Genomic DNA, 57671 nt, shown 5'->3' with positions numbered 1-57671 from the left:
TCGGCCGCCCTGCGCACGGGCGACGCGGCGGCGCTCGCGGACGCGCTCGTCAACGACCTCCAGCCCGCGGCGCTCTCCCTGCGCCCATCGCTCGCGGCGACGCTGTCGACAGGCATGTCGGCGGGCGCGCTGGCGTCGCTGGTGTCGGGCTCGGGCCCGACGACGGCGTTCCTGACGAAGGACGAGGACGCGGCGGAGGCGGTGGCATCGGCGCTGATGTCGTCGGGCACGTGCCGCGCGGCCCGGGTGGCGACGGGTCCTGCGGCGGGGGCGACGGTGGTCGCGGCCTGAGGGTCGGCCGCGCGACCGTGGTTGCGGCCTGAGGGTCGGCCGCTGCAGGGGGCCGTTTCCCTGCCCCGCTCTTTCCCGTGACGGGGGCTCCTTCCCCTGCGCCCTGCGGGCATGGCGGAACCCGCCGAACCCGTGCGCCTCACACTCCCCTACGGCCGGCGGCCGGGGGATTGGTCCCCCGGCCGGAGGCCAGGGGAGTGCGAGGACACCGCCCGGAGGGTGATACGGGTGTGGGGCGAAGCCCCGGTGGCGCCCCCTGGCTTCGCCGGGGCCCCTCGGCCGCCAGGCCGTACGGCGGCGGGGACGCTGATCGGGGCCGGCCTCGGCAGTGGGCCCGTTCGCGCGCATCCACGTTGTGCAGGCCTGCCGCCCGAACGCGGGCGGGCACTGCGCCCGGCCGGGCGGTGGTCGGGCCTCTGATCAGCGTCTGGCGAGAGCACCCCCTCGGGCCCGGTGACACCACCGCAGGCCATCCCTTCGGCGAGGGCAACAGTCATGCCGGGCCCGGATGACGGGGCAAGCCCGCCGCAGGCGGCCCCCGTACTCACGCCCGACTGAGTACGAGCGCCCTACCGTGCGGCGCGGCCCCGGCGGCACCGTGACCTGCATGGCCACAGACCTCCGCGTGCTCGCAGAGCGCACCCCCGTCACCCGTGACCGCTACGTCGACCTCCTGCGCGTCGCCTCGCTCGGCGTCGTCGTCGGGGGGCACTGGCTCATGGCCGCCGTCACCGACGACGGCGTCGGGAATCTGCTCGCCGTCGTGCCCCGGCTGCAGGTGCTGACCTGGCTCCTCCAGGTCATGCCCGTGTTCTTCTTCGTCGGCGGGTTCTCGCACGCGCTGTCGTACCGGTCGCTGCGGCGGCGGCACCCGGACCGGTCCGTGTACTCCGTCTTCCTGCGCGGGCGCCTGCGGCGGCTGCTGCGGCCCACCATGGCCTTCGTCCTCGTCTGGGGCGCCGCCGCGCTCGTCGTGCAGCTGTTCGGCGGAGGCGGTGGCATGACGGGCGTCGCGCTGCGGCTCGTCGCACAGCCGCTGTGGTTCATCGGGATCTACCTCGCCATGGTCGCGTTCACCCCACCGCTGCTCAGGTTGCACGAGCGATGGGGATGGGGCGCCTTCGGGGCGCTCGCCGGGGCCGCGGCCGCCGTGGATGTGCTGCGGTTCGCCGCGGACGTGCCCTTCGTCGAGTTCCTGAACTTCGCCTTCGTCTGGCTCGCCGTCCATCAGCTCGGCTTCCTGCGGGCCGACGGCCGCCTCCGCGCGCCCGCCGCGCTCGCGGCCGCCGGTCTCGCCGGGGCCGCGGCGCTCGTCGCTCTGGGGCCGTATCCGCTCTCCATGGTCGGCATGCCCGGCGAGAAGGTCTCGAACATGGCTCCGCCCACCCTCGCCCTGCTGTGCCACGGGCTCTGGCTGGTCGGTGCCGTCGAGCTGCTGAAGGGGCCGGGTGCCCGCCTGCTGCGGCGTCCTCGCGTCTGGCGGGGTGTGGTCGCCGCGAACGGGATCGCCATGACCGCGTTCCTGTGGCATCTGACCGCCATGCTCGGCGTGTACGCGGCGACGACGGCCGCGGGCCTGGAGCCGACGGAGCCCGCGACCGCCGCCTGGTGGGCGGAGGTCCCGTTCCGGATCGCCGCGGCCGTCGTCGTGACCGCCCTGCTCGTGGCCCTCTTCCGCGGCTTCGAGAGGCCGGGGCCGGCCGCCGCTGCACCGGTTCCGGGCACCGGTCCGATCGCCGCCACGGGGATCGCGCTGTGCCTGTTCGGCATCCTCGGCCTGTCCATGGTCGGCTTCGGCGGACTGCTGGAGGGACGGACCGCGGTGCTGGTCGCCGTGCCGGTCAGCGCGCCCGCGGCCGTCGCCATGGCGCTCGGCGGCTGGCTGCTGGTGGAAAGGGCCGGGCGGGGCAGCCGCCTGTGACAAGTAGGCTGGGGGGTCGATCGTTCCCCCTGGCAGGAGAGAAATGGCCGTCAACCTCGTCAATGTCGAGGCAGTCAGCAAGGTGTACGGCACTCGTGCCCTGCTCGACTCCGTCTCCCTCGGCGTGTCCGAGGGGGACCGCATCGGCGTCGTCGGCCGCAACGGCGACGGCAAGACCACCCTCATCCGCCTGCTCGCCAAGCTGGAGGAGCCCGACACCGGACGGGTCACCCAGAGCGGCGGGCTGCGCATCGGCGTGCTCACCCAGCACGACTCGCTCGACCCCGAGGCCACCATCCGGCACGAGGTCATCGGCGACCTGGCCGACCACGAGTGGGCCGGGAACGCCAAGATCCGCGACGTGCTGACGGGGCTGTTCGACGGGCTCGACCTGTCCGGGTTCCCGCAGGGCCTCGACACCGTGATCGGGCCACTGTCCGGCGGCGAGCGCCGCCGTATCGCCCTCGCCAAGCTGCTCATCGCCGATCAGGACCTGATCGTGCTCGACGAGCCCACCAACCACCTCGATGTGGAGGGCATTGCCTGGCTGGCGAAGCATCTGCAGGCGCGCCGCTCGGCGCTCGTCTGCGTGACGCACGACCGCTGGTTCCTCGACCAGGTCTGCACCCGCATGTGGGATGTGCAGCGCGGCGCGGTGTACGAGTACGAGGGCGGCTACAGCGACTACGTCTTCGCCCGGGCCGAGCGCGAGCGCATCGCCGCGACCGAGGAGGTCAAGCGGCAGAACCTGATGCGCAAGGAGCTGGCCTGGCTGCGGCGCGGCGCCCCCGCCCGTACGTCCAAGCCGCGTTACCGCATCGAGGCCGCCAACGAGCTGATCGCCGACGTGCCGCCGCCGCGCGACACCTCCGAGCTGATGAAGTTCGCCGGCGCCCGGCTCGGCAAGACGGTCTTCGACCTGGACGACGTGACCGTCCAGGCCGGGCCCAAGGTGCTGGTGAAGCATCTGACCTGGCAGCTCGGCCCCGGCGACCGCATCGGCCTGGTCGGTGTCAACGGCGCGGGCAAGACCTCGCTGCTGCGCACGCTCTCCGAAGCCGCCCGTACGCAGGGCGAGAAGCAGCCCGCGGCCGGCCGCGTCGTTGTCGGCAAGACCGTGCGGCTCGCCTACCTGTCGCAGGACGTCACCGAACTTCCCCCGGCGCTGCGGGTGCTGGAGTCGGTGCAGCAGATCCGCGACCGGGTCGACCTCGGCAAGGGCCGGGAGATGACCGCCGGCCAGCTGTGCGAGCAGTTCGGCTTCGGCAAGGAGAAGCAGTGGACGCCGGTCGGTGATCTGTCCGGTGGCGAGCGGCGCCGCCTTCAGCTGCTGCGTCTGCTGATGGACGAGCCGAACGTCCTCTTCCTCGACGAGCCCACGAACGACCTCGACATCGAGACGCTGACCCAGCTGGAGGACGTGCTCGACGGCTGGCCGGGTTCGATGGTGGTCATCTCCCACGACCGGTTCTTCCTGGAGCGGACGACGGACCGCACGTACGCACTGCTCGGCGACGGCGCGCTGCGGATGCTCCCGCGTGGGATCGACGAGTACCTGGAGCGCCGGGCGCGCATGGTCGAGGCGTCCGCGCCCGTGCCGCCGCCCGCCCCGGCGACGGCCGCGGGCAAGGAGAAGTCGGCCGCGGACGCGCGTGTGGCGAAGAAGGAGCTGCAGCGGATCGAGCGGCAGCTCGACAAGATCTCCGACAAGGAGACCAAGCTGCACGCCCAAATCGCCGACAATGCGACAGACTTCGAGAAAGTGGCGAAGCTGGACGCCGAGTTGCGTGAACTGGCGGGTGAGCGGGACGAGTTGGAGATGCGCTGGCTCGAGCTGGCGGAAGACGCCTAGGGGTCACCACCCGTAGAGAAGCCGTGGAAACCGCGTAACAACAGCATCACGGGCCGGTCCTCCCTTGGGAACAGGGGTGGACCGAGCCCGTTCCGCGTTCGGCGTGGGTGATACAAAGAAGCGCGCTCGACTGAGTTCGACCGAATGCAATACGACGGAAAACGTCCGATCAACTCCTCTCCGGGTCGGGGTGCTTGACCGCGCCCGCCCGGACCACGGGGGTGGGGGTACGACCGCGCCGAAAGACGTGGGGGGAGCCCGGCAGCGGACCGCAGGAGACAGGGGGGAGGCGCTGATGACTCAGCCGTCCGATCGGCATTGGCCGCAGGGGGCGTTCGGCGCTGCGCAGGATCAGGGGCAGCAGGGTGCGTATCCCCCTCCGCCCGCCCAGGCGCCGCAGACCCCTCCAGCACCTGTTGCGCCCGGGTACGGGAACGGGTACGGCGGGCCGGGACCGTACGGCACACCGTCCCCCTACGGGGCGTACCCGACGCAGCCCCAGCCCCAGCCTCAGCCCCCGACGGGTCGGCCGCGCCGGGTGGGCCGCGTCGCCATCGCCGTCGCCGCGGTGGCCGCACTGCTCGTCGCGGGCGGCGTCACCTACGCGGTGTCGAGCGGTGACGGCAAGAAGTCCTCGCCCACCGCAGGCGCGTCGGGAGACGACCCGAAGCCGTCCGGCTCACCCACGGCGTCCGGCGGGCAGGACGCGGCCGAGGACCTGAACGCCCAGCGCAGGGCCGGTGAGGCCCGGGTCCTGTTCGTGACGAAGAACGACGCCGACGTGCCCGGCGACGGCGCCTGGGCACAGGGGCCGTGGGTGGTCGGCGACACCGTCGTCAAGGCCATGTACCGCGAGGTGACCGGCTATTCGGTGACGGACGGTGCCAAGAAGTGGACCGTCAAGCTCGACTCCGACATCTGCATGGCCGCCCCCCAGCACTCGCCCGACGGCAAGATCGTCATCGGTGTGCTCGACGGCCACTCGTCGAAGTCCGACTGCAGCGTCCTGCGGATGATCGACGCCAAGACGGGCACGGCGGGCTGGCGCACGGCCGTGCCCAAGCCCAAGGGCATGACCGCGCTCTCCGACCTGGTGCTCGCGCTCAGCGGGAACACGGTCACCGCGGTCGGCACCGACACCTCCTTCGGCTACTCCGTCACCGACGGCAGGCAGCTCTTCGGCAAGTCGTCCTCCGGCTGCGTGCCGTTCGCGTTCGCCGGCGGTTCCCGGCTGATCGCCGCGGCCGACTGTCCGACGGCCGCCGACGAGGTCGTCAGGCAGGAGATCCAGGGGATCGACCCGGTCACCGGCCGGCCGGCGTGGCGGTACGCTTTGGACGCCGACTGGAAGGTCGACAAGGTCTTCTCGGTCGCCCCGCTCGCCTTCTTCGCCCACAAAGAGGACATGGCGGGCGAGGTCGTCGACCGCAAGGTGCTGGTCCTCACCGACGCCGGCCGGCTGCGCTCGCAGATCGTGTTCGGCAAAGACGAGTTCGAGCCCCGCTGCGGAAGCGGAACGATTCTGCTGCGCGGCGAGATCCAGGGCTGGTGCGCGGGCGCCGCCGCCGACGGGGCGGCGGTGTACCTCGCGACCAAGGGCAGCGCCAACGAGGTCGTGACGTTCGACCTCGACACCGGCCGGGCCACGGGGCGTTCGTCGCCGGGCGACGAACGCAGCATCACGCCCCTGACCGCCGAGGACGGCACGGTGGTGCACCACATCGGTCCCTCGATCTACGCGGGCGGCGCGGTCTCGACCGTCGCCCCGGCCGGCGGTGAGCGCAAGGTCCTGCTCAAGCTCCCGAAAACGGACGCCGAAGGCTTCTCCGAGGCACGCGCGGTCTTCGCGGACGGCAGACTCTTCCTCCTCGTCCCCCTGATCAGGGCGCTGGACGACACGGCGGAGCAGAAGACGAACACCATGATGGCTTTCGGCAAGTGAACGCGGTCTGGGTCATCCGGACGTCCCCCACCCCTACTCGCACTGAACACTCCAGAGGTAGTACGCCATGACGCAGCCGCCGAACCAGCCACCGCAGCCGGGCTTCGGAGCTCCCCAGGATCCCCAGGGTGCGCCGCAGCAGCCCGCCCAGCCGCCCCAGATGCCACCGGCCCCGCCGGCGCCGCCCGCGGGCGCGCCCCAGGCTCCCGGCTACGGCTCTCCGCTGGGGGCGCCTTCCGGGCCGCAGGGCCCAGGGGGACAGCCCCCCGCGCCGCAGCCCGGCTACGGCTACCCGCAGGCGGGTCAGCCCGGCCCGTACGCGTCGCAGCAGCCGGGGCCGTACCAGCAGCCCGGGCCGTACGCCCAGCAGCCGGGCCCGTACAACCAGCCCGGCCCGTACGGCGGTTACCCGACGCAGCCGCAGTACCCCGGCGCGCCGACTCCGCCGTCCGGCGGCCCGGGGAACTTCTTCAAGGGGAAGACCGGCATCATCGTGGCCGCGTCGGCCGCCGCGCTGCTCGTCGTCGGTGGTGGCACGTACTTCGCCGTCGCCGGCGACGACAAGGAGGACAAGCCGAGCGTCAGCAAGTCCAGCGACGACCCGAAGCCGACGGGCTCGGCGAGCGTCGACCAGGGCGACGGCAATGGTGACGGCGGTGCCGAAGACGGCGAGGAAGACCTCAACGCCGGGCGCCAGGACGGCGAGGCCAAGGTCCTCTTCCTGACCAAGAACGAGGTCGACCTGCCGCGCAACGGCGCCGATGTGTTCGGTCCGTGGGTCGTCGGCGACACCGTCGTCAAGGCGATGTACCGCGAGATCGCCGGCTACTCGGTGACCGACGGCAAGAAGAAGTGGAGCGTGCCGGTGAGCACCAAGGTGTGCTCCGCGCCCGCGAACGCCTCCGCCGACGGGAAGATCGTCTTCGGCGTCGAGGACGGTCTGACCGACAAGGCCAAGTGCAAGGACCTGCAGATGGTCGACCTCACGACGGGCAAGGCCGGCTGGAAGAAGTCGATCCCCAAGGCGTCCGGCGCCTTCAGCTCGCTGTCCGACTTCACGCTCGCCATCAGTGGCAACACGCTCGCGGTCGGCGGCACCGGCAACTCCTACGGCTTCTCCCTCGCGGACGGCAAGCAGCTTTTCGGCAAGCCGACGGGCGACTGCAAGCCGTTCGCCTTCGCGGGCGGGCCGCGGCTGCTGGCCGGCGCCAGCTGCCCCACCTCGGACTACGACAAGCCCAAGCAGCAGCTCCAGGAGATCGACCCGGCCACCGGCAAGGTCAAGTGGACCTACAACACGCCTGAGGGGTGGGAGGTCGACAAGGTCTACTCGGCGAGCCCGCTGGTCGTCTCCATCACCCAGCGTGAGCCGAAGAAGTGGTCGATCATCGCGCTGACGGACAACGGCAAGCTCCGCTCGCAGATCGATGGCGGCAAGGACAAGTTCCAGCCGCGCTGCGGCGGCTCGTTCGTCGTCTTCGGCCAGAACCTCGAGGGCTGCACCGGCGTGGCCGCCGACGCGAACACCTTCTACATGGCCACCGAGACCGGCTACGGCACCGCCAACGAGGTCGTCGCCTTCAACCTCGGCACCGGAAAGGCCAAGTGGCGCTCCAAGGCCCCCGCCGAGCGCCAGATGACGCCGCTGCGGATGGAGGGCGGCAACGTCCTCGTCTACATGGGCGCCTCCTACGACAAGGGCGGCACGGTCGCCACGATCGCCGCCACCGGTGGTGCGCCGAAGACGCTGCTCCAGCACCCGGCATCGACCGCGCAGATCGAGAACACCTTCTACTCGCCGAGGACGGCCTACGCCGACGGCCGCTTCTTCATCGCCAGCGGGCGGGTGAGCGCGAGCAACGACAAGGAGGAGAAGGAGACGAAGACCATGATGGCCTTCGGCCAGTGACTGCGACCGTCCCCCGATCCCCTCTCCGCCCTTCAGCCGTACCGCTCCCAGAGGTAAGCACCCCATGACGCAGCCGCCGCCCCCGCCGAACCAGCCGCCCGGCCCGCCGCCGGGTCAGCCGCCGAACCAGCCCCCGCAGGGGGGGTTCGGTGCGCCGACTCCGCAGCCGCAGGGCGGCTCGTACGGTTACCCGCAGAGCCCGCCGCAGCCGCAGGGCGGCTCGTACGGTTACCCGCAGAGCCCGCCGCCCGCCCAGCCGCCGTACGGGCAGCCGCCCCAGACCCCGCCACCGGGGCCGGGCCAGGCGCCGTACGGCTATCCGCAGCAGGGAGCCCCGGGCCAGCCGCAGCAGGGCTACGGCTACCCGACGCAGCCCATGCAGCCGCACTACCCGCAGCCGCACGGCGGCGGCAGCGGCGGTGGCCGGAAACTCAGCGCGCAGATGCAGATCATCATCGCCGCCTGCGTCGCCATCGTCCTGATCGTCGTCGGTGGCATCGTCTACGCGACCACCGGTGACGACGGCAAGAAGGACGAGGCCACGAACAGCTCGGGCGGTGCCTCCGGCGGGGACGGCGGCGGCGACGCCAAGCCCGCCCCGGACGGGGCGGGCAAGGAGAAGGCTGGGGCCAACACCAAGGCCAAGGTCGCCTTCCAGCTTCCCGAGCCCGCCCGTGAGGATCTGACGGCCGTCCCCGGCTCCTGGGTCACCGACAAGGCGTATGTGAAGCCGGGCGTCAACTCGGTCGTGGGATACGACGTCGCCAAGGGCAGCGTCCTGTGGACCACCCCGCTCGCGGGGCAGGTCTGCGGCGCCTCGCGGCACGTGACCAAGGACAACAAGACGGCGATCCTCTTCGAGGCGAAGAAGCGGACCGCACCCAAGTTCTTCGAGCAGTGCACCGAGGTGGGTGTCCTCGACCTCAACACCGGTCAGCTGGTGTGGAGCAAGTCGGTCGCCGGAGACGGTGACGACAAGAGCCGGTTCGACCAGGTCACCCTGAGCGGCAACACCGTGGCGGCGGGCGGCCTCCACGGCGGTGCCGCGTTCGACCTCACCACCGGAGCGGTCCGCTGGAAGCCCAAGGTCGACACCCAGCAGTGCCGTGACATCGGCTACGGCGGCGGCAAGGCACTCGTCGCGGTCCGCGTGTGCGGCGACTACGGCAACCAGACGACCACCGTCCAGACGCTCAACCCCGACAACGGCACCCCGCTGTCGTCGTTCAAGTTGCCGGCCGGTGTCGAGGACGCCCGCATCGTGTCCAGCGATCCGCTGGTCGTCGCCGCCGATGTCGGTGACACGGGCACCTTCGGCATCTCGGACTTCTTCTCCGTCGACGGCAAGACCGGCAAGCTGCGCGCCAAGATCGCGGCTCCCGGCGACAAGTACGTGGCCCGCTGCTCCGCGAGCGACGGTGTCGAGGGCTGCCAGTTCGTGCTCGTCGGCAACGAAAGGCTCTACCTGCCCACCGCCGAGCACGAGGGCGGCGGTCAGGCGGGCCGCACCAACGAGATCGTCGCCTTCGACCTCGCGACCGGCAAGGGAACGCCCGAGCGCGCGGACGCCGGCGACGGCTACCACTCGCTGCCGCTGCGCATGGACGGCGGCAACCTCATCGTCTACAAATGGCCCCCCTACGACAAGGGCGGCCAGGTCGTGAGCATCGACGGCGCCACCTTCAAGCAGACCGTCCTGCTGGAGAACCCCTCCGACCGCGCGGTGCGTGACGCCGAGACGAGCTTCACCGAGAACGGCTCCGAGTACCGCTACGCGGCGGGCCGCTTCTTCATCTCGCAGGACCTGATGAGCAAGCCCCGCGAGAACGACTCGCAGTTCGGCAAGAAGTACCTGGCGATCTCGTTCAGCGTGGCCGACTGACCGCGTACGAGAACGCCTGCCGGCCCGGCCCGTCCACCCGACGGGCCGGGCCGCGGTCGTTCCCCCGCGCGTGGTGCCTGGTTCCCGGCCCCTGACGCCCGGCGCCTGGTATACGGCGCCCAGTACCAGCGGCTCGTACAAGTGGGCCTGTTTGGCGAGGAATTCGGTATTCTGGGCCGCTTCTGCCGGGTTGGGGGAGCGCTCGTCGGCACGAGCGTGTAGCTTGCCGGGGCAGCGGGCCGGGGGGCCTGCTCCGACGGGGAGGGTTGCTCGATGGGCGTGCGGCTCATCGTGGTCGATGACCACAGACTGCTCGCGGAGGCGCTGGCCTCGGCGCTGAAGCTGCGCGGGCACCGGGTGCTCGCGGCCGCCGCCCCCGCCGCCGGCGCGGCCGACCTGGTCGTCGCCAGAGCGCCCGATGTGTGCCTGCTGGGGACCCAGGCGCCCGCCGCGCCGGGCGCCTTCGACCCGGTCGTACAGATCAAGCGGGAACGTCCCCAGGTGGCCGTCGTGGTCCTCGGGCCGGTGCCCAGCCCACGGGGGATCGCCGCCGCCTTCGCCGCCGGGGCGTCCGGCTATGTACGCCACGACGAGCGCATCGAGGGAGTGGAGCGCGCCCTGGCCAAGGTTCGTGCGGGCGAGGCGGTCGTGGCGCCGCAGCTGCTCCAGGGAGCGTTCGCCGAGCTGCTCAACCCCGCGGCGCAGCCCGACGACGAGGGTCAGCGGCTCCTCGGGCTGCTCACCGCCCGCGAGGTCGAGGTGCTGGTGCGGGTCGCGGAGGGCGAGGACACGCGACTGATCGCGGCGGGCATGGGCATCGCACCGAGCACCGCGCGCACGCATGTGCAGCGCGTGCTGATGAAGCCGGGGGTCGGCTCCCGGCTGGAAGCCGCGGCGCTCGCCGCACGGACCGGGCTGCTGGACCGGGCGGCCCACGGGGCCCTGCCCGCCGAGCGCTGAGTCGCAGGCCTGACCACCGCAGATCTCCCGCGACACATCTCCGGACATCGCCGGATGCGCTCCGGTCGCTTCCGTGTGCAACCGGACCCGTCGGGACGAGCCCTTCATTGACGAGAGATGTTGACTTATGGTTTGTTGCGTTCGGTTCTGTTGGGGAAGTGGTGAGGAGCTCCACGTGAAGAAGACGTCGACCCGGCTCGCCGACGGTCGTGAGCTGCTCTACTACGACTCCCGGAACGACGCCGTACGCGACGCCGTCGACACCCGGCCGCTCGGCGCCGTATCCACCACCTCCGAGATCCGGCACGACGTCCTGCTGGGCGACACGGTCGCCATCGCCTCGCACCGTCAGGCCCGTACCTACCACCCGCCGGCCGACGAGTGCCCGCTCTGCCCCTCGCGCGACGGCCGCCTCGCGGAGATCCCGGCCACCGACTACGACGTCGCCGTCTTCGAGAACCGCTTTCCCTCGCTCGCCGGCGAGGCCGGCCGGTGCGAGGTCGTCTGCTTCACCTCCGACCACGACGCCTCGTTCGCCGACCTCACCGAGGAGCGGGCCGGTCTCGTCCTCGCCGCCTGGACCGACCGCACGGCCGACCTCGCCGACGTGCCCGGTGTCGAGCAGGTCTTCTGCTTCGAGAACCGGGGCGCCGAGATCGGCGTGACCCTCCAGCATCCGCACGGCCAGATCTACGGCTACCCCTTCGTCGCACCGCGCACCGCGCTCATGCTGCGCTCGGTGGCCGGGCACCGGGCGGGGACCGGTCGCAACCTCTTCGACGAGGTCGTCGCGCGCGAACTGGCCGAGGGCGTACGGGTGGTGCTGGAGGGCGGGCACTGGATCGCCTTCGTGCCGTACGCGGCGCACTGGCCCTACGAGGTGCACCTCTACCCCAAGCGCCGGGTCCCCGACCTGCGAGCGCTGGACGAGGCCGCGCGCACAGAGTTCCCACAGATCTATCTGGAACTCTTGAGGCGCTTCGACCGGATCTTCGGCCCGGGCGAACCGCCGACCCCGTACATCTCGGCCTGGCACCAGGCGCCGTTCACCGTGGACGGGCGGGACGACTTCGCCCTCCATCTCGAGCTTTTCACCATCCGCCGCACTCCCGGCAAGCTGAAGTTTCTCGCGGGTTCCGAGTCCGGTATGAGCGTGTTCATCAATGACGTGCCGCCGGAAGCCGCGGCCGAGCGACTGCGAGAGGTAGCGAGCTAAGTGAGCAAGAAGTACCTGGTCACAGGTGGTGCGGGATATATCGGCAGTGTGGTGGCCCAGCACCTTGTGGAGGCCGGTCACCGGGTGACCGTGCTCGACGACCTCTCCACCGGGTTCCGTGACGGCGTTCCGGCGGGCGCGACGTTCATCGAGGGCCGCATCCAGGACGCCGCGCGTCATCTCGACGCCTCGTACGACGGGGTGCTGCACTTCGCCGCGTTCTCGCAGGTCGGCGAGTCGGTTGCCAAGCCGGAGAAGTACTGGCAGAACAACGTCGGCGGCACGATGGAACTGCTCGCCGCCATGCGCTCCGCCGGGGTGCGCACCCTCGTCTTCTCCTCCACCGCCGCGACGTACGGCGAGCCGGTGTCCACCCCCATCACCGAATCCGACCCGACCGCGCCCACCAGCCCCTACGGCGCCTCCAAGCTCGCCGTCGACCACATGATCAGCGGCGAGGCCGCGGCGCACGGCCTGGCCGCGGTGTCCCTGCGCTACTTCAACGTCGCGGGCGCGTACGGCGACTGCGGTGAGCGCCATGACCCCGAGTCGCACCTCATCCCGCTGGTCCTCCAGGTCGCCCTCGGCACGCGCGAGTCCATCTCCGTCTTCGGCGACGACTACCCGACACCCGACGGCACCTGCGTCCGCGACTACATCCACGTCGCGGACCTCGCGGAGGCCCACCTGCTCGCGCTCGACGCGGCGAAGCCCGGGGAGCACCTGATCTGCAACCTCGGCAACGGCAACGGCTTCTCCGTGCGCGAGGTGATCGAGACCGTTCGCAAGGTGACCGGCCACCCGGTGCCCGAGATCGTGGCCGAGCGCCGCGGCGGCGACCCCGCCGTCCTCGTCGCTTCCGCAGCCGCCGCCCAGGAACGCCTTGGCTGGCAGCCGAGCCGCGCCGACCTGGCCGGCATCGTGTCCGACGCCTGGGCCTTCGCCCGCAGGAGGGAGAACGCGTCATGAACGACGGTGTGTGGGCAGCCCCCGGCAGGGTGAATCTGATCGGTGAGCACACCGACTACAACGACGGTTTCGTCATGCCCTTCGCACTGCCGCACACCACTGTGGCCACCGTGGCGCGCCGCGACGACGGCGTGCTGCGGCTGCACTCCGCGGACATCGACGGCGACGGCGCCGGCCCGTTCGAGTTGCGCCTCGACGAGCTGGCGCCCGGCGGCGGGCGCGGCTGGACCGACTACCCGGCGGGCGTGGTCTGGGCGCTGCGCGAGGCCGGCCACCGGGTCGGCGGCGCGGACATCCACTACGAGTCGACCGTCCCGGCCGGCGCGGGCCTGTCCTCGTCCGCCGCACTCGAGGTCGTCACGGCGCTCGCCCTGAACGACCTGTACGAACTCGGCCTCGAACGGCGGTACATCGCCCGCCTGTGCCGGCGCGCAGAGAACGTCTACGTCGGAGCCCCCACCGGGATCATGGACCAGATGGCCTCGGCCTGCTGCACCGACGGTCACGCCCTGCACCTGGACACCCGTGCCCTCTCCCTGCGTCAGGTCCCCTTCGACCTGAGGGCCCACGGGCTCGAACTCCTCGTGGTGGACACCAGGGTGAAGCACTCCCACAGCGAGGGTGAGTACGGCAGGCGCCGAGCGGGCTGCGAGGCCGGCGCGGCCGCCCTGGGCGTGAACGCGCTGCGGGACGTGCCGAACGACGCGCTCGAGGACGCCCTGGCCCGCCTCGACGACCCCGAAGTGCGGTCCCTGGTCCGCCATGTCGTCACGGAGAACCACCGCGTGGAGCGCGTGATCGCGCACCTGGAGGCGGGCGAGGTCCGCGCGATCGGCCCGCTCCTGACCGAGGGGCACGCCTCGCTGCGCGACGACTTCCATGTCTCGTGCCGCGAACTGGACCTGGTGGTCGACACCTCGCTGACCGCGGGAGCGCTGGGAGCCCGGATGACGGGCGGCGGCTTCGGCGGCTCGGCGATCGTGCTGACCGAGTCGTCCTCGGCGCACCTGGTGGCGCAATCGGTCCAGGAGGCGTTCGCGTCGGCGTCGCTGGACGCGCCGCGGGTCTTCACAGCGTCGCCGTCGGCGGGGGCGCGGCGGCTGAGCTGAAACGCGCCCCCGGCCGCCGTCGCCTGCCGCGCACGGGCCGGGGGCAGGGTTCACACCCACTGGGCGCATCACGCCTTGTGGCCGTGCAGCGGCGGACGCGTCCTCGCGTCCGCGGCCGGAGCGGTCAGTTCTGCAAATAGCCTTCCGTCGCGGCCGCCCGTCCGTACTCTGATGGTCGACACCGGTGGGGGCTGGTGTCGATCAGGGGGCGAGACCGTTGGGTACGGTGCCCGGGGCGGGGTATCAGTCAGAGCACGGCGGCGGCCGGGCGATGTTCTGTACCGCGCTGCTCCGGGCGCCGTATCCGCGCCGATCCGTCCTCCGGCACTGGGGGTGCATGTGGTTCGTATCCGGGTCCTGGTCGTGGACGACCACCGAATCTTCGCCGAGTCGCTCGCCGCGGCTCTCGCCGCCGAACCCGACGTCGAGGTCGCCGCGGCAGGCAGCGGGCCGGCCGCGCTGCGCTGCCTGGAGCGGGCCGCGGCCGACGGGCGGCGCTTCGACGTCATGCTGGTCGATGCCGATCTGGGCGTCACTCCGGTGCCCAAGCCCCGGGCGGTCGCCGGCTCCGACGACGACGCGCTCGTGGACGGGATCTCGCTGGTCGCGGGCGTCCGTTCGCACCGGATCGCCGTGCGCTCCGTAGTGCTCGCCGAGAAGGACGACGCCGCCCGGGCGGCGCTCGCGCTCCAGGCGGGGGCGTCGGGCTGGGTCGCCAAGGACTGTTCGCTGCAACGGCTGCTGGCCGTGATCCGCGGGGTGCTGCGCGACGAGACGCATGTGTCGCCCGCGCTGCTCACCGGCGTCCTGCGCGAGTTGACGGCCGCCCGCAAGCACCGCACCGAGAGCGAGCAGCTGGTCGAGTCGCTGACCCCGCGCGAGCAGGAGGTACTGCGCTGCATGGTTGCGGGCCTGGGACGCAAAGCGGTTGCCGAGCGTCTCTTTCTGTCCCCGCACACCGTACGGACGCACATGCAGAACGTGCTGGGCAAGCTCGGCGTGCACTCCACGCTCGCCGCGGTGGCGCTGGCGCGACGGGCGGGTGTCGGACCGGCCGAGCTAGCCGGGGATGTTGTCGAACGGGGCGGTCAGCTGGCGTAGCAGTGCGGCCAGTTCGGCGCGCTGGGCGTGGGACAGCTCGGACAGGATCGCCCGCTCCTGGGCGAGCAGTCCGGCCAGGGCCTGGTCGGCGCGGTCGCGGCCCTCGGCGGTGAGCCGTACCAGGACGCCGCGCCGGTCGCTGGGGTCGGGCAGCCGCTCGACCAGATTCTTCTTGGCGAGCCTGTCGATGCGGTTGGTCATCGTGCCCGAGGTGACCAGCGTCTGGGTGAGCAACTGGCCGGGGGAGAGCTGGTAGGGCGCTCCGGCGCGCCGGAGCGAGGTGAGCACGTCGAACTCCCACGGCTCCAGCTGGTGCTCGGCGAAGGCGAGCCGGCGGGCGCGGTCGAGATGGCGGGCGAGCCGGGAGACGCGGCTGAGCACCTCGAGTGGTTCCACGTCGAGGTCGGGGCGCTCTCGGCGCCATGCTGCGACCAGTCGATCGACCTCGTCCTCCATGTCGATCAGTGTAGATGGTCTGTCGATGTGAAGTCTCTTGACGTCAAGATATAGTCTCCTTGACTATTGGGCATGGTCGGGCCGAAACACGCTCCGTTTCGGCATTCCGTTCCTGCAAGGGGGCCTCGAACATGCATTCCGTACCCACTTGGGATCCACATCAGTACCTGCGCCACGCCGGACACCGCACCCGTCCCTTCCTGGACATGCTCGCCCGCATACCCAAGCTGCCCTCCGGCAGCCGACCTGCGCGTATTGCCGACATCGGCTGCGGCCCCGGCAATATCACCGCCCTCCTCGCCGACCGCTGGCCCGACGCCCACATCACCGGCTTCGACCTCTCGCGCGAGATGCTCGCCCGGGCCGAGAAGGACCACGCGGGCACCACGGCCGGCGGCGGCCGGCTGGATTTCCGCCGCGCCGACGCCGCCCACTGGACACCCGACGAGCCGTACGACCTGATCGTCTCGAACGCGGCACTCCAGTGGGTCCCCAACCACCCCGAGTCCTTCGCCGTCTGGATCGAGGGACTCGCACCCGGCGGCACCTTCGCCTTCCAGGTGCCGGGCAACTTCAGCTCCCCCAGCCACGCCCTGCTCGGCGAGCTGTGCGAGTCCCCGCAGTGGCGCACCCGTCTCGGCGACCACGGAAGGCGCTACGTCCACATCCTGGAGCCCGCCGATTACCTTCTGCGCCTCGCCGACCTGGGCTGCGACACGGACGCATGGGAGACCACCTACCTCCAGCTGCTCGGCGGCGAGGACCCGGTGCTCGACTGGGTGAAGGGCACGGCGCTGCGTCCGGTCCTCACCGAGCTCGCCGACGATCCGGAGGCGGCGGCGGAATTCCTGGGCCAGTACCGGGACCTGCTGCGCAAGGCCTACCCGCCGGGGCCGCACGGCACCGTGTTCCCCTTCCGCCGCATCTTCGCCGTCGCACGGAAGGTCTCCTGATGCTCGCCGCCGTCGACCACGTCCAGCTCGCCGCACCGCCCGGCTCCGAGGACGCGCTGCGCGCCTACTACGGGGAGGTGCTGGGCATGACCGAGATCCCCAAGCCGCCGGAGCTCGCGGCCCGCGGCGGCTGCTGGTTCGTGGACGGGGCCGTCCAGCTGCATCTGGGCATCGAGCAGGACTTCCATCCCGCCAGGAAGGCGCACCCCGGGCTGCGCGTCACCGGCATCGAGGCGTACGCGCGGCGGCTGGAGGGGCTGGGTGCGACGGTCGTCTGGGACGAGAACCTGCCGGGACACAAGCGGTTCTACTCCGAGGACCCGGTGGGCAACCGGCTGGAGTTCCTTCAGCCCGTGCAGTGAGCGGCCCGTACACGCGAAGCGCCCCGCCGCGGGTGAACCGCGGTGGGGCGCCTGGCTGCCCGGCGCAGGCCGGGATCTCCGGGATCAGTGCCGGCCGGCGTCCGGACCCTCCGGGTCAGTGCAGACCGTTGTAGGTGTTCCAGCCGGTGCCGATCTTGGCCTTCGCCTTGAAGCCGCCCTTGCCGTCTGCGTCGTAGCGGTACAGCACGCCGTCCGCGTTGCGGACCAGGAGGTCGGCCCGGCCGTCGCCGGTCAGGTCGCCCGGCGCCACGAACCTGTTGAACTGGTTCCAGCCCGTGCCGATCAGCTTCTTCGCCTTGAACGGGGCCGTGGCCACGCCGGTACCCGCGTAGAGGTGGAGGCTGCCGTCCTTGGCGCGCGCGACGATGTCCGCGCGGCCGTCGCCGTCGATGTCTCCGGCGCCCGCCAGCGCGGTGAACTGGCCCCAGCCCGTGCCGATCTTCTGGCGTGCGGCGAATGCCGAGCCGTTGCCGTTGCCCCGGTACAGGTACAGGACACCGGCGCTGTCGCGGGCGATGAGGTCGCCCTTGCCGTCGCCGGACAGGTCACCCGGGCCGACGAGGGCGTTGTAGATGCCCCAGCCGCTGCCGATCTCGCCGTCGCCGACGTAGTCGTCGTAGTTGTACAGCGTGCCGTCCATGACATCGAGCAGGTCGCCGAAACCGTTGTTGTCGAAGGACGAGGCCAGCGACAGCTTCGCGCCCTGCCAGCCGGTCGAGCCGTGCTCGCGGGCGCTGAGCAGGCCGTTGTTCATGCCGTGGTACCAGTACGTGGTGCCGGACTTGTCGACGCCCAGCACCTCGTTCTTGCCCCAGAACGGGTTGCTGCCCGAGCCGGCGAACTGCGAGACGGGGTGCCAGCCGGTGCCGAGCTGAACCTTCGCCTGGAAGGAGCCCGTGCCGGTGGAGAGGTACCGGTCGAGCGTGCCCGACACATTGCGGGCCATCAGATCGGCGAAGCCGTCGCGGTTCACGTCGTCCACGCTGAACAGCTGGTTGTACTCGGCCCAGCCGTCACTGACCTTGACCCGCGGCTTGAAGGGCTGCTCGCCCTTGGTGCCGGCGTAGAAGAACAGTTCGCCGGCGGGGTTGCGCGCGAACAGGTCCGCGATCCCGTCGCCGTTGGCGTCGTTGACGCCCACGAGCTGGTCGAACTGGCCCCACCCGGAGCCGACCTTCACCTTCGGCGCGAACGGCTCGGCCGCACCGGGCTGGGCCCGGTAAAGGAACAGCTCACCGGCGAAGTTGCGCGCGAGGACGTCGCCGGCGCCGTCGCCGGTGAGGTCGCCGGGCGAGAAGACCTTGTTGAACTGCTGCCAGCCCGTGCCGGACCACTGCAGTTCGGCAGAGGTCTCGTGGCTGCGGTACGAGGAAAGGCGGCCGTCGGCGGACAGCGTGAAGTGCGTGGGACGGGTCGGCTCGGCGGTGTCCATGCCCGCGATCGAGAACACGTCCTTGAACGTCTCGTCGCTCGTGCCGAGCGCGTAGATGTAGGTGTCCTCGCTGCCGGTCGGCGTCACCCAGTACTGGCCGTCGATCGCGCGGTGCAGCAGGTCGCTGAAGCCGTCGCCGTCGATGTCGCTGCGCGGCAGGGCCGGCTTCGTGTCCTCGGCGCCGGCCGATGCGGCCGACGGCCCCTTTGCCGCGCCGGACTGCCTGATCGGAGACTTCGGCATGCTGTCGACGGTCGGAGCGGTGCGCGGCGCGGGCTCGCGCGGCACCGGTAGGTCGTCCGCCTGCGCCGGAACGGCGAGCAGCATGCCCGCCGAGATGGCCAGCGCCGTGCAGGCCGTGATGCGCCGCGCCGCCTTGTGGCGCACGACGGCAGGGCGGCCGGATTCCTTCGAAGTCAAAATTCCCCCCGGGGAAGGTCATGAAGCCGGGATCACACAGTCCGAGCCCTACAGGGCGTTCTGCTCACTTTCGGGGGACTTGTCCCGGAAGTCGTGTCCTGCGGCCTCGTCGTCCATCGACGGGGCATGGATAGAGACGGTTCAGGGGGATCAAGGGATGCACGTGGGACCGGTCGATTTCCGCGCCGCTTCCGGCCGCGGCCCCCCCGCGCGGGGGCGTCGCCGCCGGCCGCTGTGCTCTCGGGTTCGGTCGGCACCGGGCCCGGTGCACCCGCGGGCCCGCGCTGGGCTCCGGAGCCGGGGCGGGTTCTCGGGTGCTGCGGTCGGGCCCCGCGGGCCGGGGACCGGTCGTCGCTGGTTCCCGGGGCCGGTCGGCCGCAGGTGCCGGTGCGCTCCGAGGGCGGCCGGCCGCAGGCGCCGGCTGTCGGAGGCGGCTTGTGTCCGCCCCGGCGGGCTCCGGGTGCGGTCGGTGCCCGCCCCGAGGGCGGCAGGTTCGCAGGCGTCTCTGGGCCTCCAGGGCGGTGGCCCTGGGGGCCGGTCGTTGCGTCTGGGGCCGACCTGCGCCGGGGCTCCGGCGGCTCTCGGGTGCGGTCGGTGCCCGGCCCGAGGGCGGTCGGGCGTCGGCCTCGGGGCTGGCCTCCTGCGTCCCCCAGTGCTCTCCTGGGGCGGTTGGTCCGCGGGCGCCGGCTGTCGGGTGGGTCTTGCGTTCCGGGTGCCGTCGGCGCCGGCGCCCCGAGGGGGCGGGCAGTTCGCGGGCGGCCCGGGCCTGCAGAGCGGCGTCCCGCCGGGCCGGTCGTGCTGTCACTCGGGCCGACCGCCGCCAGTCCCGGCGGGCGGCGGTCGGCCGACGTCTCGCCCCGGCGGCTCTCGGGTGGGGTCGGTGCCCAGCCCGAGGGCGGTCGGCCGCGGGCTTCGGGCCTCGTGGTCGGCCTGGGTTCTCCGGTGCGCTCCGGGGCCGGTTGTCGCTGGCTGCTGGGTGTGGCCTGTGCCTCGCTTCCGGCGGGCTCCCGGGATCGGTCGGCGCTGGAGCCCAGCGGTTGTCAGGCCCGTGGTCTGCGCGGGCTCCCGAGGGTGGTCGGGACCAGGCCTTCGAGCGGCGCGCGTCGGCGCTGGACCCATGCGGTCGGGGGGGGCGCGCGTCGGCGCTGAACCGACCCACGCGGGCGTCAGGCCGCGGTCTGCGCAGGGCTCCGGACTCGGTCGGGTGGCCGGCCCCCCGACCTGGCACGCGGTCGCGCCGCCCCGACGGCTGGCCGCCGCAGTGTCAGTTCTTGCGGTGGCCTATCAGGCGCGGCTTCTGCTCCAGGCCGTCCAAGCCGTGCCACGCCAGATTCACCAGGTGCGCCGCCACCTCCGCCTTCTTCGGGCGGCGGGCGTCCACCCACCACTGGCCGGTGAGCGCCACCATGCCCACCAGCGCCTGCGCGTACATCGGGGCCAGCTTCGGGTCGAAGCCCCGGTTCTTGAACTCCAGGCCCAGAATGTCCTCGACCTGCGTGGCGATATCGCTGATCAGCGAAGCGAACGTCCCCGTCGACTGCGCCACCGGCGAGTCCCGCACCAGGATGCGGAAGCCGTCCGTATACGTCTCGATGTAGTCCAGCAGCGCGAACGCCGCCTGCTCCAGCAGTTCCCGGGGATGGCCGGCCGTCAGCGCGCCCGTCACCATGTCCAGCAGTTGGCGCATCTCACGGTCGACCACGACCGCGTACAGGCCCTCCTTGCCCCCGAAGTGCTCGTACACCACCGGCTTGGAGACGCCTGCCTTGGCTGCGATCTCCTCGACCGACGTGCCCTCGAAGCCCTTCTCGGCGAAGAGGGTGCGCCCGATGTCCAGCAGCTGCTCCCGGCGCTCCGCGCCCGTCATCCGCACCCGTCGCGCCCGCCTGCCACCGGGCGACCGGGTCTTGTCCGCGCTGCTCGTACTGCCGTCACTCGCCACGTCGTCCATCATGCCGCGTCGGCGGTGACACTCTTGCCGCGGGCATCGGCGTCGTCCGCGTCCGCACGGCGTGCGTCGATACGCGATTTCTGCGGCCAGCGCACGTCGTACGCCCAGCCCGCCAGCTCGAACCAGCGGATCAGGCGGGCGCTGGAGTCCACCTGGCCCCGCAGCACCCCGTGCCGCGCGCTGGTCGGGTCCGCGTGGTGCAGGTTGTGCCACGACTCACCGCACGACAGCACCGCCAGCCACCACACGTTGCCCGAACGGTCACGCGACTTGAACGGGCGCTTGCCCACTGCGTGGCAGATCGAGTTGATCGACCACGTCACGTGGTGCAGCAGCGCGACTCGGACCAGCGAGCCCCAGAAGAACGCGGTGAACGCGCCCCACCACGACATCGTCACCAGGCCGCCCACCAGCGGCGGGAGCGCCAGCGACAGCACCGTCCACCAGACGAAGTCCCGCGAGATGCGGCGCAGCGCCGGGTCCTTGATCAGATCCGGGGCGTACTTGTGCTGCGAGGTCTGCTCCTCGTCGAACAGCCAGCCGATGTGCGCCCACCACAGGCCCTTCATCAGGGCGGGGAGCGTCTCTCCGAACCGCCACGGCGAGTGCGGGTCGCCCTCGGCGTCCGAGAACTTGTGGTGCTTGCGGTGGTCGGCCACCCAGCGCACCAGCGGCCCCTCGACGGCCAGCGACCCCATGATCGCCAGCGCGATCCGCAATGGACGCTTCGCCTTGAAGGAGCCGTGCGTGAAGTACCGGTGGAAGCCGATCGTGATGCCGTGGCAGCCGATGTAGTACATCGCCACCAGCAGACCGAGATCGAGCCAGCTCACGCCCCAGCCCCAGGCCAGCGGCACCGCCGCGAGCAGGGCGAGGAAGGGGACGGTGATGAACAGCAGCAGGGCGATCTGCTCGATCGACCGCTTGCTGTCCCCGCCGAGCGTGGCGGACGGCGCGTCGGCAGGTGGCTTCTTGGTGTCCAGCAGATCGGGGCTCGTGGTCATGAGGGTTCCCTGGGGGTGGGGAGAGGGGACGGATGCCGCCAGGCTACGGTCCCGTAACCTACGGCGACGTAAGTATGGCAGTGCCCGGAGGGGCGGCAAGAGACCTGTGGACAACGTCAGGGAAATGGACACCTATCCTGGGTCTCGTCGGACAGCGCGGTCCGCAGCCTCCAGTACCCCTCCAGACGTGCTCAAACACTGCAAGGAGCCGCACCTGTGAGCAGTGCCGACCAGACTCCCACCGCCAGCGCCGAACTGCGCGCGGACATCCGCCGACTGGGCGATCTTCTGGGCGAGACGCTCGTCCGCCAGGAGGGACCCGAGCTCCTGGAGCTCGTCGAGCGGGTCCGTGCCCTGACGCGTACCAACGGTGAGGCAGCAGCCGAGCTGCTGGGTGACACCGACCTCGAGACCGCGGCCAAGCTCGTCCGCGCCTTCTCCACGTACTTCCACCTCGCCAACGTCACCGAGCAGGTGCACCGCGGCCACGAGATGCGCGAGCGCCGCGAAGCCGAGGGCGGCCTGCTGGCCCGCACCGCGGACCGGCTCAAGGACGCCGACCCCGAACACCTGCGCGAGACCGTCAAGCACCTCAACGTGCGGCCGGTCTTCACCGCGCACCCCACCGAGGCCGCCCGGCGCTCCGTGCTCAACAAGCTCCGCCGCATCGCCGAGCTGCTGGAGAACCCGGTCATCGCCGCCGACCGCCGCCGCCACGACCTGCGGCTCGCCGAGCACATCGACCTGATCTGGCAGACCGACGAGCTGCGCGTCGTACGCCCCGAGCCGGCCGACGAGGCGCGCAACGCGATCTACTACCTCGACGAGCTGCATGCAGGGGCCGTCGGTGACGTCCTCGAAGACCTCGCCGCGGAGCTGGAGCGCGTCGGCGTCGAGCTGCCGCCCGGCACCCGCCCGCTCACCTTCGGCACCTGGATCGGCGGCGACCGCGACGGCAACCCCAACGTCACCCCCGCCGTCACCTGGGACGTGCTGATCCTCCAGCACGAGCACGGCATCACCGACGCCATCGAGGTCATCGACTACCTCCGCGGACTGCTGTCGAACTCCATCCGCTACGCCGGCGCCACCGAGGAGCTGCTCGCCTCGCTCCAGGCCGACCTGGAGCGGCTGCCCGAGATCAGCCCCCGCTACAAGCGGCTGAACGCCGAGGAGCCCTACCGGCTCAAGGCCACCTGCATCCGCCAGAAGCTCATCAACACCCGCGAGCGCCTCGCCAAGGGCACCCCGCACGAGGACGGCCGCGACTACCTCGGCACCGCCGAGCTGATCAACGACCTCACCCTCATCCAGACCTCGCTGCGCGAGCACCGCGGCGGCCTGTTCGCCGACGGCCGCATGGACCGGGTCATCCGCACCCTGTCCGCGTTCGGCCTCCAGCTCGCCACCATGGACGTACGCGAGCACGCCGACGCCCACCACCACGCCCTCGGGCAGCTCTTCGACCGGCTCGGCGAGGAGTCCTGGCGCTACGCCGACATGCCGCGCGACTACCGGCAGAAGCTGCTCGCCAAGGAGCTCCGCTCCCGCCGCCCGCTCGCGCCCACGCCCGCGCCGCTGGACGCCGCCGGACAGAAGACCCTCGGCGTCTTCCACACGGTCAAGGAAGCCTTCGAACGCTTCGGGCCCGAGGTCATCGAGTCGTACATCATCTCGATGTGCCAGGGCGCCGACGACGTCTTCGCCGCCGCCGTCCTCGCCCGCGAGGCCGGACTGATCGACCTGCACGCCGGCTGGGCCAAGATCGGCATCGTGCCGCTGCTGGAGACCACCGACGAGCTCAAGGCCGCCGACGTCATCCTCGAAGGCATGCTCGCCGACCCCTCCTACCGGCGCCTGGTCTCCCTGCGCGGCGACGTCCAGGAGGTCATGCTCGGCTACTCCGACTCCTCCAAGTTCGGCGGCATCACCACCAGCCAGTGGGAGATCCACCGCGCCCAGCGCAGGCTGCGCGACGTCGCGCACCGCCACGGCGTACGCCTGCGGCTCTTCCACGGCCGCGGCGGCACCGTCGGCCGCGGCGGCGGCCCCTCGCACGACGCGATCCTCGCCCAGCCGTGGGGCACCCTCGAAGGCGAGATCAAGGTCACCGAGCAGGGCGAGGTCATCTCCGACAAGTACCTGATCCCGTCCCTGGCCCGGGAGAACCTGGAACTGACCCTCGCGGCCACCCTCCAGGCGTCCGCCCTGCACACCGCCCCCCGCCAGTCCGACGAGGCGCTCGCCCGCTGGGACGCGGCCATGGACACCGCCTCCGAAGCGGCCCACTCCGCGTACCGCAGGCTGGTCGAGGACCCGGACCTGCCCGCGTACTTCTTCGCCGCGACCCCCGTCGACCAGCTCGCCGAGCTCCACCTCGGCTCGCGGCCCTCGCGCCGCCCCGACTCCGGCGCCGGTCTCGACGGGCTGCGCGCCATCCCGTGGGTCTTCGGCTGGACGCAGTCGCGGCAGATCGTGCCCGGATGGTTCGGAGTCGGCTCCGGCCTCAAGGCACTGCGCGAGGCGGGCCTCGACACAGTGCTCGACGAGATGTACGGGCAGTGGCACTTCTTCCGCAACTTCCTCGCCAACGTCGAGATGACGCTCGCGAAGACCGACCTGCGGATCGCCCGCCACTACGTCGACACCCTCGTGCCCGACCACCTCAAGCACGTCTTCGACGCCATCGAGGCCGAGCACGCGCTCACGGTCAGCGAGGTGCTGAAGGTGACCGGTAACGACCGACTGCTCGGCTCCAACCCGGTCCTCCAGCAGACGTTCGCCATCCGGGACGCCTACCTGGACCCGATCTCCTACCTCCAGGTCGCGCTCCTCAAGCGCCAGCGCGACGCGGCCGAGCGTGGCGAGGAGCCCGACCCGCTGCTGGCCCGGGCCCTGCTGCTGACCGTCAACGGCGTCGCGGCCGGCCTGCGCAACACCGGCTGACGCCGGACGACATGAGAATGCCCCCGCCTGGAGCCAGGCGGGGGCATTCTCATCTTCGGTGTCAGTGCTGACGGGCCGTACGGCGGCGGGCCATCAGGTAGCCGCCACCCGCGACCAGCGCGGCAGCGACGCCCGCGAGGATGCCGATGGGCGCGCCGTTGCCGGTCTCGGCGAGGTCGCCGGACGTGTCGTCACCGCTCGGCGCGGGGGCGGCCGAGGTGTCGGGCGTGCTCGACGGCTCGTCGCCCGGCTTGTCGTCCGGCTTGTCGCCGGGCTTGTCCTCGCCAGGCTTGTCGTCCGGCTTGTCGCCCGGCTTGTCCTCACCGGGCTTGTCGCCCGGCTTGTCCTCGCCCGGGGTCTCCTCGTCGTCGCAGTCGACCTTGAAGACCTTGTGCTTGGCGGCGTTGCTCTTCTGACCCTCGAAGGTCCAGAACAGCTTGTACTGGCCGTCGGCGAGCGTCATCTCGTCGGTGCGCTCGTGGCCGGAGCCGTCGAGCGTCAGCGAACCGGTCTTGACGACCACGCCCTTGTCGAGGTCGTTGTTCGCCCACGCCTGGATCTCCCAGTCGACCTGCTGGGCACCGTCGAACTTGAAGCCGTCGATGTAGAAGGTGCAGACCTTGGGGTTGTTGCGGGGGTCGTACTCGCCCGTCTCGATGTCGTGGATCTTGACGTTGCCGTTGTCGCCGGGCGGGGTGGCGAACGCGGCGGGTGCGGCCGACAGCGAAAGCGCTGCGGCGGCCACCATGGCGCCGGTGGAGCGAAGGATGCGCATATGGGAATCCATCGTGAGAGAGGGAAGATGGCGTGGGGGGCGGCTCAGCGTCCTGTGAACCAACGCGCCAGTCAAGGTCTCTTCCTCCGCTTCCGTACCAGGAGGCATGATTCGCCCCGATAGTCCTGATAACGATCAGGTCAACGTGCGCTCGGCCGCAGGGTTCTGACGGCTCTACAGGGCGAGGAACGAGGCCACCAGAAGTGCCCCGCCCACAGACGCCACCGCCCACGCCACCCGCGGCAGCCGCAGCCCGCCGCCGATCACCAGCGCCGCCAGCAGCATTGCACCGCCCAGGGGCAACCAGGCATGGAGCCCGCCCGCAGGCCCCGTCCGCACCGCCTCGCCCGTACCCGGCTTCAGCACGACGGCGAGCGTCACGCCCTTCTTCACCGCGACGGACCGGTCGATCGTCACCCGGTCGCGCTTCGGCGCCGGGTCCTTGGGCACGTACGGTCCCGTGCACACCTTGTCGTCGCACCGCGCGACCGTGAGAGTGCCGTGCTCGCGGCCCTTGGAAAGCAGGATGTGCTGCGCGGTGCCCCATGACGTCCAGAAGCCGGCGACAAGGAGCAGCAGGGCGACGAGCGCCATGGCCGCCTTGCGCGTGTGGGTCAGTATCCGGCCGGGGGAGTTCCGCTTCATGGCCCGCGATCCTTGGCCATGGGGCTGCGCGGGGTCAAACATCGCTGGTCAACGACGAGACCGCACGTGGTACGCCGCGCTATGGGTACCGAGGCGAACGCGCGCCCGAGAGGAGCAAGTGGGCGTGCTCGCCGGTGTCCGCGGTTACTCCTCGGTGAAGATTGCCTCGGCGGTGGCGGCGGTCACTGCGCGGGTGAGCCACGTGCGCATGAGTTGTGTGTCGTCGCAGGTGGTGATCCGCTGGCGGGCTTCGTCGGGAACGTCGAGTCCGCGCTGCTGAAGGACCAGAAGGACGGCATCTGCGAGGCTTTCCGCGCGGCCTTCGGCGCGGCCTTCGTCCCGGATCTCCTCCGAGAGGGGAGAGGTGTAGAAAGAAAGATCCACGGCCACCAGGTTCCACCACCGATCTCGGCCTGGGCGGTTGCCCAGGCCCTGTGCGGTGAGTTCGACGATAGAGAAGTAAGTGGGCGCGCTCGCCGGTGTCCGCGGTTACTCCTCGCTGAAGATTGCCTCGGCGGTGGCGGCGGTCACTGCGCGGGTGAGCCACGTGCGCATGAGTTGTGTGTCGTCGCAGGTGGTGATCCGCTCGCGGGCTTCGTCGGGAACGTCGAGTCCGCGCTGCTGAAGGACCAGAAGGACGGCATCTGCGAGGCTTTCCGCGCGGCCTTCGGCGCGGCCTTCCGCGCGGCCTTCGTCCCGGATCTCCTCCGAGAGGGGGGACGTGTAGAAAGAAAGATCCACGGCCACCAGGTTCCTCCACTGATCTGCGGCCGGGCGGTTGCCCAGGCCCTGTGCGGTGAGTTCGACGATGGGGTCGGCAATGGCTTCCGGTGCGTCCCGCAGCGCGGCGGACAGCGTTTTCAGTATGGCACCGATGTCCGGATCGCCGGCGTGCGTGATGGCGGCCAGCGTGGCGAGCGCCAGGTCCTTCCGGGCTTCCGCCACGTCGACGATCACCGGCATGTTGTGCGGACCCGCGACGAGGGGGCGCAGGGTGAGCGCAGGCCACTTCCGGGGACCGATGGGTACGGGGCGCGAGGCCCATTCGGCGGTGGCGCGGTCCTGGCAGACGACCAGCAGCAGTGGCGGTGTCCGGTACTTCGTGTACAGGAAGGACAGGTAGTACGCCCAGCTCGCGGGTTTGTCCGGGTCCTTCTTCCCCTGGGCCTCGATGGCCAGGAGGAACGACTCGTCGTCCTCGGTGTCGATGCGTAACAAGGTGTCGACGCGGCGTTCCACGGGGCGGGCCTCGGTGAGGTCGGTGGGCAGAAGGGTGGCCGAGACGGGTGCCGGGAAGGGCACACCGAGCACCTCGGAGACGCGGGAGAACAGCTCCGGATACTCCTGAAAGATGCGGTGCATCGCCTCGTGGGGAGAACTGACCATAGGTGTGCCTTCGGTTGTGAGGGTGAGGATGGTTCAAGCAGCTGCCTGCGCGCCGGCGCGGCAATCGCGGCAGCGGCCCGGCAGCGGGGCGCGGAAGGCGCGGTCGCACTTGTCGCAGTTCTGGAGCGGGTTGCGGGCTTTCGGTGGGGCGAGGGTCGGCAAGGGTGGCGGTAGCAGTGCGGTGAGGCGGTGGGCGAGAAGCCCGGCGGGCTGCTTCAGGCGCTCGGGCAGGTCGGTGGTGAGGGCGTGGTGTACGGCGTCGGGGTGGACGTCGCGTTCGAGCCAGGTGGCGACGGCGGGTGCCAGGCGGCGGATGTCGTGCTCGGCCAGCAGCAGCCGCGGTTCGTGACGGCGCAGGCCGGCGAGGAGGTCGGTGGCTACCCGGTGTCGTTCCAGGTCGAGGGCCTGCGGCTGGGGGAGTGGTGGGCGCGGGGGCATGGGTGCGGGCGCGGGCGGCGCGGGCGCCACGGCCGGTTCTGGTGTCGGGGCGGCTTCAGCCATGGGGGCCGGTTCCGGCTTTGGGGGTGGTACGGGCGCGGGGGCTGGCGTCGCGGCCGGGACGGCGGTGCACGACTGGTTGTACGAGATCGTCCGTGTCACCACCTTGCCGTCGGGCAGTCGCTCCAGGGTGCGCGACAGGTAGCGGTGGTCCTCCAACTCCCGCAGCGCGGCGGCGATCCGGGCCTCACTCTCCGGGAAGCGGTCGGCAAGCACCTTGATGCCGACCTTGTCCCCGTCGGGCAGCGACTGGATGTGCACGGCGAGCCCGATCGCGGTGAGCGACAACTGCCCGTGCTGCGCGAGGTGGTTGCCGACGATCGTGAAGCGGCTGGTGTGGATCGCGTTGACGTGGATCACGCCGAAGGCGGTGACACGGCCGGGAACGCGGGACGAGGCGCGCGAGGGCGCGCTAATCTGCTGGGTATCCATCGGGAAGCCCTTACTTCCTCGGTGGTCAGGCCCTCGATCGGGATGCCAGTCCCGGCCGGGGGCCGTCGCATGTCTGTGGTTGTCGCCGCGAGCATATGCCCGCCAACCGACCGCAAATCCAGCCCAATTGGCCAATGTCACCCGTGCGAGTGACGGGGGTGAGCGTGGGGTGGGGTGGGGTCCGGTGGGTTCTTTCCCCGGTCCTTGAAGGAGTTCTTTAAGTCCTTTGCATCGCGCGCCGCCGCGTCGCGGAGAACCGCATCGCGGGAATCCGCGACCCGGAGGCGAGGTCATGGCAGCAGGCCGATATCGGCCCAAACCGTCTTGCGGGGCACGGGTCCTGGCGTGACACCCCAGCGGTCGGCGAGTGCCTCCACGATCAGCAGCCCGCGTCCGGATTCGGAGGCGTGGCCGGGTCCAGCAGGACCGGGCCTGCTCGGCAGATGTTCGCCGCGGGTGTCGGTGACTTCGATTCGAAGGTGCTTGCCGTCGTCAAGGACGGCGAGGTCGAGACGGAAGTCCCGCCCCGGTACGCGGCCGTGGAGGGCGGCATTGGCAGCCAGTTCGGCGACGATCTGGACCGCCGGTTCCGACTCAATGCCCCACCGGGTGAGTTGTGCTGCCGTCAGCAGTCGGGCGAGGCGAGCGCCTCGGCGCGTAGGGGAGAGCAGCACGGTGAACTTCCGTACGGGAGCGGAAGATTCGGTTCGAGTGATTTGCGGATTCACATCACTCAGCGTGGCCGTCTCACATCTACGCTGAACAGTAGTGACGCGCGTACGGACAGCGACTGTCCAGCGGTTGCCCCGGCCTGTCCACGCGGTACGGCTTCCAGCGCGAATCGGTACAGGCACGGGCGGAGGCGGGTGTCGTATGACGGCTGAGGTCACCAGGGACTGCACGGCGGACGAGCCGGACCGGGACATCGACCTGGAGGACGACTCGGGCGCGGTGATCGCGGCGGTCGGCCGACAGATCCGCCTCTGGCGCGAGGCGGCCGGAATGCGCGCGGCCGAACTGGGCGCGGCGATCGGCTACGGCGAGAACCAGATCTACAAGGTCGAGACCGGCAAGCGGATCCCCAAGCCGGAGTTCCTGGACAGAGTGGACGAGGTCCTCGGCGCGGGCGGCAAACTCGCCGCGATGAAGAAGGACGTGGCGGAGGCCAGGTATCCGAAGAAGGTCCGGGACCTGGCGAGACTGGAGGCGGACGCGGTCGAACTCGGCGCGTACGCCAGTGTTGTGGTGCACGGGCTGCTGCAGACCGAGGAGTACGCCCGTGCGCTGTACGGGGAGCGTCGGCCTGCCTTCTCCGAGGACGAGGTCGACCGCCTGGTGGCCGCGCGCATGGCACGACAGGCGGTCTTCGAGCGAAGGCCCGCGCCCCTGCTGACCTTCGTCCAGGAAGAGACCACCCTCCGACGGCCCATCGGGGGCAGAATGGTGCTGCGTCGACAGCTCGAACGTCTGCTGGAATTAGGTGGGTTGAGGCACGTCGAGATCCAGGTTATGCCGACGGAGACGGAGGAGCACGCGGGGTTGGGTGGATCGCATCAGGTGCTCAAGCTGAGTGACGGCACAGCTGTGGGGCACAACGAGGTTCAGCTCACCAGCCGCGTGATCGCCATCCCCAAGGAGGTCCAGATCCTTGAGATGCGGTACGGCTTGATCAGGGCGCAGGCGCTCACGCCTCGGCTGTCGCGGGCCTTCATCGAGAAACTGTTGGGAGAGACATGAGTGGCAAGCCCTCGGCCGGAAGCGCTTCCGAGCTGACCTGGGTCAAGAGCAGCTACAGCACCAATGACGGCCCCGAGTGCGTCGAGGTCGCGGCGGCCACCGGCACGATCCACGTCCGCGACTCCAAGAACCTCCCCGGCCCCCGGCTGGGCTTCACGTCCGACGCATGGGCGGAGTTCGTGACGTACGCGTCCAAGGACTGAGGACCGGAGGCTTCCGGGCAGCGCATGACCCGGTGTCAGATCGTCGCGCGCACGGATCGTAGAGTCGTAACGGTGAATGCAGACGCCGCCTTTGACACGCCGGACGCACCTGACCGTGACCTGCCGATGCTGACCGCCGCACAGGCAGCACATCTGCGGGAACTCGCCGCCCCCTACACCGGCAACGGCCACATCTACTCCCTGCAGAACCTGGCGCACATCTGCCGCCGAGCACCGGAGGACCGTTGGCCCGAGCTGGTGGAGACGCACTTCGCCCGTTTGCAGGCGGCGGGCCGCGGCGCCGAGAGCGCGGCGGAACTGCTCAGCGGGGTGCATGCACGGCTGCTGCCCACCGAGTCGATCACCCCGGACCTCGTCGGCGCCATGCGTTACGCGCGCGTGGTCGCCGACGGGCTCGTCTTCGCCTACGCCCTTGACCAGCCCGCCACCGTGCGGATCCTCACCGACCCGGACGTGGAGCGCGCAGGGCTGGAGGAGCTGGGAGAGGCGGCGTATACGAACCTGATGCGCGTACCCGTCGAGCATGAGGAAGTGGCTATCGAGGGCCGGGCGTTGCTGCAGTCCGTGTACGGCGACTCCCCGTTCGTCGCGAGCAAGGCGCTGTTCCTGTCCGAACTGGCCCGGGAGGTCACTGGCGAGGCACTCCCGGAAGCCGGCGCGCTCGTCGTCGTGCCGACCCGGCATCTGCTGGCGTTCCATCCGATCGTCGACGGGTCCGTGGCCGACGCCATCAACGACCTTGCTCAGTATGCCCTCGGTGCCTACCAGGACGGACCGGGTGCGCTGTCCCCTCGCGTGTACTGGTGGCACCGAGGAGGCCTGACCTCGCTCACGGTCATCGACACCGAGACCAACACCTTCTCCCTCCAGCCTCCGCCGGAACTGCTCGGTATCCTGAAGGGCCTGGTTCGCCTCGACCGGGCGGGGCGTCTTGCCGGTCGCGCCCCAGTCGACGCGCCGGACATCGACCAGCTCACGCATACCACCGCCGATGCGATAGCTCGGCTCACCCAGGACCGGGCCGGACTCGGCGACGCCTTCGCCTCCGCCCTCGAACTCGCCCACGCCCATTGCGCCGTCGACCCCGACGTGGACCGCCTCCCCGCCTGGGACGCGTGGGCCACCGCCGTTCAGCTGGGCTCCGCGCTGTTCACGGGCGCGCAGCCGCAGGAGTGCCATCTCGGCGACCTCGTGCGGCAGCTGCCCGCCGTCCCTGCCGAGCCACCGGCGGACGCCCGCGCCTGGCTCGATGCCTTCTACATCGCCGTCGTGTGCCGGCAGAGTGCCCGCCTCGAACGGCTGCGCCTGGTGCCGCTGGAGGTCTTGCGTCAGGACGACTCGATCGACGAGTACGTCCTGCACTGGATCGACACGCTGCAGACCTACTGGGCCGAGCGCCCCATGGACGACGTGGTGGAGAAGCTGCTCGCCACCATGACGACCTCCGCGCCCGACGCCGTGACCCGGGCCCCGAAGAACTTCGTGAACCTGATCGACTACCAGCCGGTCGCCCTCTTCCACCGCCTGATCACCCGCGACCACGACGCCTTCGCCGAAGCGCTGACCGAAGCCCTCGCACACCACGCGACCTACTGGGGCGACTCACCGGCGCCACGCGCCCGGGTGGCACTCGGGCCGCTGGCGATGGCGAGCCTGGCGTACGACTATGGGTTCCCTGTCGCGGCGAAGCGGCAGTACCTGCCGACGTATCTGCTCGACCGCACACGAATCGAAGACGTCCCCGGCTGAGGCTTCCGGCCGCCGCCAACACCCGGGTTCCCCGCCCGTCAGGTGGGGAACCCGCCCAGCCGGCCCCACCCGTTCACGTGAGCTTGAAGAAGAGCGTGTCCTGGGTGTACCAGTCGACGTTCCTTGTCGCGCTCTCCCACTCGTCGTGCTCGAAGTCGAGCTTGTCGATGAGCTCTTGGACGTCGTACCGGAAGTCCGGGTCCATCTGTTCGATCACGGCGCGGTGTCTGCTGTGGCACTTGGACACGTAACTGGACTCGACTTCGACCGGAAGCCTCGTCGTAGGCCAAGTACACCAAATGACCACCGGTCCCAGAGCAGTGGGTGCCGTCGATGTCGGCCGTCCGCTCCTCGGTCAGGGCTGGCATAAATCGTGGTCATGAGTTGGTCTGTTCAGGCTTCGTCGCGGCGCCACGAGCGCAGCAGAACACCGCGCTCGTCCCACGTGTCCACCTCGCGGAGAGAGGCGAGGGCGCTGTCGAAGAACTTTCGGGACTTCAAGGCACCGTTGGTGTACCACTCCTTGACTTCGCCCACCGCATGGCCTTCCCGGACGAACCCCTCAGAACGCAGGGTTCCGTCCTGGTACCACTCACGGGACCATCCGTTCAGGACCCCGTCGGTGTACTCGTCCAGGCTGATCAGGTGCCCACCCTGATATTCGGCTACTTCTCCGGTAAAGGGATCTCCTCGATAGAGGATGCGCTGAGCGACGTCCATGTCGACGTCCGGACCATCGACGTCGATTCGCACTACAGCAGTCATCAGGGGATCCAGTGCTCGTCAATCAGCGGGAAGCCGGCGAACGCGCCGTGGCTGCTGGGCAGCCCTTGCAACATATGGTTGCAGCACGCTCGCATTTCGGCGAGAACGGCGGCGTCGGCCGGCAAGCCCTGCCGCGTACGCATCCAGAGCAGCTCGTTGGCGGCCTTCCGGTGGCCATGCTCTACGAACAGTCCCGCATCAGCCACGCCGGCCCGCCGCGCACGTTCGCGGTACTCGAGGAGCAGATGACGACGTACGTGGGTGTCTCTGAGGCCGAGGAGGAGTCCCCGGATCTCATGGCGGCGGTAGGAACGTAGACCCCGTCGCGATTGGGGACGCTGTGCGAAGTCAGCACCCTTTGGCCGGAACTGCGTTGCTGCTGCAACCGCCAGGCTGATACTCATGGAGATCCTGTTGTCGGCGGCCTGGGCGATACTGAGCCCAGCTGACAGGGGACCTATCTGCCAGGGAATGCACGGGGGTTGTTTTGACGGGGTGGGACATCGCGCCCGGAGGGGTGCAGTCGGTGGTCTCTCGGGTGCGAGAGGCTGCTGACGGTATGAACGCCGGGATCAAGCTCTACGGATCGTGTGTGCAGGGGGCCATGGAGTCGGCCGGCACGCTCTCCGTCGGTGGCGGAAGCACCGGGTCGGGCGGCTCAGGCGGGGGGCTGGTGGCGGTGGCGCTGGGTCAGTTCGCCGAAGGCACCGAGGCGGACGTGGCGTTCCTGCCTCTGCGCGCGAGCAATTCGGCGAACGGTGCCGTGGAGGCGACCAACGCCTACGTCGCCGGGAATCTGGAGCAGGCGTGGAACGCGCAGCGGCAGGCGATGCTCGCGCCTGATGTGACGGCGTTGCTGCAGGCGGCCCGTAGCAGGGCGGGCGAGAGGTGATCAGTCCGGAGAAGATACCTGTCTTCACCGGAGACCTGCCGGGGCTTGGACGGGAGATCATCGCGCTGCGGCAGGCGGCGAAGGCAATCCGGGACGGTGGCGGTGACGTCCATACACGTTTTCAGCACTTGGCCGCGTCATACCGGGCTCCGGAGGCGGGGCAGCTGTTCTCGACGACGCAGGCGGTGCAGGATGGCTCGGGCCGCTTCGCCGACCGGTTGGAGACGGTGGCCGGGGCACTGGAGACGTACGCGCTCGAGGTCGTCGAGATCGTCAAGCAGCTGGATCTGCTGCGCTTTCAGGCGACGAGGTTCGTCGCGTCGGTCGCCGACCAGGACGGCCCGCTGAACAACTGGCGCAAGGACCAGGCCAAGGTGGACGAACACCAGGCGATCTGGGACGGCGTGAACACGGCGGTGGCCGCCTTCCAGGCGGCCGAGGTCACCTGCGCCGACAAGATCACCGCGCTGGTGGACGGCGGCACCCGGTGGCAGATCAACGACGGCAGCCCCAAGCAACAGAATCCATACGGGTTCAGCGCCGAGCAACTGGCCAAGGCCGACTCCCTGCCCTGGGGCGAGCCCGAGCACCGCGAGATCTACCCCTTCGGAATCGACTACCACCTGGAACAAGCGGGGATCAGCATCGTCGACAACGCCGTCGGCTCGGTCACAGGACTGATCGACCTCTTCAGCCCGGGCGAGGACGGCGGCGCGGCCCGCGAAGGGTTGCTCCGGGTGATCATTGGCGCGGAGGGGTACCTCCTCGACCCGAACGGGGACCGCGACAACATCGCCCCGGCCCAGAAGAAGCTGATGGACGACAGCAAGCCGTACGCCAAGGAGTTCGCCAAGGCGTTCGTGGGCTGGGACGACTGGGACACCAATCCCGGCAAGGCCATGGGCACGGTCATCTTCAACGGCCTCACCCTGGGCGCCGGACCACTCGGCGCAGCCTCCAAGGCCGGCTCCGGCGCCGGCAAAGCCGGCACGGCCGCCCGCATCGCGGGAGCCGCGGCCAAGGTCGGCGAGATCCTCGACCCGATCGGCGCGGCCGCCAAGACAGCCGGCGCCGCCGCCCGCACCCTCCCCAGAGTCGCTGACCTCACCGCCGGCGTCCGCGCCGCCACCGACGCCGCAGCGGCCTCGGACGCCGCTTACAGCGTCATCGAATATCCGAACGGTGCCCAGCTCCGCATCGAGGACGGCCAGTTCATTCCCGGCAACAAGGGCGTCCCCGACACCATCCCGGCCCCCCGCGAACCGGCCGCCGCCGACCGGGTGGTCGGCGGCCAGCCCGACGACCGCCAGCTGGTCGGCGCCGGTGCCCGCACGGGAGAGAACACGGCCCGCGTCGGCGACGATCTGTCGCCCCAGGCACGGCACGACGCCGGAAGGGCGAGCAGTGAGGGCTCGGGATCGGTGCCGGGAGGGCCTGGCCCTTCCAGCGAATCCAGCAGGGGCCACGCGGCTGAGCATGAGGGCGCAGGCCGTCACGGCGGTGCCGACGGCTCCGGTGACGGTTCGGCAGGCGGTACAGGCCCCGTGCACGATCCGGTCGGCGGCAACGGCGGAGCGGACGGCGATCCCCCTGGGACACCCGACGGTCCCTCCTCTGATGGCGGAGGAAACGCCGGGCAGCCTTCAACGAGCCAGAAGGGTGTGTGGCCGGCCCGGAGCGACATCCCCGGGCCAGCGGCCGGAGAGGACCTCAAGCGTCCTCATCCTCGACACACGATCAGCGGGTCCGCCAAGGGAGAGATCAAGGAGAAGAACAGCGTCATTCTCCCTGGATACTTCGACAAGATCGACAAAGACATTGCGGATATTGCGGCGGGGCGAGCAAGGCTCACCGACGATAATAACCGGTATGAAATCAATGGCCGGACCTACGGAGTGGAGCCGGGCGGCCGGGTCTACCCCGATTCGGGGCCAGGTATCGTCAACCTGGACAGAAACGAATATGCCGCCTTGCAGCAGCTGGCGAGGGCCAAGGGTGACATCGATGCCGCTCCTCAGTTGACGAGGAACCCCAGGTTCGTCAACAATCCGCAATCCGTCCAGAAGGCGCTGGACATCTACAACGGGACTTACCAATGACCTACAACTTCTTCACTGTCGATCGGCTGCAGCCGTCCCGAATGCACGACGCCCTGGCGTCATGCCTTCGCGTGGAGCCGAGTGCGGTCGACGTTGCTGACGTAGACGGCGATCAGGACGCCCGCAACTGGGATGCGGTTGTCCTGTGTGACTACTCGTACGTTCCTGGTGATGTCTCGCTGGTTCTGGACATCTTCGCCCAGGAGACCGTGCCCGATCGGCCGGGCGAAGCAGACCTCGCCAGGGATTTCGCCGCAGCGACACAGACTGTCGTCCTGTATCCGGCCTCCGAACAGATCCCCAGCGCATACTGGTTGGTGACTCCGGCTGGTTTGGTGACCCGCGCTCGCCTCATGGCATCGGATGACGAGCGCCCTGCATACTCCATCGAAGCCGTCGAAGATGCCATTCCTCAGCTTCCCCATGTTCGCGTCATGCAGTTGCCGGAGATCGTTCGCGAGCGGCACGTTGCTACGCCGACCACCACGGATTTCTCTCTCGCTATGGACGCCCTCCGGCAGGCGCAGGACGGTCCTGCCGATCCAGCACTCATCGATGAACCAGGAACCCCTTTGTACCACTCCCGGATTTACCTTGCGGAATGGGAGAGAATGGTGCGGGTCATGGAGTCGGGCTGGCGGCCGACCGGACGCTATCCGACCGATTTGTACTGCGAAGCCCTGCGTGCGCGGGACCGTCTCGCGCAACTGCCGGCGAAGCTCTCCAAGCCTGCGGCCGACTTCCTGCACAAGGCAGTCGATCAACTCGACGAGGAGTTCAGGAAGCACACTGACCTGGATGATGTCTGGGTGATCGAGGCAGGAATCTCAGGTACTTTCGCCAATATGGAGGAATACGGTTGGTGGTGGCGCCGCAAGCCTCTCATTCTGCCGTGGGGCAGGAAGTGAGCTCGACCCGAAGGATGTGACGCTCAGTCGTTGGACGCTCTGCAAGAGCTCCCGGGCCGTTACCGACCCTCGGGCACCGCCTCCCCCACCAGAAAGCAGTACATGACCTACGACGTCATCGCCCTCACCCCGGGCATGCCGGATGCCCGCAGCATGCTTGCCGGGCTCTACGCCGGCGGGCCCGAGCTGCGGATGGACAGCAGCGCGGGCGGGGCCGTCGTCCACCTGCGCACCTCAGGCGGCGCGCACGTGGCGACGGTCGAGGTACCTGTCCTCGTCCAGGTGCCGGGCGAGGTGCGCCGGTTGCTCGGTGCGGAAGCCAGGGCCGAGGAGCCGGTGTGGTGGACGGAAGTGCGGGCCGCCTCGGACGTGTCGGAGGCCCGGCGGCTCGCCGGGTCGACCGCTGGGCGGCTGACCACACTGCTCGGCGGCAGCACCTGGCCGGCCGACTCCGCGCACACCGACGTCGTCGCCATCCCACCAGCCGAGCACGACAGCCCCGGCACGGGTGACGAGATCCTCGGCGTGGACGCACTCACCCGCCACGCCGCCGTGGTCCTCCAGGACCGGCCCGTCGTCGCCGCGACCACGTGGCTCACCGACCTGCTGCAGACCAGCATCCCCACGGGACGCGAGCTGCAGATCGTCACCCCGCCCGGCACCCGGCTGACCTTCCCCGTCCGCACCCTGCTGACCAACGTCCCAGCCCGCTGGGTCGTCCAAGACCCCGGGTGCGGGTACTACGACGGTCTCACCGGCGCCGTACTCCACTGGTACGAGGACCGCTTCGCCCCAGTGCCCGCAACAGGCGGTAACACCCTGATCGCCGACGCCTTCCACGCCCACCCCAGCACCCCAGGCGAACGGCAACTCCACCTCTCCATCCGCACCACCCACCCCGCCACCAACGGCCTCCTCCTCGGCGGCGCCCTGGAAGCTGCCTGGCAGACGCTCACCGGCACCCTGCCCGCCGGCTGGGCGACCTCCGAACCCGTCAACCTCCCGTGGTCACCCAGACAGCTCACCGAACTGGCCCGCGCTCGCGCTCAGAAGGCCGCTCCCACCTGGCTCGTCGCAGTCGGTTCCCCTGACAGCCCCGCGATCGCCACCTGCCGCGTCGCGCGCAGCCCCGCCGGAGTCGAGGAACACATCACCCTCGTGACCGGCCACACCTCGGTCCATCCCCCGCCCCTCGACGCGCTTCCCGAGCTGGCCGAGGCCCTCGCCACCCGGCACAACCTGACCTCGATGCTCGTACACCTGCGCCCCGCCCGCGCCGACGTGACCACTCCGCCCCACCACGAGCCTCCCCCCGTACCGGCCTCCTTCACCCTCGGCCCCGAGGCCGTCCACACCGTCGGCCGCACCCACGCCGAATCCGTCCCGCTACCGCGCCCGACACGCCTCGGCCCCGCAGCCCGTCCCGCGCTGCACTACGCCCTCGGCGACGGCACCGACCCCACCGCCTGGCACCACCTCCACCACCTCAACAAACACCTGCAGAGCCGCCAGCGCGTTTCCGGTTGAGTCATCTCGCCGCCCGCAACCCAGCAACGCCGTCGGCGTTAGGCTCCGGCGCCCTTACGAGAACCACGGTCCGGGAGCACGGAATGCGGCGCTGGCGGAAGCTGATCACCGACACATGGGGTGCGCTGGCCTACAAGCCGGCCTTCCAACAAGCCGCCGATGGTCGCCCAACAGGACTCCCCGGTCCGTCGGCCTCGTCATGGGTCCCGGTGGCGGACCGGCGCCGCCTCGCCGCGTACACAGGGCCGGCCGCGTACGACACCAAGCAGGCGGCCGCTCTGCTCGGGGAGGATGGCGAGCACAGGCGCGAGTACGGCGACGCCTCAGTGTCCCTGCCCGGGCCACCGTGCCACGGCGTCGTCGACCGCTTCGGCACCGTCCATCTCATTGGCTACGGCCGCGCCAATCCTTCCGCGAAGAGCTGCTTCGACCTCGGGGGGCCTCGTAGTAGGCCGCAGCACGCCGGAGGTCGTGTGGACGTCGCCGGCAGCGGCGGGGATCTTCGTGCTCGCGCCGGACAGCGCCTTCACCTGCAGGTCCAGCGCGGTGAAGTTGCGGTGAAATGCGGGATCTCGTACGGGTCGACCGGGCTCACTGCCGACTCCCCCCGGTGTCCCGCATCAGCAGGTCCAGACGTACCTGACGTACCGCGTCCTGGCTTCCAGAGCCGCCGCCAGGTCGCCCTCGACGTACTCGCCGGTGGCCTTTGCCGCGCCCAGGACAGCCGCTGGACACGCTCGGCCATCCCCTTCAGAGCCGGCGACCGCTTCTGCGCGTACTCGGAGAGCGCGACCGGGCCCATGGCCTTCTGGTGTGCCATCAGCGGAGACGGCCGTGGCCCTGGCGCCAACGGACCCACCCGAGGTGCGGTTTGATGTCCCACGCCGTCATGGATGCCCCCTGTCGCCGCTCGAACGGCCACAGCTCCGCACGCCACGGCCACCCCCGCCGGATCGTTCTCCGGCGGGGGTGGCCGTGTACGAGGTGTCTCAGCCGATGCCGTCGACCGCTGCCTTCGCCCGCGCCAGCGTCTGCTGCGCGGTGGCGTCGTTCTTCTCCAGCGTCGTCTTCAGCAGCCGGATGATGTTCCGCACCTCCTCCGAGGTGCTGTACCAGCGCAGTTCCTTGCCGTGGTACTCGTCGGCCACGCCGTCCGCCGCGAAGTCCTTCATCGCGTTCTTCACCTGGGTGTCACGCGCCGCCATGACCAGCTCCAGACGTGCGATCACCGCCTGGATGTTGCCCTGCGCCTCGCTCGACGCACCCGTGTCGTACGACCGACGGTCGCTGCCGGCACCCGCCATCACAATCACTCCCCGTAAGTTTCGGACACTGCTGCCACGCTGGCAGGTCAGCTACGACCCGAGAACCGCGCCGCGTCGAAGTTCGCCGCCGACATCTGCGTCTTCGCGTTCTCGTCCTGCTCCTGATCACCGGAGCCGAACGCCGCGTCCATCCCGGACTGGCCGCCCAGGATCGCCGCCAGCGAGGCGTTCAGATCTGCCGTGATCTCGTCCGCGCGGGACTTGAACAGGTCGAACGCCGCCTTGCCCGACCCGTTGAACCTGCCCTCCAGCGGAGCTGCCGCCTGGATCAGCTGACGGATCAACAGCCCCAGGTCACGGCTGGAGCCATGCGACTGCGATGTCAGGCTGGAAAGGGTCTGTGCGCCCATGTCGAACTTCATCGAACTCCCCCGTTCGTTCAGATGGTCGTACGAAGCTCATGCCTACCAACTCGCGCGCCACAGAAGCAATCAACATTCGCGACACTCCGAGTCGGAGTTGACAATGTCACACCAGACCGATCAATACCGGTCGGGGAAACGGGATTTGGCGTGATGACGTTTTCCATGCGCCCCCTTGAGGTGGCTCACCAGTCGCTCGAAGTCGCCCCACCCAGACAGGCCGGCGAGCACGCTCGAAGGGTCGGGCATACGGTCGGTGAGGGCGATGACGTCCTTGGTCATGGGGTCGTCCTGCTCCTGGGTCTTGGGATGGTCGCGCGGCCGGTCCCGGCACGGTCGGTTCGGCCACGGTCGGGTCGGGCATCGTGCGGTCGGGCATCGTCCGGTCGGTGTGCCGTGAGCGCCTGGCGAAAGCGGCAGATCACCGTGGCGTGTACACGGTCTGGATCAGGCGGTTCGACTGTCCCCGTCGGATGAAAAGCCCGCGTCCCGGCGGCTGCTGGGACGCGTACACCCCGGGGAACAACTGCCCCTCGCTGCGGTCGCCCGCCATCAGGACCGCCGACGCCCCTGATTCGCGCAGGCCCTGCACCAGCGGCTCGTACATCCCGCGCGACGCGCCCGCGACACGGCGCGTCAGAACGAAGTGCAGGCCGATGTCGACCGCGGAGGGGATGTACGGCAGGAACGGACCGAGCGGCGACTGGCCGGCCGTGGTCAGCACGTCGTAGTCGTCGACGAGGACGACGATCCGAGGGCCGCTGCCCCAGCTGCCCGGCTCCAGATCCTCCAGACGGGCGTTCTCGTCAGGCAGCCGCTTCTCCAGTTCGGTGGCGATTCCCGCGGAAAGCCCGGCGCAGAGCTTGGCGTTGTAGGCGTAGCCGCCGTTGAACTCCTCGGGGACCGCGCCGCGCAAACTGCGCCGCGGGTCCATGACGGCGAAGACCAGTTCGTCCTCGCCATAGCGGTCCATGAGGCCGTCGGCGATCGTCCTCAGCAAATTCGTCTTGCCGCACTCGCTGTCGCCCATGATCAGCAGGTGCTGGTCATGGGCGAACAGGTCGAGCAGCACCGGCGCCAGCGCCGTCTGGTCCAGGCCGATCGGCACCTTCCGTGGCTCGGCGGCCGGGCCGGGCAGGAGGTGCGGCTCCAGGACGTGCGGCAGGACCCGTACGGGCTGGGCGACCTCGCCGCTCCAGGTGGCACGGATCGTCCGCGCGGTGTGTTCCAGGACCGCGCCGAGCTCCGAGACGTCCGGGAGCGAGTCGGTACGGGGCAGCGCGACCTGCGCGAACAGCTTGCCGTCGGTGAGCGCCCGGCCGGGCTCGTCCGGCGAGAGCGTCTCGGCGAGCTTGCGGTCGATGCTGGACTCGCTCGGGTCGTTGAGGCGCAGTTCGACGCGGGTACCGAAATTCGACTGGGTGGCGATGCGGACGTCGTTCCAGCGGAGCATGCCGGCGACGACATGGACGCCGTAGCCGCCGCCCCGCTTGAGGATGTCCACGACGGCGTCGTCCAGTTCCTCGAAGTCGTCCCGCAGCGCGCCGAAACCGTCGATGACGAGCACGATCTCGGCCGAGGCCAGCTCGGGCAGCCGGCCCGCAGCATGCAGGATGCGCAGCTGCTCGACGGAGTCGATCCCGTGTTCACGGAAGACGTCCTCGCGCAGCGCGAGCATGTTCCGCACCTCTTCGACGGTGCGTGCCGCGCGTTCACGGTCCGCGCGGCCCGCCACGCCCCCGACGTGGGGGAGTCCGGCGAGGGCCTGGAGCCCGCCGCCGACCAGGTCGAGGCCGTAGACGCCGACCTCCTGCGGCGTGTGGGTCAGGGCAAGGGAGAGAACGAGGGTGCGCAGGAGGGTTGTCTTGCCGGACTGCGGGCCGCCGATGACGGCGGCGTGGCCGCCTGCCACGGTGAGGTCGAGGTACCACTGGCCCTGCCACTGCTTGGTCGGGTCGTCGAGCAGTCCGATCGGCACCATCAGCTGTCCGCGACGCTTCGACAGCTGCGTCCCCCGCCCGCCGACCTCCAGCGGGCCCGCCACATCGTCCAGCGCGACGGCAGCGGGCAGTGGGGGCAGCCAGATCCGGCGCACCGGGTCGGCGGCGCTCTCCAACTGCGCGACCACGACGCCCAGCTCGGTCGGGCCGGTCTCCCGACGCCGCACCGTCTGCTCCTGCGGGGCCGAGTCGTCGGGTGAGCCCAGCGTGTTGTACGCCTCGTACTCCAGCGCGAGGGGGCCGGTCTCGTCCTCCTCGACGCGCCGCACGGGGCCGCGGTAGGCGCCGGAGACGTAACTCGCCTTGAAGCGCTCGTAGTGGCTCGTGTCGACCTTGAGGTAACCGAAGCCCGGCAGCGGCGGCAGGTGGAAGGCGTCCACGGTGTCCAGGACCGTGCGGGACTCGTCGGCGGAGAACGTACGCAGGCCGAGCCGGTAGGAGAGATAGGTGTCCAGACCCTTGAGCCTGCCGCCCTCGATGCGCTGGCTGGACAGCAGCAGGTGCACGCCGATGGAGCGGCCGATGCGGCCGATGGACAGGAACAGGTCGATGAAGTCCGGCTTGGCGGTGAGGAGTTCGCCGAACTCGTCGATCACGACGAAGAGGTGCGGCAGCGGCTCCAGGTCGGGGCGCTTCGCGGCGCGCAGGGCGGCGTAGTGGCCGATGTCGGCGACGTTGCCTGCGTCCTTGAGGACCTGCTGGCGGCGCTTGACCTCGCCCGCGAGCGAGGCGTGGACACGCTCGACGAGCCCCGCCTGGTTCTCCAGATTGGTGATGACACCCGCCACATGGGGCAGGTCCGCGAACGGCGCGAAGGTCGCACCGCCCTTGTAGTCGACCAGGACGAGTGCGAGGTCCTCCGGCGGATGCGTGGCCACCAGAGCGAGGACCAGGGTGCGCAGCAGCTCCGACTTTCCGGAACCGGTGGCGCCGACGCACAGGCCGTGCGGGCCCATCCCGAGCTCGGAAGACTCCTTCAGATCCAGGAGCACCGGTTCACGGGAGTCGCTGATGCCGATGGGCACGCGCAGGAAGGCACGCTCACCGCGCGGCGCCCACAGCTGCGACAGATCAAGTCCCGCCACGTCCTCGATACCGAGCAGATCGGCGAAATCGACCGGCCCGGCGAGCGGGGCGTCGGTGAGGGACTCCGCCGAGAGCCGCAGCGGCGCCAGCATCCGGGCCAGGCCCTCCGCGAACGCGATGCCCACCTCGTCCACCGTGCCGTGAGCGCTGATCGTCTCCTCTTCGCGCAGGTCCTCCGTGACCACCTGGTCGCCGTCGACGGTGATCCGTACGCCGACGTGGCCCGGCTCCTGGATCCTCTCCTGGAGCAGGTGCAGGACGGTGACGCCCATCTCGCGCAGGCCGACCGCGTCATCGGGGCGCGGCAGGTCGACGGCGTCCTCGCCGTGCCCGTCACTGACGACGAGCAGTCTGGACGTCATGGTCAGGGCGTCCTTGCCGGACAGGCCGCGCCGCACTTCGGCGGCGTAGGAGGCGCGACGGCGCAGTTCGGGACCGATCTGCCGGGCGAGCTGGGAAACGGACGGGGCGATACGCCGCGCAGCGACCGGTCCGTCGAACTGATCGGTGTCGAGCAGATGCGGCATCCACTTCGCCCACTCCCAGTCGCGCCGCCGGTCACCGGGTACGGCGATCGCGATGCCCACGTCGTCGGGCGCGTGCAGGGCGGCGGCCTGGACGATCAGGGCACGTGCCACGCGCAGGCAGTCCTCGCGGGGGCCGACGACGCTGATGTTGCCGACGCGGTCGAGGGGGACGGTGAGCGGAAGTTCGGTGCCGGTACGGAAGCGTGAGGTGAGCGCCGACGCCTCGTTGAGCATGAAGCGGTCGGGCGGAGTGAGAACGGACGAGCCCTGCTCCGCGACCTTGAGATCACGTACGGTCATCTCGCCGGCGCCGAGCCGCACCCGCAGGAAGTCGCCGTCCACGCGGCGGCGCTCCCAGAGGCGGGCGGGGTCGCGGACGACGTCGTACAGGGCGAGCGGCGGCGGATCGAGGACGCCGGCCCGCTCACGGCGCTCGCGCTCCTCGGCGGAAAGCTCCTCGCGCAGCTCCTCCAGATAGGCCAGGTATGCCTCGCGCTGAGTGCGGCGGGTGCGCTGCGCCTTGCCGCGCTGCGAGAAGACCAGCACGACCGAGCCGACGATGGTGACGACGAGGATGATCGCACCGAGCGCGGCGAACTGGCTGTTGCGTACGACCGTCATCATCACGACGGACGACATGACACCGGCGACGGGCAACAGCGACATCGCGATGTTGCCCGCCTTCCCCTCGGGGAGGTTCGGCGGGGCCTCGATGGTGCGGGGGGCGGAGGCGGCCGCGGGTCGTGTGGTCCGGGCCGGGCGGTGTATCAGTCGGGTGCTCATCGTCGTCGTCCGTCGTCGTTCACGGTCGGGCTCGGCATGGGAACCATCGGGCTCGGCATGGGATCAGTGACGTTTCTGCGAGAGCTGGAACACGTCGGCCGCGATACGGGCGGCGGCCTGCCGGGTCGAACGGGCCAGCAGGCCGGTGTGTATGGCACCGCCTGCCGCCAGGTGCCGGTCGTAGGGCAGGACATGCACGCCCGCTCCCGTCGCTTCGAGCCGCGCGACCGCCTTGCCCAGGTCGAGCCCGGTGTGCGGCACCAGTTCGGTCAGCACGACGACGGTGCCCTCGATCATGTGCCGGGGCAGCCCTTGCATCCACTGGAGCACCTCATGCGTGCTGGCCATGCCCTCCAGGGTGGCGGGTGCGGTCAGGACGCGGGCCTGGGCGGCGGAGAGCGCGACGCGGGCGACTTCGGCGGGCAGCGTCTCGCAGTCGACGACCGTCACACCGAAATAGCGGCGCAGCGCCACCATGACCCGCTCGTACGCCCGAGTGTCGAGCATCGCGCCGATCTGACCCTGACTGCCGGGCAGCAGCCAGGCGTTGCCCGGAAGCTGGACGAGATAGCCGGTGACGTCGAGCAGGGACATCTGCGGCTCGACGATGTCTGCCACGTCGCCGATTGTCCAGCGCAGTGCCTCCGCACCGAGCCGCAGCGGCAGTGAGCCGAGCGCCGGGTCGGCCTCGACCAGGAGGACGGGGTCCTGCCGGTAGTGGGAGTACGTGATGCCGAGCAGCGCGGCGACGGTCGACTTGCCCGCGCCGCCGCGTATGGAGGTGACCGCTATCTGGCGACCGGTCGTCACCGGTTGCTGGAGAACCTCCGCGGTGCGGGTGGTCTCGGCGACCTCACGCGCGGCCGACGAGACGACGATGCGGCCCACGGCGCGGGCGGCGCGGGCGGCGAAGGACTCGCCGCGGCGGGGTCCGCGACGTGCCGCGGCGACGTCCGCGCTGACGACGGGCCGTGAGTCGGGGCTGTGCCGCGGCCGGGCGGCGGGGCCGGCGGCCCGGGGAGATGTGGGACTGGGATGGGGCTGCACCTGAGGGTGGTTGCCCGGGCTGCCTTGCGTGGGGGCCGGGTGCGGATGCGCCTGCGGTGCCTGATTCCCCGCCACCGGGCCCGGGGTCGGGACGTGATGGGGCTGCGACTGAGGTTGCGGCCCCGGCTGCGGCTGATGGGCGGGCTGTGTCTGCGATCCGGCGCCGCCCGCCGGGCGGGGCGTGGAACTACCCTGCGACGAGGCTGTATCCGGACTCCGCTCACCCCCTGTGAGGTCACGCAGCAGATCCCGCTGCCAGTTGTCTCCGTTCGGCATGCCTGCCGTCCCCTCCGCCCTGCTGCCCCGCCCCCGGAGCGCCCTCGCGTTGACTCAGAACTTGTTGAGCAGCTGTCCGTACGCGCCGAACACCCCCACGGCGAGCGGGAAGAGCCCCACCACCCCGATCGACTCGACCAGATCGGCCGTCCGCCGCAGCCGGACCCGGACATGTTCGGGAGGCTGCACCGCCAGGACGAGCAACGGCACCACGGCGGCCGCGCACAACACGGCGAGCGGACCGGCACCCGCGGTGTGCTGCATCCACAGCACCACGAGGCGTACCACGAGTGCCGCGGCAGCGGCGAAGAGGGCCACCACCTCAGCGACCAGTGGGAAGGCCCTCGCGCGGGACAGCAGCACCACGGCGACGAGCGAGGGCAGCACCACCGTCCATACGGTCGGTTTCTCGGCCAGCGTGAGCAGCCACCCTGCGGCGGCGGCCGACACCGCTGCGACCATCGTCGCGAGGGCGAGCCCGCGGTGTGTGGCGGCGAGCGCGTTGTCCACCTGGTGGCGGCTGACGGAAATGCCACCCGAGCGGCGGTCGTCGAGGGCGGTGAGTCCCGATGCCATCAGGGCGATCCGCGGCAGCACGCCGAGCAGCACCACGGAGAAGAGGGCCATGACCGCGCCCAGCCGGGCCGGCTCGTCCTGGACGGCGGCAACGGCTTCCCACACGACCGTGACGACACCGGTGGCCATGGCTCCGATGAGCCCTCCACGACCGAGCGGCGAGAAATAACCGAGGAGCAGCAGCGTCAGAACCAGCGACGTCGCGACGACGGCAAGCCGTGCGGTGCCGGGCCAGCCGTAGGCGTCGGCTGCGGTCCACGCGGCGAGCACGCCGAGCCCGCCGGAGGTCAACAGGAGAGCGGTCGCCAGACCGCGGTTGCCCCGTCCGATCCTGGCGACGATCGCTCCAGCAGTCGCGAGGACGAGCATGACGGCCCCGAGCGCGCCCGCCAGGGAGCCGAGCGCGATCTCACGGCGGGCGAGCAGCGCGGCGATCACCGCGAACGCGACGGTGGCCACCCCCGCGGCCGCACGGCGGGCCCCCGGCCGCCAGCGCCAGGTCTGCAGGTCGAGGTCGTCAGCGACCAGGTCGATGACGTCGTGCACCACCGGGGCAGGCGGGGCGGAGTGAATCCTGACCAAGTGAAGGACGGCGCCGTCGGATATCCCGGCCGAGGCCAGCGTGCTCTCGTGCGACAGCGCCGAGCCGTCGGCGGTGAGCAACTGCCGTGTCATAGGACGCGACGCGGCCCGGTCGTCCAGCAACTGGAGGATGTCCGGGAGCAGTTGACCGATGGGAGTGTCGGAGGGCAGGACGATGTCCGCGCGGCGTCGCTCGCCGACCAGCGTCACCCTGCTCAGTTGCGCCCGGGAAGTCGTTGCTGTACTCACCACTTGCGGGAACCTATCACCGCGCCGCAGCGAACTCCTGGGCGTTTTGCGCCGATCTGTATCGTCACCGAATCCCCCGATCCTCTTCCGGTAATCTCTCCGCCACTGCGAACTCGTCGCGCATGACCGGCGTCGTCGTCAGCTCTTTCCGGCACCCGTCGACTTCTCCGGCTCCGGGGACTGCGCCGGCTGCTGGTACCGCTGATCCTGGCGCTTCTGCTCGGCCTTCTGCTTCTCCAACGTGTGCTGGAGGAAGGACCATCCAACGCATCCGGCGCACAGCACTGCCGCTATCGCGATACCCGCGAACAACTTCCCGAGTCTTTCGTCCGCGGTGCGGCGTGTCCGCTGCGCTCCGAAGAGCAGCGCATCCCGCATGCGGCGCCGGCGTACCGCCACCGACTCCAGAAGTTGACTGTCGTAATCCCGTGACATCCGTCGCTCCGTCGCCTCAGTCGCCCATCGCAGGGCCGTCCGTCGCGCTCCTGCCCGTCGAAGCGTCACGGCCGGCGACGGTCTGCGGCTGCCGTCCCCCAGGCATGCGGAACCCCCCTCGCATTGCCTCTGCAACATAGAGCATGGCCACGACAGCGGCCCACTCCGGGGCCACGCTGAACGGTCCGGCCCCGCCACGCTCCCGACTCAGGAGTTGTACGTCCCCTGCGCCCGCTCCAGGCCGTCGATCACCAGGCACTCCGCTGCGTCCGCCGCGCGGTCCACGAAGTAGCCGAGCTCCTTGCGCTCCGCCGACGAGAAGTCCTTCAGCACGAAGTCCGCGACCTGCATCCGGCCCGGCGGGCGGCCGATGCCGAACCGCACCCGGTGGTAGTCCGGGCCCATCGCCTTCGTCATCGACTTCAGTCCGTTGTGGCCGTTGTCACCGCCGCCCAACTTCAGCCGCAGCGTGCCGAAGTCGATGTCCAGCTCGTCGTGCACGGCGACGATGTTCGCCGTGGGCACCTTGTAGAAGTCCCGCAGCGCCGTCACCGGACCGCCGGACAGATTCATGTACGACATGGGCTTCGCCAGGATCACCCGGCGATTCGAAGGGCCCGGAGCGCCGATGCGGCCCTCCAGCACCTGCGCCTGCGCCTTCTGCGCACGCTTGAACGATCCGCCGATCCGCTCGGCCAGCAGGTCGGCGACCATGAAGCCCACATTGTGGCGGTTGGCGGCGTAACCGGGCCCCGGATTGCCGAGGCCCACGATCAGCCAGGGTGCGTTCACGTCGGACATCTGCGCTGCGTCTCCTCGTTGGCGGAAGGCGGGAAGGGCGGAAGGCGGGAAAAAGGAGGCCGGGAAAAGAAACGGGGCGGCCGGCCGAAGCCCGCCACCCCGTGTCCAAGCTCAAGCAGAGCTTACGGCTCAGGCCTCGGCGGCCTCTTCGCCCTCGCCCTCGGCGCCCTCGGCGGCCGGCTCCTCGGCCTGCGCGGCCAGGATCTGCAGGACGACAGCGTCCTCCTCGACGGCCAGGGTGGTGCCCTTCGGCAGGGTGATGTCCTTGGCGAGCACGGAGTCACCGGCCGACAGGCCCTCGATGGAGACCGAGACGGACTCGGGGATGTGGGTGGCCTCGGCCTCGACCGGCAGAGCGTTGAGCACGTGCTCCAGCAGGAAGGCGCCCGGGGCCAGCTCGCCCTCGGTGTGGACCGGGATCTCGACGTTGACCTTCTCGCCGCGCTTCACCAGCAGCAGGTCGACGTGCTCCAGGAAGCCCTTCAGCGGGTCGCGCTGCACGGCCTTCGGGATGGCGAGCTCGTTCTTGCCGTCGATGTCGAGGGCAAGAAGGACGTTCGGGGTACGCAGGGCGAGCAGCAGCTCGTGGCCCGGCAGGATGATGTGGACCGGGTCGGTGCCGTGACCGTACAGAACACCCGGGACCTTGTTGTCACGGCGGACACGGCGGGCGGCGCCCTTGCCGAACTCGGAACGGAGCTCAGCGGCGATCTTGACCTCGGACATGTGCACTCCTCGTCAGCAGATACAGAAAACTGGTGGCCGTCACCCGGCCACGACAGGCCTGCTACGAAGAGCGCGTCGATAACGGACCGCCGCACCACCGGTGCGGCCTCCCTCGCCGAGCAACTTCGACAGTCTACGCGGCAGCGGCTGGGCGCCCAAATGGATCACGGCGGACACAGGCGAACGACGCACAGGAAAAGGGGACGGCAGGAAAGGGGCTGGACACAGGAAAAGGGCCGCCCCGCACACGCGGGACGGCCCTTCTCACCGGTACGTCGGTACGTCCTACGCCTGCTCCTCGAACAGGCTCGTCACCGAACCGTCCTCGAAGACCTCACGCACGGCACGTGCGATCGTCGGCGCCATCGACAGCACCTTGATCTTGTCCAGCTCCAGCTCACCCGGCGTCGGCAGCGTGTTCGTCAGCACGAACTCGCTCACCTTGGAGTTCTTCAGCCGGTCGGCGGCGGGGCCGGACAGGATGCCGTGCGTCGCCGTCACGATCACGTCCTCGGCGCCGTTCGCGAACAGCGCGTCCGCCGCGGCACAGATCGTGCCCGCTGTGTCGATCATGTCGTCGACCAGCACACAGACCCGGCCCTCGACCTCGCCCACGACCTCGTGGACCGTCACCTGGTTGGCGACGTCTTTGTCACGGCGCTTGTGCACGATCGCCAGCGGCGCATCCAGACGGTCGCACCAGCGGTCCGCGACCCGCACGCGGCCCGCGTCCGGGGAGACGATCGTCAGCTTGTTGCGGTCCACCTTCGCGCCGACGTAGTCCGCGAGGACCGGCAGCGCCGACAGGTGGTCCACCGGGCCGTCGAAGAAGCCCTGGATCTGGTCCGTGTGCAGGTCCACGGTGAGGATGCGGTCGGCGCCCGCGGTCTTCAGCAGGTCCGCGATCAGGCGGGCCGAGATCGGCTCACGGCCGCGGTGCTTCTTGTCCTGGCGTGCGTAGCCGTACGACGGGATGATCACGGTGATGCTCCGGGCCGAGGCCCGCTTCAGCGCATCGATCATGATCAGCTGCTCCATGATCCACTTGTTGATCGGAGCCGTGTGGCTCTGCATCAGGAAGCAGTCGGCGCCGCGGGCGGACTCCTGGAAGCGGACGTAGATCTCGCCGTTGGCGAAGTCGAAAGCCTTCGTAGGGACGAGGCCGACACCGAGCTGGTGTGCAACCTCCTCGGCCAGCTCGGGGTGGGCGCGGCCGGAGAAGAGCATCAGCTTCTTCTCGCCGGTCGTCTTGATCCCGGTCACAGCACTGTCTCCTCAGACGTGTTCTCTGGCCGCGAAGAACCTGGGCGCGAGCCAGCCGAATTTGTGTGCACGTATCACGGTACGCCGAGTTCGACGCACCCGTTTCCGGTCAGTTGTCCTCGGCGACGCCTTCCGTTGCCGCGGCGGCGGCCTGCGCGGCAGCGCTGCCCGGACGCTTACGAGCCACCCAGCCCTCGATATTCCGCTGCTGGCCGCGGGCGACAGCCAGCGAACCCGGCGGCACATCCTTCGTGATCACCGAACCCGCGGCCGTGTACGCACCGTCCCCGACCGTGACAGGAGCCACAAACATGTTGTCCGAGCCCGTGCGGCAGTGTGACCCGATCGTCGTGTGGTGCTTCTTCTCGCCGTCGTAGTTCACAAAGACGCTCGCCGCGCCGATGTTCGAGTGATCGCCGATCGTGGCATCACCCACGTACGACAGATGCGGCACCTTCGTGCCCTCACCGATCGTCGCGTTCTTCGTCTCGACGTACGTGCCGATCTTGCCCTTGGCACCCAGCCTCGTCCCGGGACGCAGATACGCGAACGGGCCCACCGACGCGCCCTCGCCGACCTCGGCCGTGTCCGCCACCGTGTTGTCCACCCGGGCGCCGGCGCCCACCACGGTGTCTGTCAGCCGCGAGTTGGGGCCCACCTCGGCGGCCTCCGCGAGATGCGTGGCACCGAGCAGCTGCGTACCCGGATGCACGACGACGTCCTGGCCGAAGGTCACCGTCACATCCAGCAGCACCGACGCCGGGTCCACGACCGTGACACCAGCCAGCATCGCCCGCTCCAACAGCCGCTCGTTGAGCAGCCGGCGCGCCTCGGCGAGCTGCACGCGGTTGTTGATCCCGAGGATCTCCCGGTGGTCCGCGGCGACCGACGCCCCGACCCGGTGCCCGGCCTCCCGCAGGATCCCGAGCACGTCGGTGAGGTACTCCTCGCCCTGGCTGTTGTCCGTACGCACCTTCTTCAGCGCGTCGGTCAGCAGGACCCCGTCGAACGCGAACACGCCGGAGTTGATCTCACTGATCGCCCGCTGCGCCTCGGTCGCGTCCTTGTGCTCGACGATCGCCGTCACGGCGCCGGTCGCGGCATCGCGCACGATGCGCCCGTAGCCGGTGGAGTCCGGCACCTCCGCGGACAGTACGGTCACCGCGTTGCCGTCGGCGGCGTGCGTGGCGGCCAGTGCGGTCAGCGTGTCCCCGGACAGGAGCGGAGTGTCGCCGCAGACGACGATCACGGTCCCGCTCAGCTCCCCGCCCAGCTCCTCAAGGCCCATGCGCACCGCGTGGCCGGTGCCGTTCTGCTCGGCCTGGAACGCGGTGCGGGTGCCGGCGTAGTGCTCCCCGAGATGCGCCTCGACCTGCTCGCGCGCGTGGCCGACGACCACGACGAGCTGCTCGGGCTCCAGTTCACGCGCCGCGCAGACGACGTGACCGACGAGCGAACGCCCGGCGATTTCGTGCAGGACCTTGGGGGTCTTCGACTTCATGCGGGTGCCCTCACCCGCTGCAAGAACGACGACGGCTGCCGGGCGATTGGCGCTCACGGGTATGCCCTTCGGCTTCGGGTGGTGGACATCCGAAGGATACCGGGGGGTTTCAGGCAGGAAACGAGCGCGGGTCCTGACCGAGAAGGTCAGGACCCGAACGCAAGGGCTCCCCCGCCAGGACTCGAACCCGGACATAAGGCACCAAAAGCCTCAGTGCTGCCAATTACACCACAGGGGACTACAGGCACCTAAATCGGACATCCGATTACGGTGCCTCTTGGGCACCCAACACTATGCCGTACCAGGTGCCCTCCATGCGACGGCACGGATGGGGACTTTTGGTGACGTAGGCGACGAGGTAACCGCGATAGGCGTCGAGGCCCGCGCGATAGGCGGACGAGGCAACCGCGATAGGCGTCGGCCGTGTTCGCGCGTGGTCCTGGGGCTGTGCCGCTCGGGGGGCGCGTTGCGGAAGGTGGACGCGTCGGCGCCTGCCGTCTCGGCCCGGAAGCGCTCGGCGCCTGACACGTCGGCCGTGCCGTGGATGGCCACGCGGAATGATCGCCGTCCGGAATGCGGGCGTCCGGCTCGAAACTCTGGGCGATTCACCAGTTCGAGCGTTCTCGCTGTATCCCGGAGTAGAGCGCGCGCGGTCGCGCCCCGCACTCACGAGAAAATGACTCGCGCCCGCCCGTAGGCTGGGACGCATGACCGCAACGGGGGCAGAGCAGGACGCCGCGGGTTCGACCGCCCGGGCGTGGCTGTGGTGGGGGCGGCGGCGCAGTGCCGTCCTCGACGTGGGGTTGGCGGGCGTTTCCGCCGTGGAATGCGCGCTGCAGGGGGTCGCCTTCGCGGAGCAGGCCGCGCTGCCGGTGCCTTTCGGGGTGCTGTTCGGGCTGGCTGTCGGATCGGTGCTGGTGGTCCGGCGACGGTGGCCCATCGCCGTGGTGCTGGTCTCGGTGGCGACGACGCCCGCCGAGATGGGTTACCTGATGGCCGTGGTCGGCCTCTACACGCTCGCGGCCTCCGAGGTGCCGCGGCGGATCACGGCCACGCTGGCGGGGATGTCGCTGGCGGCGACGTTCATCGTGACGTTCGTGCGGGTGCGCCAGGACTTGCGGAGCGAGGACTTCGGCGCCTGGTACGTGCCGCTCATGGCCGGGTTCATGTCGCTGGGGCTGACGGCTCCGCCGGTGCTCTTCGGCCTGTACATAGGGGCGCGGCGACGGTTGATGGAGAGCTTGCGCGAGCGGGCGGACAGCCTGGAGCAGGAGCTGTCGCTGCTTGCGGACCGGGCGGAGCAGCGGGCGCAGTGGGCGCGGCAGGAGGAGCGGACGCGGATCGCGCGTGAGATGCATGACGTGGTCGCCCACCGGGTGAGCCTGATGGTGGTGCACGCGGCGGCGTTGCAGGCGGTGGCGCTGAAGGATCCGCAGAAGGCGGTGAGGAACGCCGCGCTGGTCGGGGACATGGGCCGGCAGGCGCTCACCGAGCTGCGGGAGATGCTCGGGGTGCTGCGGGCCGGCGAGGGGGAGCCGCGGCCGGCGGACAAGCCCGTGCCGCTGGCGGCGGTCGGAGCCGCGGCCGCGGCTGCGGCGGCTGCCGCGGCGGGGGACGGGCCGTCTCTGGCGGACATCGAGGTGCTGGTGGGCCAGTCACGGCAGGCGGGCGTGGTGGTGGAGTTGGCCGTGCAGGGGGAGAGCCGGGACTACGCGCCGGAGGTCGAACAGACGGCGTACCGGGTGGTGCAGGAAGCGCTGACCAACGTCCACAAGCATGCGGCCGGCGCGAAGGTGATGGTGCGGCTCGCGCATCGCGAGGCGGAGGTCGCGATGCAGGTGGAGAACGGTGCTCCGGGCGCGGCGGGCGCGGCGTCCGCGGCGGGTCTGCCGAGCGGGGGGAACGGACTGGTGGGGATGCGGGAGCGGGTGACGGCGCTGGGCGGGGTGTTCGTGTCCGGTCCGACGGATCTGGGCGGCTTCCGTGTTTCGGCGGTGCTGCCGGACCGGCCGCAGGCAGGCGCTCCGAGGCGGCCCGAGGCGGCGGGAGCGGCGGCGCCGCGAGTCACTCCATCGTGAGGCGGGCGGGCTGCGTGCCGGTGACCAGTGTGGTCAGCGCCTGACCGATGTCCGAGCCGAGGTACCAGTCGCCGGTGTGGTCGATGCTGTAGACGCGGCCCTCGGCATCCATCGCGAGGACGGCCTGGTGGTCGCCCTCCCTGCCGAGCGGGGAGATCTCGGTGTCGAGTGCGCGGCCGAGATCGGAGAGCGTGCGGGCGAGGTGGAGGCCCGAGAGCGGGTCGAAGTGCAGGGCTGCGGGTGCGTGCTGGCGCCCGGGCCCGGGCGCGGTGACGGTGAGCCCGCCGAATTCGGCCCATGCCTCGACCACGGCGGGGAAGACGCAGTGCCGGTGTCCGCCTGGGGAGACGTGCGCGCGGAGGCTGTCGGCCCAGTGCTCTGCCTGCTTGATGTCCCACCGGCCGGGCTGCCAGCCGGCTTCGCGCAGCGCGGCGTCGACGGCGACGGGAAAACGGGTCGTGCTCAGGTGGTCGGGCATCGCTGTGGGTGTCAGCCGTTCTCGGGTGCGGTCGGGTCGACGGGTCGTACGCCGAAGTGGTCCAGCATGGCGGTGCACGAACGGCAGGGCGGCGCGTAGGTGCCGTGGAGAGGGTCGCCGTCCTCGCGGATGCGGCGGGCGGTGAGCTTGGACTGCTTGAGGGCGCGCCTGGCCTCGCTGTGGGTGAGGGGTTTGCGCTGGGCGCGCTTGGAGCGCTGGCTCTCGGCGGAGCTCAGGTGCCGGGAGAGCAGTATGGCTTCGGGGCACCGGCCGGTGAAGCGTTCACGCTGTCCGCTGGTGAGGGTGTCGAGGAAGTCCTGTACGAGCGGGTGGAGGGCGGGCGGCTGGTCCCCTTTGCCGGCGGTGCAGGTCAGGGTTTCGCCGCGTACGGAGAGCGCGGCCGCGACAGCGGGCAGGATGCCGTCGCGGCGGTGGCGGAGGCCGGGCGGGCGCGCGGTGTCATCGCTGCTCCAGCTGAGGCGTGGATCACCGTCGGTGCGTGGTCGCGCTGTGTGCATGGTGCTTCGGTCCCTCCCGTGCACTCCCCCCAGTGGCGAGGGGAACAGCCTGCCAAATGGGGCGGGTGGTGGGGAAGCTGGGTCGCTTAAACGTGTCGCCGGTGGGCTCTGGGTCACTCGAAAGTGACTGTTTGTCACGGAAGCGGAGCGCCAGCCGCCTCTCTTGCCGTACCGCATAGGCTGTGCTGAACCAGTCAGACGCCACAGGGGGCAAATCGCCATGACGACAGGTCGGCAGGGCCTGGGGGCAGCAATGGGCCCCGGGGCCGGCGCGCGTACCGCGCCACCGAATGCGGCCTACGCCGGGCAGGTCGTGCACTTCCCGGACCCGGTCCGGGCCGCGCGTCATCCGCGCGGGGTGCGCGTCGACGACAACGGATTCCCGGACTTCTCGCCGTACGCGCGCGCGGCCGCGGAGATCGCCGAACCGCCGGAGGGCTTCGGCGTGGACGAGTTGCGGCTCACCGACTTCGTGTCGGCGAACGCGGCTCTGCACGCGGACGGCCATGCGCTGTGGGACACGGTGCCCGCGGTGGCGACGCCGCACGGCTGGACCTGGCACCACGTGCCGGGGACCAGGCGGCTGGAACTGGTGCCGGTCGAGGTGAAGGCGCTGCTGCGGCATCACGGCGGGCTGGCGACGGCTCCGGTGGACCAGGGCAAGCGGGGCACGCGCCCGTTGCAGGAGACGCGGCCCGCGCATTTCGGCCTGCCGAAGGGTGCGGTCTCGGTGACCGAGCAGCAGGTGCAGGGGGTGGAGGAGGACCTGGGCTATCGGCTGCCGGGGCCGTACCGCTCCTTCCTGAAAGCGGCGGGCGGTTGCGCGCCGGTCGGTGCGGCGCTGGACGCCGAGCTGGGGCTGCTGGTGGACCAGCCGTTCTTCACGGTGCGCGAAGAGGCCGGCGCCAATGACCTGGTGTACGTCAACAAGTGCCTGCGGGACCATCTGACGAAGGATTACCTGGGGGTCGCCTTCGTCCAGGGCGGGATTCTCGCCGTGAAGGTGAGGGGCTCGGCCACCGGGTCGATGTGGTTCTGCGCGTACGACGACGCCCGGGACCAGGACGGCTGGACCGTGCAGGAGCGGGCGGAGCGCCTGCTGATGCCGTGCGGCGAGGACTTCGACGCGTTCCTGCGGCGGCTCGCCGGCAATCCGCCGGAGCTGGAGACCGTGGCGAATCTGATGGTGGACGGCGGCTTCGCGCGGGCCGTTCCGGTTCCGGGCGAGGGGTGACGGTCCGATGGTGACGTTTGCGCAGGCGCAGGAGCGCGCCGAGGCGTGGGTGAACGGCGATGTGCCCGCGTACCAGCACCGCGAGGTGCGGGTGCGCGAGTTCGAGCTGGGCTTTGTGGTGTGGGCCGAGGACCGCGACGGGGGCGTGCGTTCGGACGGCGGGGACCAGCGACTGGTGATCGCCCGGGACAGCGGTGAGGCGACGCTGTGGCCCGGACTGCCGGTGGGCGAGGTGATCCGCCGGTACGAGGAGGAGTACGGGGCCCAGCTGGCCGCGGCGGCTCCGTCAGCGGCGGAGCCTCCGCAGCGTATCGATCTGAACCAGACGTCGTTCCTGCTGAGTCCGCCGGAGTGGCTGCAGGAGGCGGCGGACAAGCTGGGCATCCCGGACCGTCGGGCGGCGACGTCCGGCGCGGGCACCGGCGCCGGGGCGGATGCCGCTGCCGGGGGCGACGCTTCGTCGGCCGCTTCGTCCGCCGCTGCGGATGCGGACGCAGGTGCGCTGTCCGCCGCGGGCGGGCCGGACGTCTCCGGTTCGATCGGTGGCAACGCCTCGCAGGCGACGGCGAATTCGCATGCCGCCGGCTCGGTCGCGTGGCCGGACTCCGGTGCAGCGCCGGACGCGGACGCCTCACGCACCGGCGCCCCGGCGTGGCCGAGCGCGGGCGGTGACCACGAGCCGACGGCGTCGGACGGTGTGCCGGCCTCCCCTGGGGGTGGCACGGGCTGGACCGACACGAGTGCGGACGGCGGCGACGATGTGTCCGTGCCGCTGCCCGCGACGGTGTTCGCTCCGCCGGTGTCGGTGGACGACGACGCCACTCCGCCGCCCGTGGGCGCCGACGCGCCGACGGCGCTGATGTCGGGCGGCAGCCGGCTGCCGCGTACGGCGATCGCCCCGGCACTCGATCCCCAGAACGGGACGGGTGCGCAGCCGCCCGCCGCCTCCCCGTCCTCCCCGTCCTCTCCTTCCTCCCCTGCTTCTCCGCCCGCCCCCGCGTCCCCGGCGACGCCGCCCGCCGGGCCGCACGGTCCGAGTGCGGCCGACATCGCGGACGCGGCGACGAGTAAGGCGGTCCTGCCGCCGCGCGGTGCGCGTGGCGGGGCGGCCGGGGGTGCGACGCCTCCGCCGCCGCCCGGTGCTCCGGGCACGCCGGGCGCACGGCCCGGTGCCACGCCGCCGCCGACGGGTCCAGGGGCTCCCGGCGCGCCCGCGGGCGGCTATCTGCCGACGCAACTCGTCCCGCAGCTCGGCCCGGACGGGCCGCAGCCGCCCGCACCGCCCGGTTCGACGCCGCCGCCTCCCGGTCCGCCCGCGCCTCCTGGTGCGACGCCGCCTCCGGGTGGTGGGGTGCATCATGCGGCGACGATGCTGGCTGATCCGAGTCAGATGGGTCCGGGTGCTCCGCAGCCTCCGGGGCCGCCCGGTGCGCCGCGTCCGCCGGGTCCGCCCGCGCCTCCTGGTGCGACGCCGCCTCCGGGTGGTGGGG

General features: G+C 70.6%; 48 protein-coding genes, 1 tRNA gene and 2 pseudogenes (1 of these 51 running past the window's edge). 24 read left to right on the top strand and 27 right to left on the bottom strand.

Annotated elements, in window-relative coordinates; translation table 11 throughout:
* The 11 genes from J7E88_RS29100 to J7E88_RS29050 form a co-directional block, all read left to right on the top strand.
* Nucleotides 1-291 carry the end of a 4-(cytidine 5'-diphospho)-2-C-methyl-D-erythritol kinase gene (locus J7E88_RS29100; protein ID WP_215186332.1) on the top strand. 609 nt of this gene lie to the left of the window's left edge, so only the last 291 of its 900 coding nucleotides appear in the window; its start codon lies beyond the left edge, outside the window; it ends in the stop codon at nucleotides 289-291.
* A 607-nt stretch (nucleotides 292-898) separates the two neighbouring features.
* Nucleotides 899-2212, top strand: a complete 1314-nt coding sequence (locus J7E88_RS29095; RefSeq protein ID WP_215186330.1) for an acyltransferase — start codon at nucleotides 899-901, stop codon at nucleotides 2210-2212.
* 43 nt (nucleotides 2213-2255) lie between these two features.
* On the top strand, nucleotides 2256-4064 hold the full coding sequence (locus J7E88_RS29090; RefSeq protein WP_215186329.1) for an ABC-F family ATP-binding cassette domain-containing protein: 1809 nt from the start codon (nucleotides 2256-2258) through the stop codon (nucleotides 4062-4064).
* Between the two features lie 538 nt (nucleotides 4065-4602).
* Entirely contained in the window at nucleotides 4603-6006 is a 1404-nt protein-coding gene (locus J7E88_RS29085; protein ID WP_308307646.1) for a PQQ-binding-like beta-propeller repeat protein, read from the top strand.
* Nucleotides 6007-6073: 67 nt separating this feature from the next.
* The gene (locus J7E88_RS29080) at nucleotides 6074-7915 is read left to right on the top strand and encodes a PQQ-binding-like beta-propeller repeat protein (protein WP_215186325.1); all 1842 of its coding nucleotides are present in this window, start codon (nucleotides 6074-6076) and stop codon (nucleotides 7913-7915) included.
* Nucleotides 7916-7979: 64 nt separating this feature from the next.
* On the top strand, nucleotides 7980-9797 hold the full coding sequence (locus J7E88_RS29075; protein ID WP_215186323.1) for a PQQ-binding-like beta-propeller repeat protein: 1818 nt from the start codon (nucleotides 7980-7982) through the stop codon (nucleotides 9795-9797).
* Between the two features lie 273 nt (nucleotides 9798-10070).
* On the top strand, nucleotides 10071-10757 hold the full coding sequence (locus J7E88_RS29070) for a LuxR C-terminal-related transcriptional regulator (protein WP_215186321.1): 687 nt from the start codon (nucleotides 10071-10073) through the stop codon (nucleotides 10755-10757).
* 175 nt (nucleotides 10758-10932) lie between these two features.
* Complete coding sequence (gene galT, locus J7E88_RS29065; protein WP_215186319.1) at nucleotides 10933-11973, top strand: galactose-1-phosphate uridylyltransferase; 1041 nt, start codon at nucleotides 10933-10935, stop codon at nucleotides 11971-11973.
* Nucleotides 11974-12942 carry a UDP-glucose 4-epimerase GalE gene (gene galE, locus J7E88_RS29060; RefSeq protein WP_215186317.1) on the top strand — a complete coding sequence of 323 codons (969 nt, stop codon included), beginning with the start codon at nucleotides 11974-11976 and terminating at the stop codon, nucleotides 12940-12942.
* Nucleotides 12939-14051 carry a galactokinase gene (galK, locus tag J7E88_RS29055; RefSeq protein ID WP_215186315.1) on the top strand — a complete coding sequence of 371 codons (1113 nt, stop codon included), beginning with the start codon at nucleotides 12939-12941 and terminating at the stop codon, nucleotides 14049-14051. Before galE ends, galK begins: the two co-directional genes overlap by 4 nt.
* Before the next feature lie 339 nt (nucleotides 14052-14390).
* Entirely contained in the window at nucleotides 14391-15152 is a 762-nt protein-coding gene (locus J7E88_RS29050) for a response regulator transcription factor (protein ID WP_215186313.1), read from the top strand.
* Here the strand turns inward: J7E88_RS29050 and J7E88_RS29045 are convergent.
* On the bottom strand, nucleotides 15111-15608 hold the full coding sequence (locus tag J7E88_RS29045; RefSeq protein ID WP_215186311.1) for a MarR family winged helix-turn-helix transcriptional regulator: 498 nt from the start codon (nucleotides 15606-15608) through the stop codon (nucleotides 15111-15113). The two genes, J7E88_RS29050 and J7E88_RS29045, sit on opposite strands and share 42 nt — an antisense overlap.
* Nucleotides 15609-15739: 131 nt before the next feature.
* On the opposite strand from J7E88_RS29045, the gene J7E88_RS29040 reads away from it, so the two are divergent.
* Nucleotides 15740-16561 (top strand): trans-aconitate 2-methyltransferase, encoded by an 822-nt coding sequence (locus J7E88_RS29040; RefSeq protein ID WP_215186309.1) that lies wholly within the window; start codon nucleotides 15740-15742, stop codon nucleotides 16559-16561.
* On the top strand, nucleotides 16561-16923 hold the full coding sequence (locus J7E88_RS29035; RefSeq protein ID WP_215186308.1) for a VOC family protein: 363 nt from the start codon (nucleotides 16561-16563) through the stop codon (nucleotides 16921-16923). Before J7E88_RS29040 ends, J7E88_RS29035 begins: the two co-directional genes overlap by 1 nt.
* A gap of 115 nt (nucleotides 16924-17038) precedes the next feature.
* On the opposite strand, the gene J7E88_RS29030 is transcribed toward J7E88_RS29035, so the two are convergent.
* The 3 genes from J7E88_RS29030 to J7E88_RS29020 all read right to left on the bottom strand — a co-directional run bounded on the left by J7E88_RS29030 (nucleotide 17039) and on the right by J7E88_RS29020 (nucleotide 21751).
* Nucleotides 17039-18796: a VCBS repeat-containing protein gene (locus J7E88_RS29030; protein WP_215186306.1), complete on the bottom strand. Its 1758-nt coding sequence runs from the start codon at nucleotides 18794-18796 to the stop codon at nucleotides 17039-17041.
* A 1264-nt stretch (nucleotides 18797-20060) separates the two neighbouring features.
* Nucleotides 20061-20750, bottom strand: coding sequence for a TetR/AcrR family transcriptional regulator (locus J7E88_RS29025; protein WP_215186304.1), 690 nt, complete (start codon nucleotides 20748-20750; stop codon nucleotides 20061-20063).
* On the bottom strand, nucleotides 20747-21751 hold the full coding sequence (locus tag J7E88_RS29020) for a fatty acid desaturase (protein ID WP_215186302.1): 1005 nt from the start codon (nucleotides 21749-21751) through the stop codon (nucleotides 20747-20749). The genes J7E88_RS29025 and J7E88_RS29020 overlap by 4 nt, the downstream gene beginning before the upstream one ends.
* Nucleotides 21752-21967: 216 nt before the next feature.
* Here J7E88_RS29020 and ppc point away from each other — a divergent pair, with 216 nt between their 5' ends.
* Nucleotides 21968-24697, top strand: coding sequence for a phosphoenolpyruvate carboxylase (gene ppc / locus J7E88_RS29015; protein ID WP_215186300.1), 2730 nt, complete (start codon nucleotides 21968-21970; stop codon nucleotides 24695-24697).
* Between the two features lie 61 nt (nucleotides 24698-24758).
* Here the strand turns inward: ppc and J7E88_RS29010 are convergent, their stop codons facing one another.
* From J7E88_RS29010 to J7E88_RS28985, 6 genes and pseudogenes are all read right to left on the bottom strand, one after another.
* Nucleotides 24759-25472 (bottom strand): LPXTG cell wall anchor domain-containing protein, encoded by a 714-nt coding sequence (locus J7E88_RS29010; RefSeq protein ID WP_215186298.1) that lies wholly within the window; start codon nucleotides 25470-25472, stop codon nucleotides 24759-24761.
* Between the two features lie 174 nt (nucleotides 25473-25646).
* Complete coding sequence (locus tag J7E88_RS29005) at nucleotides 25647-26117, bottom strand: hypothetical protein (RefSeq protein ID WP_215186296.1); 471 nt, start codon at nucleotides 26115-26117, stop codon at nucleotides 25647-25649.
* A 144-nt stretch (nucleotides 26118-26261) separates the two neighbouring features.
* Nucleotides 26262-26570: pseudogene (locus tag J7E88_RS29000) on the bottom strand (hypothetical protein); the annotation flags it as partial.
* Nucleotides 26571-26606: 36 nt separating this feature from the next.
* Nucleotides 26607-27503 carry a hypothetical protein gene (locus J7E88_RS28995; RefSeq protein ID WP_215186293.1) on the bottom strand — a complete coding sequence of 299 codons (897 nt, stop codon included), beginning with the start codon at nucleotides 27501-27503 and terminating at the stop codon, nucleotides 26607-26609.
* Nucleotides 27504-27536: 33 nt separating this feature from the next.
* Nucleotides 27537-28433 (bottom strand): helix-turn-helix domain-containing protein, encoded by an 897-nt coding sequence (locus tag J7E88_RS28990; RefSeq protein WP_215186291.1) that lies wholly within the window; start codon nucleotides 28431-28433, stop codon nucleotides 27537-27539.
* A gap of 290 nt (nucleotides 28434-28723) precedes the next feature.
* Nucleotides 28724-29161, bottom strand: coding sequence for an ATP-binding protein (locus tag J7E88_RS28985; RefSeq protein ID WP_215186289.1), 438 nt, complete (start codon nucleotides 29159-29161; stop codon nucleotides 28724-28726).
* 145 nt (nucleotides 29162-29306) lie between these two features.
* Here J7E88_RS28985 and J7E88_RS28980 point away from each other — a divergent pair, with 145 nt between their 5' ends.
* The 3 genes from J7E88_RS28980 to J7E88_RS28970 all read left to right on the top strand — a co-directional run bounded on the left by J7E88_RS28980 (nucleotide 29307) and on the right by J7E88_RS28970 (nucleotide 32143).
* Entirely contained in the window at nucleotides 29307-30170 is an 864-nt protein-coding gene (locus J7E88_RS28980; protein ID WP_215186287.1) for a helix-turn-helix transcriptional regulator, read from the top strand.
* Entirely contained in the window at nucleotides 30167-30373 is a 207-nt protein-coding gene (locus J7E88_RS28975) for a DUF397 domain-containing protein (protein ID WP_215186285.1), read from the top strand. Before J7E88_RS28980 ends, J7E88_RS28975 begins: the two co-directional genes overlap by 4 nt.
* A 72-nt stretch (nucleotides 30374-30445) precedes the next feature.
* Nucleotides 30446-32143, top strand: coding sequence for an immunity 49 family protein (locus J7E88_RS28970; RefSeq protein WP_308307645.1), 1698 nt, complete (start codon nucleotides 30446-30448; stop codon nucleotides 32141-32143).
* A gap of 73 nt (nucleotides 32144-32216) precedes the next feature.
* On the opposite strand, the gene J7E88_RS28965 is transcribed toward J7E88_RS28970, so the two are convergent.
* The 3 genes from J7E88_RS28965 to J7E88_RS28955 form a co-directional block, all read right to left on the bottom strand.
* Complete coding sequence (locus J7E88_RS28965) at nucleotides 32217-32360, bottom strand: hypothetical protein (protein ID WP_215186370.1); 144 nt, start codon at nucleotides 32358-32360, stop codon at nucleotides 32217-32219.
* Nucleotides 32361-32536: 176 nt separating this feature from the next.
* The gene (locus tag J7E88_RS28960; RefSeq protein ID WP_215186283.1) at nucleotides 32537-32908 is read right to left on the bottom strand and encodes a toxin-antitoxin system YwqK family antitoxin; all 372 of its coding nucleotides are present in this window, start codon (nucleotides 32906-32908) and stop codon (nucleotides 32537-32539) included.
* A complete protein-coding gene (locus tag J7E88_RS28955) occupies nucleotides 32908-33312 on the bottom strand; it encodes a hypothetical protein (RefSeq protein ID WP_215186281.1) in 405 nt (134 codons plus the stop codon). The genes J7E88_RS28960 and J7E88_RS28955 overlap by 1 nt, the downstream gene beginning before the upstream one ends.
* Before the next feature lie 83 nt (nucleotides 33313-33395).
* Here J7E88_RS28955 and J7E88_RS28950 point away from each other — a divergent pair, with 83 nt between their 5' ends.
* From J7E88_RS28950 to J7E88_RS28935, 4 genes are all read left to right on the top strand, one after another.
* Nucleotides 33396-33800: a DUF6507 family protein gene (locus tag J7E88_RS28950; RefSeq protein WP_251023374.1), complete on the top strand. Its 405-nt coding sequence runs from the start codon at nucleotides 33396-33398 to the stop codon at nucleotides 33798-33800.
* A gap of 128 nt (nucleotides 33801-33928) precedes the next feature.
* A complete protein-coding gene (locus tag J7E88_RS28945; RefSeq protein ID WP_215186279.1) occupies nucleotides 33929-35899 on the top strand; it encodes a hypothetical protein in 1971 nt (656 codons plus the stop codon).
* Nucleotides 35896-36807, top strand: a complete 912-nt coding sequence (locus J7E88_RS28940) for a hypothetical protein (protein ID WP_215186277.1) — start codon at nucleotides 35896-35898, stop codon at nucleotides 36805-36807. The genes J7E88_RS28945 and J7E88_RS28940 overlap by 4 nt, the downstream gene beginning before the upstream one ends.
* Nucleotides 36808-36909: 102 nt before the next feature.
* Complete coding sequence (locus tag J7E88_RS28935; protein ID WP_215186274.1) at nucleotides 36910-38334, top strand: DUF6177 family protein; 1425 nt, start codon at nucleotides 36910-36912, stop codon at nucleotides 38332-38334.
* 989 nt (nucleotides 38335-39323) lie between these two features.
* On the opposite strand, the gene J7E88_RS28930 is transcribed toward J7E88_RS28935, so the two are convergent.
* From J7E88_RS28930 to J7E88_RS28875, 12 genes are all read right to left on the bottom strand, one after another.
* Nucleotides 39324-39638, bottom strand: a complete 315-nt coding sequence (locus J7E88_RS28930) for a pore-forming ESAT-6 family protein (RefSeq protein WP_215186272.1) — start codon at nucleotides 39636-39638, stop codon at nucleotides 39324-39326.
* Between the two features lie 47 nt (nucleotides 39639-39685).
* Nucleotides 39686-40021 carry a hypothetical protein gene (locus tag J7E88_RS28925; RefSeq protein WP_215186269.1) on the bottom strand — a complete coding sequence of 112 codons (336 nt, stop codon included), beginning with the start codon at nucleotides 40019-40021 and terminating at the stop codon, nucleotides 39686-39688.
* A 120-nt stretch (nucleotides 40022-40141) separates the two neighbouring features.
* Nucleotides 40142-40303: a hypothetical protein gene (locus J7E88_RS28920; protein ID WP_215186267.1), complete on the bottom strand. Its 162-nt coding sequence runs from the start codon at nucleotides 40301-40303 to the stop codon at nucleotides 40142-40144.
* Between the two features lie 139 nt (nucleotides 40304-40442).
* Nucleotides 40443-44417 (bottom strand): type VII secretion protein EccCa, encoded by a 3975-nt coding sequence (gene eccCa, locus J7E88_RS28915; RefSeq protein WP_215186265.1) that lies wholly within the window; start codon nucleotides 44415-44417, stop codon nucleotides 40443-40445.
* Between the two features lie 63 nt (nucleotides 44418-44480).
* A complete protein-coding gene (locus J7E88_RS28910; protein ID WP_215186263.1) occupies nucleotides 44481-45740 on the bottom strand; it encodes a MinD/ParA family protein in 1260 nt (419 codons plus the stop codon).
* Nucleotides 45741-45794: 54 nt separating this feature from the next.
* On the bottom strand, nucleotides 45795-47150 hold the full coding sequence (gene eccD / locus J7E88_RS28905; RefSeq protein ID WP_215186261.1) for a type VII secretion integral membrane protein EccD: 1356 nt from the start codon (nucleotides 47148-47150) through the stop codon (nucleotides 45795-45797).
* 135 nt (nucleotides 47151-47285) lie between these two features.
* Nucleotides 47286-47582: a hypothetical protein gene (locus J7E88_RS28900; protein ID WP_215186259.1), complete on the bottom strand. Its 297-nt coding sequence runs from the start codon at nucleotides 47580-47582 to the stop codon at nucleotides 47286-47288.
* Between the two features lie 207 nt (nucleotides 47583-47789).
* Nucleotides 47790-48383 carry an aminoacyl-tRNA hydrolase gene (gene pth, locus J7E88_RS28895; protein ID WP_215186257.1) on the bottom strand — a complete coding sequence of 198 codons (594 nt, stop codon included), beginning with the start codon at nucleotides 48381-48383 and terminating at the stop codon, nucleotides 47790-47792.
* 129 nt (nucleotides 48384-48512) lie between these two features.
* Complete coding sequence (locus J7E88_RS28890; protein WP_215186255.1) at nucleotides 48513-49109, bottom strand: 50S ribosomal protein L25/general stress protein Ctc; 597 nt, start codon at nucleotides 49107-49109, stop codon at nucleotides 48513-48515.
* Nucleotides 49110-49394: 285 nt separating this feature from the next.
* Nucleotides 49395-50372 carry a ribose-phosphate diphosphokinase gene (locus J7E88_RS28885; RefSeq protein ID WP_215186253.1) on the bottom strand — a complete coding sequence of 326 codons (978 nt, stop codon included), beginning with the start codon at nucleotides 50370-50372 and terminating at the stop codon, nucleotides 49395-49397.
* 109 nt (nucleotides 50373-50481) lie between these two features.
* Nucleotides 50482-51930, bottom strand: a complete 1449-nt coding sequence (glmU, locus tag J7E88_RS28880; RefSeq protein WP_215186251.1) for a bifunctional UDP-N-acetylglucosamine diphosphorylase/glucosamine-1-phosphate N-acetyltransferase GlmU — start codon at nucleotides 51928-51930, stop codon at nucleotides 50482-50484.
* A 109-nt stretch (nucleotides 51931-52039) separates the two neighbouring features.
* Nucleotides 52040-52111: transfer RNA gene (locus tag J7E88_RS28875), tRNA-Gln, on the bottom strand.
* Nucleotides 52112-52580: 469 nt separating this feature from the next.
* On the opposite strand from J7E88_RS28875, the gene J7E88_RS28870 reads away from it, so the two are divergent.
* Nucleotides 52581-53951 carry a sensor histidine kinase gene (locus J7E88_RS28870; protein ID WP_215186249.1) on the top strand — a complete coding sequence of 457 codons (1371 nt, stop codon included), beginning with the start codon at nucleotides 52581-52583 and terminating at the stop codon, nucleotides 53949-53951.
* Here the strand turns inward: J7E88_RS28870 and J7E88_RS28865 are convergent.
* Both J7E88_RS28865 and J7E88_RS28860 read right to left on the bottom strand, forming a co-directional pair.
* On the bottom strand, nucleotides 53938-54429 hold the full coding sequence (locus tag J7E88_RS28865) for an SUKH-3 domain-containing protein (RefSeq protein WP_215186247.1): 492 nt from the start codon (nucleotides 54427-54429) through the stop codon (nucleotides 53938-53940). The genes J7E88_RS28870 and J7E88_RS28865 overlap by 14 nt on opposite strands.
* Nucleotides 54430-54440: 11 nt before the next feature.
* The gene (locus J7E88_RS28860; protein ID WP_215186244.1) at nucleotides 54441-54947 is read right to left on the bottom strand and encodes a YwqJ-related putative deaminase; all 507 of its coding nucleotides are present in this window, start codon (nucleotides 54945-54947) and stop codon (nucleotides 54441-54443) included.
* A 220-nt stretch (nucleotides 54948-55167) separates the two neighbouring features.
* Between J7E88_RS28860 and J7E88_RS28855 the strand changes: the two genes are divergently transcribed.
* Together J7E88_RS28855 and J7E88_RS28850 are read left to right on the top strand one after the other, a co-directional pair.
* On the top strand, nucleotides 55168-56181 hold the full coding sequence (locus J7E88_RS28855; RefSeq protein ID WP_215186242.1) for an SMI1/KNR4 family protein: 1014 nt from the start codon (nucleotides 55168-55170) through the stop codon (nucleotides 56179-56181).
* Nucleotides 56182-56188: 7 nt separating this feature from the next.
* Nucleotides 56189-57671: pseudogene (locus J7E88_RS28850) on the top strand (hypothetical protein); the annotation flags it as partial.

This window comes from Streptomyces sp. ISL-10, from assembly GCF_018614575.1.
In the GTDB taxonomy this organism is placed as follows: domain Bacteria; phylum Actinomycetota; class Actinomycetes; order Streptomycetales; family Streptomycetaceae; genus Streptomyces.
Note: the sequence above shows the minus strand (reverse complement) of the source record. Positions and strands in the feature narration are given on the sequence as shown.

Coding starts and splice junctions, on each gene's coding strand:
- J7E88_RS29095 (WP_215186330.1), top strand. CDS start 899: ATGGCCACAGACCTCCGCGTGCTCGCAGAGCGCACCCCCGTCACCCGT.
- J7E88_RS29090 (WP_215186329.1), top strand. CDS start 2,256: ATGGCCGTCAACCTCGTCAATGTCGAGGCAGTCAGCAAGGTGTACGGC.
- J7E88_RS29080 (WP_215186325.1), top strand. CDS start 6,074: ATGACGCAGCCGCCGAACCAGCCACCGCAGCCGGGCTTCGGAGCTCCC.
- J7E88_RS29075 (WP_215186323.1), top strand. CDS start 7,980: ATGACGCAGCCGCCGCCCCCGCCGAACCAGCCGCCCGGCCCGCCGCCG.
- J7E88_RS29070 (WP_215186321.1), top strand. CDS start 10,071: ATGGGCGTGCGGCTCATCGTGGTCGATGACCACAGACTGCTCGCGGAG.
- galK (WP_215186315.1), top strand. CDS start 12,939: ATGAACGACGGTGTGTGGGCAGCCCCCGGCAGGGTGAATCTGATCGGT.
- J7E88_RS29045 (WP_215186311.1), bottom strand. CDS start 15,608: ATGGAGGACGAGGTCGATCGACTGGTCGCAGCATGGCGCCGAGAGCGC.
- J7E88_RS29040 (WP_215186309.1), top strand. CDS start 15,740: ATGCATTCCGTACCCACTTGGGATCCACATCAGTACCTGCGCCACGCC.
- J7E88_RS29035 (WP_215186308.1), top strand. CDS start 16,561: ATGCTCGCCGCCGTCGACCACGTCCAGCTCGCCGCACCGCCCGGCTCC.
- J7E88_RS29025 (WP_215186304.1), bottom strand. CDS start 20,750: ATGATGGACGACGTGGCGAGTGACGGCAGTACGAGCAGCGCGGACAAG.
- J7E88_RS29020 (WP_215186302.1), bottom strand. CDS start 21,751: ATGACCACGAGCCCCGATCTGCTGGACACCAAGAAGCCACCTGCCGAC.
- J7E88_RS29010 (WP_215186298.1), bottom strand. CDS start 25,472: ATGCGCATCCTTCGCTCCACCGGCGCCATGGTGGCCGCCGCAGCGCTT.
- J7E88_RS29005 (WP_215186296.1), bottom strand. CDS start 26,117: ATGAAGCGGAACTCCCCCGGCCGGATACTGACCCACACGCGCAAGGCG.
- J7E88_RS28995 (WP_215186293.1), bottom strand. CDS start 27,503: ATGGTCAGTTCTCCCCACGAGGCGATGCACCGCATCTTTCAGGAGTAT.
- J7E88_RS28990 (WP_215186291.1), bottom strand. CDS start 28,433: ATGGATACCCAGCAGATTAGCGCGCCCTCGCGCGCCTCGTCCCGCGTT.
- J7E88_RS28980 (WP_215186287.1), top strand. CDS start 29,307: ATGACGGCTGAGGTCACCAGGGACTGCACGGCGGACGAGCCGGACCGG.
- J7E88_RS28975 (WP_215186285.1), top strand. CDS start 30,167: ATGAGTGGCAAGCCCTCGGCCGGAAGCGCTTCCGAGCTGACCTGGGTC.
- J7E88_RS28960 (WP_215186283.1), bottom strand. CDS start 32,908: ATGACTGCTGTAGTGCGAATCGACGTCGATGGTCCGGACGTCGACATG.
- J7E88_RS28955 (WP_215186281.1), bottom strand. CDS start 33,312: ATGAGTATCAGCCTGGCGGTTGCAGCAGCAACGCAGTTCCGGCCAAAG.
- J7E88_RS28940 (WP_215186277.1), top strand. CDS start 35,896: ATGACCTACAACTTCTTCACTGTCGATCGGCTGCAGCCGTCCCGAATG.
- J7E88_RS28935 (WP_215186274.1), top strand. CDS start 36,910: ATGACCTACGACGTCATCGCCCTCACCCCGGGCATGCCGGATGCCCGC.
- J7E88_RS28930 (WP_215186272.1), bottom strand. CDS start 39,638: ATGGCGGGTGCCGGCAGCGACCGTCGGTCGTACGACACGGGTGCGTCG.
- J7E88_RS28925 (WP_215186269.1), bottom strand. CDS start 40,021: ATGAAGTTCGACATGGGCGCACAGACCCTTTCCAGCCTGACATCGCAG.
- J7E88_RS28920 (WP_215186267.1), bottom strand. CDS start 40,303: ATGACCAAGGACGTCATCGCCCTCACCGACCGTATGCCCGACCCTTCG.
- eccCa (WP_215186265.1), bottom strand. CDS start 44,417: ATGAGCACCCGACTGATACACCGCCCGGCCCGGACCACACGACCCGCG.
- J7E88_RS28910 (WP_215186263.1), bottom strand. CDS start 45,740: ATGCCGAACGGAGACAACTGGCAGCGGGATCTGCTGCGTGACCTCACA.
- J7E88_RS28900 (WP_215186259.1), bottom strand. CDS start 47,582: ATGTCACGGGATTACGACAGTCAACTTCTGGAGTCGGTGGCGGTACGC.
- pth (WP_215186257.1), bottom strand. CDS start 48,383: ATGTCCGACGTGAACGCACCCTGGCTGATCGTGGGCCTCGGCAATCCG.
- J7E88_RS28890 (WP_215186255.1), bottom strand. CDS start 49,109: ATGTCCGAGGTCAAGATCGCCGCTGAGCTCCGTTCCGAGTTCGGCAAG.
- J7E88_RS28870 (WP_215186249.1), top strand. CDS start 52,581: ATGACCGCAACGGGGGCAGAGCAGGACGCCGCGGGTTCGACCGCCCGG.
- J7E88_RS28865 (WP_215186247.1), bottom strand. CDS start 54,429: ATGCCCGACCACCTGAGCACGACCCGTTTTCCCGTCGCCGTCGACGCC.
- J7E88_RS28860 (WP_215186244.1), bottom strand. CDS start 54,947: ATGCACACAGCGCGACCACGCACCGACGGTGATCCACGCCTCAGCTGG.
- J7E88_RS28855 (WP_215186242.1), top strand. CDS start 55,168: ATGACGACAGGTCGGCAGGGCCTGGGGGCAGCAATGGGCCCCGGGGCC.